This window comes from Streptomyces sp. NPDC127038, assembly GCF_042725875.1.
Lineage (GTDB): Bacteria > Actinomycetota > Actinomycetes > Streptomycetales > Streptomycetaceae > Streptomyces.
Map to the genome: position 1 here is coordinate 1 of NZ_JBHXDQ010000010.1, position 56,755 is coordinate 56,755.

The window sequence follows — 56,755 nt, forward strand, 5'->3', positions numbered from 1 at the left end:
TCCGGCGGTGGTTTATGAATTCGCCCTCCGGGCGGAATTCATAAACCTGCGTGCCTCCGGCACGAATTGACGGAGAGTGAGGAATTCTCCGAATTCCTGGAGAGGGAGATAGAGTTGGGAGACGGATTCCGTGGGGAGAGAACTCCACGGAATCCGGGGAGGGTTGGTCCCTCCGGGCCCAACCCCGCCGGACCGGCGCACGGGTGAGGGGCAGTCAGGTGAGGGTGAGAGGAGCTGTGGGCGCCCTCCGGGCACCCAGCCACCCCCTGCGGCCCAGGCGCCCCCAGACGGGCGCCTGACCCACTCTCACCCGCACGCCCGGACCAACCGCCGAAAGCCCCTCCCCCGAAGCGACCCCGTCCCGTTGTGCCCGCCCGCCATTCAAGGGCGGGCACAACGGGACGGGGGAGCTGAGGGGATGTCACACCCCCCACCACTCCGAAAACCCCCTCTGTGCAGAGGCTTTCAGGCGCTTCACTCGACGGACTACAACAGCAAGCGCAACAGCGAGCGCAACAGGCAGCGCAACAACAGACGCAGCAACAAAAGCGCGAGGGGGGTGGCAATCGCGCGCTGTCGCCACTATTATTCAGGTGTGGGGGCAAGGCGAGCCACCACACAGTCACCAAGCCACGCTCACCGAAGGGGAAACCGTGGAAATCAGGATCAGCGGCGGAATCGTACGGCGCACGTTCGGAGGCATCGACGCCCCCATGACGCCCGTTGCAATTCAGGCTCGCACTATCGCAAACCTGCTGCCGCTCATGTGCCAGCGGCTCGGCGCAACGATCGTCCACAACGACGATGACCGGTACACCGGAATTCGGTTCGACACCAAGGCCGGGGCCGTTGTTCTGGAAATGCCCAAGGCCAATGAGTCTTACCGTCTGGTTCACGAATTCATTGCGCCGGACCCGACGACGGGACGCGTCGGCAAGGTGATCTACCAGATTCCCCAGCTCTACAACGCAAATGGAATCGCCCTGATGGCGTCCGAATTCCTGCGCTCGCGTGGATTCCTCGCATAGCAGCACCGCACCGGGGCGCCCGCCGGGCGCCCCGGTATCGGCCGGACAAAGAATCCACGACAAGGAGTGGCAATGGACGAGACCCAGATGGGTGCGGCGGAACTCCAGGGCGAGCCGTATTCAGAGCTAGAGCTAGACCAATCAGCGCACGCGCTCCAGCAGTTGGCCCGAAGCAGTCGCGACCCCGAAGCGTTGCGAGTGCCAGCGCGCTACCTGGAAGTGGTGCGCCCGTTCTTCCGGCTGGGATGGGCGACCGGCGTGCGGAACGGGCACACGGGCCCAGCGCTGGCCCGTGTGCCCGTCGACAGCGAGACCGTCAACGCCGCATTCGTCACTCTCATGACGGACGTCACGGCGGACAGGCTTGCGCTGGAGACGGCGCGGCGGCTACCGAGCGACAGCCCGGCGCTGTGGCAACAGGTCACCTATCACGGCAGCCTGACGCGCATGCACGGCAACTACTGGGTAGTGGGGATGCACATCTACAGTCACGCACTCGGGCATGAGCCGGAAGTGCGGTACGACCTGGGGCGGGAAATCGGCTCCGCCGCCGTCCCGTTGGTCACGAAGGTGCGGCGCGAGAGCGTGACCCCTCATGGGGAGTTCCACCGACACTCATAGTCGCAGGTCAGAGGCAGGGTTCACAGCAAGCAGAAGGCCACTATTATTTGAGGTGTCGGGGGCGGTGGCTCCGCCCCCCGACACCGACAACGCCAACGAAGGGGCATCACACCGATGGCACACCAGATCGAGCAGTTCAACGACGGCACCGCAGCGTTCGTGTCCGCCCGCGAGAGCGCGTGGCACGGACTGGGCACCGTCACCGCCGGGGCGCTCACCGCCGAGGAGGCCATGGAGAAGGCGTATCTCGCGGGGTGGAACGTTCGCCTCCTGGAGTTGGGGGCGACGGAGCTCACGGAGCAGGGCGCGACCCGCATTGAGGTCGCCGACCACTTCGCGTCGGTCCGCACCAACCCCAAGACCCGCCGCACGGAGACCCTTGGGGTTGTGGGCAGCGACTACCACCCCGTTCAGAACGAGGAGCACGCCGAGTTTCTCAACTTGCTCGCCGACGAGTCCGGCGCGCACTTCGAGACGGCGGGGTCGCTCAAGAACGGCCGCCAGGTGTTCCTCACCATGAAGATGCCGCAGTCCATGGTTCTCAACGGGACCGACGTCACGGACCTGTACATCGCCGCCTTCAACAGCCACGACGGCTCCGCCGCCTTCCGGATCGTCACCACCCCGGTCCGCGTTGTCTGCGCCAACACCCAGCGCGCCGCCATCGCGTCCGCCCGCTCCAGCTTCACCGTGCGGCACACCTCCGGGGCGAAGGCCCGCATCGCGCAGGCCCGTACCGCGCTCGGTCTCTCGTTCAAGTACGCCGAGGAGTTCGAAAACGCCGCACAGCGCATGGTCGAGGCCGAAATGACGCTCGCGGAACTGCGGAACGTCGTCGACGCCATCTGGCCCGTGGCCCCGGGCGACAGCAAGCCGAAGCGCACCAACACCGAACGCCGGTGGGGACAGATCTCTTACCTGTTCCAGCAGGCAGAGACCCAGGCCGGAATCCGGGGCACGCGGTGGGCCGGATACAACGCGCTCACCGAGTACGTGAACCACCAGGCACCGGCCCGAGGCAAGACCGACGCCGACAAGGCCCGCAGCCGCGCCGAGCGCATCATCACCGGCACCGCCGATGACCTGATGGAGAAGGCTTTCAGCCTCACCACGGTCTAGGCGGCACGAACCCCCGTGCGGGCCGGGTGACCCCGACACCCGGCCCGCACGGGCCCCCAGCTCGGAGCGCGCCGCCTCCCATGGGGCGCGCCGGCCCCGGGGCCCGGCCCCCTGCCGCGGAGCGGCAGAACATCGCGTCTGCGGAGCAGTGGGCGCGCTGTAGGAGCGCCGCCGTGGCCGGGCGCGCGCTGTACCGCCCACCGCCCCACCGCCCTCCTCATGCGGCCCCGCTGGCTTTTGCTGTCCCCTCTCGCCAAGGAGTGATCCGCCATGCCCGCACACCCCGGACTCAGCCGCCCGGACGATGCCTCGCTCGGAGCCGCTATGGAGCGCACCTTGTTGGCGTTGGCCGCCGTGTTCGAGGCCATCGGCCCCGGACACCGAATCCTGGACATCGCGAGCCTGCGGACCGATGACGTGCCCCTGTGTCAGACGGTCGAGCTTTTACCGGCAGCGGACATCCAGCTCAGCGGCATTCTCGGCTCAGACGAGTTCTACACGCTGGCCGTGCTGCTCGCGTTCGCGCTGGAGGGCAGCACCGTCACGGGCGCCACGCTCATAGCCACCACCGCCGCCGAGCCGCGCCCCCGCACCTGCGGCTGGACCATACGCAGCGGATGGCTGCACCCCATGGACCCCGCCACCGTCGAAGTCGCTCTCATCCCCTGCCCCGACATACCCGCCGAGGACTGCGACATCTACACGGCCCCCACCCTCCCGGAGCCGCCCGCCACCGACGAGGAGACCGGCCGTGCCTGACACCCCCGCCACCGCGGACCCCGTCGATATCCCCGCCCGTCAGCCGCTGCCCGGAATCCGGCTGATTGCCTACCGGGTCCCGGAGTGGGGCATCGAGGGCCCGTACGTCCACATGGATGCCGCCGACATCCACGCGCGCTACGCCCAGACGGCAGGCCGCGCGGGGGACTTCCCCGCCCGCACCGCCGGGTTCGGCCGCCAGACCGAGGGGCAGGGGCTCAACAACTTCCTGCGCGGCAGCCTCAATTTCTGGTTGATGAGTGAGGCCCGGATGACGGAAGACGGGGTGATCCGCTACCGCCAGACCCGCAACCACTCCACCACCACGTTCGTCCCCGACAAGACGTCCGGTGTCCTGATCAACCGGCCCAACGAGCAGGTGACCGCCCCCGCCTACCGCGTCACCGGGCCGACCGGCGTCACGCAGTTGTGGCGCGCCAGCGTCGTCAGTGAAGCCGTCGCCTACTGCCGCCGCAAACCCGTTGTCGGGTGGCCCGCAGGGTGGGCCCACCTCATGCCCGACGCGTCCGTCCGGTTCAACCGCGGAGGCGACTGGCGCGCCCCGGGCAGCTACACCGCCGAACCGGCCGACGAGCCCGAGTCCTGGGGCGCGCCGTGCGCCGAGTGCGAGAACCGGGAGTCCGAACACGGTCAGTGGTCCCATCCCCGGACCGACCGCACCGGCGGCGCTTGCTGGACCTACACCCGCCCGCAGACGTAACCCCCGACTCCGTGCGCGAGGGACGCACGGCCCCGGCCAGCACGCCACTGGCCGCAGTCTGTCTCCCCGCGCCCGCCCCTCCCCTTCGTCGGGCGCGGGGAGACCAAAACGCAGCCCACACAGCACCGACCACCACTTGAGGAGCCGTCATGCCCACCGCCAACAGGCACACGTTTCACTGGGCACACATGCCGTTCGACGGGGAGGAGGACGAGCCGACCTCCCTCATGGGCACCGTGGCGCAGCAAGTCGTCGCGCTTCTGGGCGACCAGTGGGGCGCCGCCGAGGGCCCGGGGGGTCGCACCGGGCACCTGCGCAACGCGCACCAGGACGTGTTCACCATCGGGGTGTGCGAGGCCGGATGCGTGTTCCTGCGCAACGACGTTTCCGGCGACGTGATGCACCTGCCGCACGTCGACGCGGACAGCAGCGCCGACCAGATCACCGAAGCCGCGCACGAGCACATCGACGAACTGTTCTGACCCCAGCCGCCCCGGTGCGGCCCGGCGCACCTGCCGGGCCGCACCGGCACCGGCTCCGCCCGCTCACCGCGTCGACCACCTCCAGGAGCAGCCGCCCATGAACCCGAGCCTCACCGTCGAGACGCCCGCCGGCGCCGTCCACGCCACCGCACGCCCCCGCGAAGGCGACTCCGTCGTGTTCGATCTTGGGGGTGCGATGCGCGGGACCGTCCACGTCACCGGCACCCACCACGTGCGGCACTGGGACCAGTTCACCGCCGTCCGCGCCTGTCTCGGCCCCCTCAACGCCTTCCAGGACACCGCCCCCGCCGATGCACTGCCGCGGCTCGCCCGCAGCCGCACCGGCTACCGGGGCAGCCTCACCCTCTACCGCGACACCCCCACCGACCGCCCCCAGGCGTCCGTCTATCCGATGGAGTCCGCCGCCGGACACGAACCCTCACCCAGGACTGCGGCGACGCTCACCGCCGTCCTGCGCGCCTGCGCCGAACACGTGGAGCAGCACCCCGACTTCCCCGAGATCCTCACGGCCTCCCGCGAGCGCGACACCCCCGCCCTGCTGCGCTTCCTGACCTGGTCGGCCGACTACCACCGCGGCGCGGCCGCCCGCTTGGAGGACAAGGCCCGCGCCTCCCGGCCCGCGCTCCGCGCAGCCGTGACGGCGTGGTGGACCGTCGCCCGCTGGTTCACCGCCCACCCCTCCCCCGTCCTGCTGCTCATGCTCGCCAACCGGGACGGCTCACTGGCCCGCGACGTCGACGTACAGGCGTGGCTGGGCCCCTACTGCCTCACCGAAGCCGCCGGCGAACACGCCCGCGCCCACAACGCCGAAACCGAAGCCGCCTCCCTACGCGCTCAACAACGCCCCCATCGCACCAACCGCCACCGGCAGACCGTCATGCCCGCCGTCACGCAGTTGGAGAGCGCATGACCGTGTGCTGGCTCATGACGCTCGGGGAGCGGACCCGCCCCGATACCCTCACTGGCCAGGGGGGCGGCCCTCCCTGGACGCTGTGTCCACGGTAACCCCGGTCAGTTCGCAGGTCAGGGAGGGGTTTACACAGCACACAATGCATCTATTATGGATAGTGCGAGAGGGGGTGCCCCGCACCGCCCCCTCTCGCGCCTACCGGGTGGACCACCTCCCGGCACCTGCCGCACGTCGCACCCCGGGTGCGCACGCGGCCAACCCGGCCAGCCGCCACTGGCCGACGACTGCTGTCCTGCGCCCGCACCCCCTTCGGCGAGCGCAGGACAGCAGAGCAACCCCCAGGCGAGCCCCCCGACCCCCGACCCGCTGCCCACCGCACGTGAGAACTGTTCACCAACACGTCCACCGGGCGCCGCCCACGGCCCCCGGCCCAGCTTCCAGGAGATGTCCATGGCCCACGCGTCCGCGCAGCTGATCGGCGACCGTTCCCACCAGTGCGACGCCACCGCCACCTACACGCATGACGGCACCCGCGCGTACGTCCTGTGCGACGGAATCGATTCCAACGACGAGGTGCAGGCCTGGACCCGCACCGCGGCCCGCCGTATCGCCCGGGCCGCCGCGCGGAGCGGTGACGCAGAAGCCGGCCTGCGCGCCGAGTACGACCGGTACGCCGCCGAGCCCGAGCGCAAGAGCCCGTTCGCGGACCTGCCCAGCGCCTGCGCGGTCGTCGCCGTCGCCGCCCCCGGCAAGCCGCTCACCGTCGCATGGTGCGGCGACGTCCGCGCCTACACCCTCACCCCCGGCGGCGAACTCCAGCGCCTCACTGCCGATCACAACATGCGACGCGTCTTCAGCCGCAGCCGCAACGTGGTGACGTCCTACCTGGGAGCCACGGAGTCCGACGATGAGCGCAAGGGCACGTACGGGCACCCGGCGATCGAGTCCGCCACCGGCGCAACGGACGTGTGCCGCCTACTGCTCGCCAGCGACGGCGCCTACGAGCCCCTGGAGGACTCCGCACGCGACCTCACCCACTATCTCGACGGGAGCGCCACGCGGGCCGCCAACACCTTCGTTACCGCCGCCATGGAGCACGCCAGCAGCCACGCCGACAACGCGACGGTCCTGGTCGCCGACCTTCCCGCAGCACCCCAGTCCGCGCACCCGGAACCTGTCGAATAGGTATGCGCAGGTCAGGGCAGGGTTTACACCCACATTAATTCATCTATTATAGATAGTGCGAGCGGGGGCGCCCCCCGCCCCGCCCCCGCTCGCACCGGAATCCGGCATCCCGCCACGACCGCGCCGCGCGCGACCAGGAGGACGAAGTGCCCGACGGACGCCCGTTCTTCGTCATCGGACAGTGGTTGGGGCCCGACCTCACAGTCTGGGACGTCCAGGCAGCACCGGAAGACCCGGGCGCCCTGAACGACACGTTCGAAGAGATCCGCTGGGAGGCCCACGACGCAGACGGCAGCGTCGAAGTCGTCTACGCCGCCAGCGCCGAGGAGGCCGAGGCCACCGCGCGACGCGAGGCGGCGGAGACGGACGAGCGGATCCGCCGGGACCTGAAGCAGCAGCGCGAGAGCCGCAGCCCCGCCACGTCGCGCCGCCGAAGGAGGGTCACCCACCGCTACACGTAGCGCGCAGCGACCGCCAGCCGCACCCGACCACCGGACCGAGGAGCACCCGCGCCGTGGCCACCTTCACTCACATCACGCCCGCGCGCTGCACCCAGCTGGGCAGCGCCCTTACCGCCGCCGGCCTCGCCTGGACGGACAACGGCAACCAGGACCGCCCCGAACTGCTCACCTACACCGTTACCGACCCGCACGGCCGCCGCTGGACCATCGGCCCCGCCACCAGCAACCAGATCGCCCCGTCCCGGCCCGCGAGCCTGTGGCAGGCCGGCTGCGCAGAGCCGTTCCACCACAGCCCCGTCCTGTCCGCCCAGACCGTTGCCGCGCGCATACGCGACTTCCCCGCCTGAGCAGGACCCCGGGAGTACCCCACCGCCCCGTGGGGCCACGAAGCCGAAGGAGCGAACAACCCGTCATGCCGCCAGAGTTGACCACGCAGGAACAGTTCAACACGTTCGCCGACGACGTGGCCAGGGAGCTGGGCACCCACTGCCGTACCGCCCCGGGATACGCCCACATGCTCTCGCGCGACATCGTCGACGACGAGGGGCGCGCGCTGAGTCTGCGCCAGCACGACCCCGCGCAGCCCACCCGGCTCAGGGCCTACGCGGCCCTGCCCGATGACTCCGACATCCAGACCCCGTCGATCGGCGTCACGGCCAGCAGCGCCCGGCATGTGGCCCGGGAGATCACCCGGCGCCTGTACCCGCTGCACGCCGAGGCTTCCCGGCTCGCCGCGGAGCGCACCGCCCGGGCGCAGGCCGAGGCCCGCGACCGTCGCGCCGTGAGCGAAGCAGTGGCCGGGGCCCTGCCCGGAGCGTGCATCGAGGAGAGCCACCGCCGTACCCGGGTTACCTGGCAGCGCCCCGGCCCGCAGCACGGCCACGACGGATCCCATCGGGTCGACAGTGTGTGCGTCACCATCGGAGCGTCGGGAGAGCGAACCAGCGTCGAGGTGTCCGGCCGGCCGAAGCAGATAGTGGCCATGCTTGCAGCCTTCGCCGCCGCATCTGCGGGATAGAAACCGCAGGTCAGAGATAGGGTTCACACCCACAAAGTTTCATCTATTATAGATCTAAGCGGGGCCGGTCGCCCCTCTGCCCATCAGGAGATGCCATGTTGGAATCGCTGCTGCGTGCCCTGCTCCCGCCCGCGATCAGGCTGAGTGCTCGCGCGCTCGCCACGGACGGCAGGCCGCTCCCGCCGACCGCCCGCGACGTATTCGGCCCCGACGCCACGGCGGAGCAGGCCACCGCCTACAACCGGGGTCGCGTGGCCACGGCCACCGCGCTTGCTCTGTACCGCACCGGCCGAAAGCTCGACGAGCTCAGCGACGACGCACTCGACAGCACCGTGCGCGCCCTGAAGTTCCCCTACTCGCGTCCCAGCGAAGAGACACGCGCCGCCATCCGCGCCGCCCTCGGCGTGCTGGAGGCCGATCCGGCCATCACTGTCTTCTGACCTCCGACCGGCGCCCCCTTACGGGCGGCCCCCGCAGACCGCCCGGCGGCAGGACATGCGACCGCGCCCACGGCGCACCGACTCGCTTCCTGCCGCCGGGCCCAGCACCCCCGAACAGGCCGACGCACGACGTCGATTGCACGCCGCACCCGGAACCGGAGGAACCCCTGTGACCGCGACGACGCCCCGCACGCTCACGACCGACGACGTCACGGTCACGACGGACCACGCGGGCCGCCTGTACGCCGTCATCCCCGACGACATCGCCCGCCCGCTCACCGTCGCCTCGCTCAAGGGCATCGACCCCCAGGCGCGCGGTATGTTCTTCGAGTCCGACCCGCACCCGGCCGACTCCTGGGCCGCCACCACCGTGCGCAGCATCTTCGAGGCCCTGCTCGCCTCACCCCTCGCTCACGAGGACGTGCACACCTGGGGACTTGGCCAGTACCGGGAGTTCGGCGGCGGCACCTTCTACGGGTTCATCGTCGGTGAGAGCGGCTGGGACCCCGAGGCCCGTTGGTGGCGCGACCAGGAACGGACCGGCGACCTGTGTGTCCGCGGTACCGCCTCCATCGCGCCCGCATGCCGCCGAGCGTTCGCCGGGACCTGCACCTTCTGACCGCCGTGCCGCCCACGCCCGCGCGCCCACCCACGGGGCGGCCGTCAGCCCGTCCGGGCCGGCTGCCCCGTCCCGCCCCACAGGAGAGCCAGACCGTGAGCGCGACCCCGTCCCCCAACCAGCCCCGCCCGTGGATTCCGTGCGAGGACTTCACGGAGCCCTGTGAGTCCTGCGGCGCGCCCGCCGGGCAGCTGTGCCGACCGCACTGCGACACCGGATACACCGCCGAAGACACGCGGCTGGACAACGAGCGCCGCGAGCAGCAGCGCCCGCCCACCGGCTGAGCCCTTGGACCGTCCACGGCGCGCCAGTCCCGCACGCGCACTGTGGAGGGCCCCGGCCGTCGCCTGCTACGTCGCCGAACTCCTCCGGGCCCGGGCCGAGCCAGCACACCGCCCAGAACGCCTACCGCCCACCTGCCCCAGGAGGGATGCCTCCGTGTTCCCCGAACCCGAGCCCAGCGAACACCTCCACCTGGACCCCCACCCCAGCTGCATCTGCATCCGGCTCACCTGCCGTGGCTCCGTGCTGTCTCCGGGATGCCCCGCGCACGGAATGCTCTCCGGCCGCACCTTCACCTGGCACTACGCCTACGCGTGCCCCAGCCTGCCTCGCCCCTGAGTCCTCCGGAGGGCCCCGTCGTGTCCGACCTCATGCCCCTGCTCGCCGCCGCGGACCTTTCCCGGCTCGCCGACCGCGAAGGCACCTGGTTCGCCACCGGCCGCGGCCGTGTCTTCCTGCGCCGCTACGCCCGGCACGGCGACTTCGTCCGCGCCGCTGTACGGTCCGGCAACGGCCACAACCGCGCCGCCCTGCTCACCTTCCACCCCGCCGCGTACCCGCTCGCCCCGGCGTGGCTGGCCGCCATCGCTGCGGCCGCTCCGGACACCGCCGACCACCGCCCCCCGTCCGCATCCACGGGGTCGGTGCGGCTTCTCGCCCGGATGACCCGGGACCACCGCAACGGCATCCCCAGGCTGCGGGACGGATCGGTCGGCTGGAGCATCCCCGGCGCCGCCGCCCGCGTCTGGCCCAACGGCCGCCTCGAGCTGCGCAGCACCACCGGCCCGGTCCTGGCCGGACAACTGGAGGGCTCGCAGTGGGACCACTTCCAGGTCGCCGCCGTCGCCGACGCCGGCCTGCGCCTGCTGTGTGCGCCAGAGGCCCGCCACATGACCCGTACCGGCCAGCCTTCCGGGTGGCACCGCCCCTACGACCGCCGCGGAAACACCAGCAACGGCCGTGAACGCAAAGGCGGCCAGACGTACGACGGCGCCACCACCGCGTCGTGTTCCTGCGGCTGGACCACGACCTCGCCCTCCCAACTCGGCGCCCGCGCCATAGCCGAGCGGCACCGGCGCGAAGCCACCAGTACGCCGCCCGCGGCCGACCAACCGCCGGACGCGTAGCCGACAGTCCGCACCGCGCCGCCCACCAGGCGCCGGGCCCCGCCATATCTCCGCACCGCCCGAGGAGAGTCCGTCATGATCGCGTGGAGGGTCATCAGCCAGGGCGGCCCGCTGGCCACCGAACTGCGCGCGGAGTTCACCGTGTGCCGCCGCCGCGACCGGACCATCAGCCGCGCACCCTGGACCGACGCCGACCCCGGCGAGGCGTGGGCCGCCTGCGATGCCCCCACGGGATGGAGCGGTTCGATCTCCCTGTCGGCCGACTGGGACCGCCTCCGCATCACCTCCCAGGCCGGAGAGTTCCACGGCACCGAGTGGGAGCTGCGCCGCACCCCCGTCACCATGCTGGTCCTGTCCGCGTGGATCGGCGAGGACGGCACTATCACGGAACTGCCCGAGACCACCCGGGACGCCGCCTGGACCGAAGGGTTCACCGGCGACTGGGACCGGCACGTCCAGCGCGCCGCCCACTGGATCACCTCCGTCCCCGACCCGAAGGACCCGTTCGACTACAGCCGCACCTACCGCTTCCGGGAGGCATCCGACCGTGCCCTCAGCCGCCTGAAACGGTGGGCGTACCAGCAACTCGGTACGACCGGTGTCCCGTTGCAGTGGCACGTGCAGGACCACCGCATCAGCCTCGCCCATGGCCACTACCGCACCCGCGTCGTGCTGAGCGGGTCCGACCACGCCGCCGTGCGTGCCGAGTGGGCCGGCGCCCTGGCCGCCACGCGCGACCAGGTCCTCGCCGAGGACCGGTTCCGCCGGGCCGTCAACGACCGCGGTACCGTCGTCGACGTCGCGAAGATCAAGGCCGGACCCAGCCTGCTGGAAACGCTTCGCCGCCAGATCGCCGCGGACCGCGTCCCGCGCCCGTCCGCGACTCCCTTCAACACATCATCCTGGGTGTCCTGGATCTGCCCGGACACCGGCACCGAACGGCGCGGCGTCGTCGTCGGCGTAACGCGCCGGCGCGGCACGGTCGTGGGCGTGCTGGTCCTGCCCGACGACGGTACAGACGAGATTGAGGCCCACGTCAGCGGAGACGCGGGACGGATCAAGAGCTGCGGACGGATCAAGAAGGGTGAGCCGGGAACAGTTCTGCCCGCGCCGGTTCCCCTGTCTGCGGACAAACCCGCGTAGACGTGCGTGCGTGGAGAGCCACCGAATCAACGGGGTAAAAGCGCAGGTCAGAGGAGGGGTTCACACGACATCAATAGCATCTATTATAGAGACATCGCCAAGGCCTCGCCCATATCGACCACGCAGAAGGGCACCGTTCATGACGCCTCCGGAGCTGGCAGCGCTGCTGTCCCAGCCGACAAGTCCTCTGCTGCGCGAAGCGATCCGCAGCCTCCCCCTGGATTCACTGGAGGCACTCGTCATCGAAAGCCTCACAGCGACGGAAAACGCGCTACAGCACGTCGTCGTCGACCGGGTCGCCGCGTTCGTCGCCGAGCAGGAGGGGGACGCCCCCACGCCTGTGGCCGCCTACTTCACACCGACGGAGCGCCGGGCAGCGGAGGGCCTCACGTGGAGCCCGTTCATCGCGGCGCTCGCCAGCACCGAGGAAGTGCCGGATCTGCGGCACGCCAGCACGCGGGTCGTCAGCGTGCCAGTAGGCGAGTCGGAGCTGACGGATGCCCTGTTCGCCGACCCGGAACTGTCCAAGGCACTGACCCGGCTCGCAGCCATAGACGAGCCCGGCCACCAAGACGTCCTGCGCGTCCACCTGCCCACCCGCCAGGTCACCCGCCTGACGATCTGAACACCCCGCCGCCAAGCGCCCGCGCACCCAGGGAAGGACGACGAGACCGCATGCCCGTTCCACTCATCTGCGACTGGTGCCACGAGGGCCGCTACCAGGTCAGGGCAGCCGACACCTACGCCTGCCAGGCGTGCGGCAACCAGACCACGCGTGCCGCGCTCCCGGTCGGGGACCACGAGCGGCTTGTCACGGTCGCGGGCATCCTTCAGATCCTGGACGTGCCGGACGGCCATCAGGTGATCACCCCCGACCGGCGCTGCTACGCCCCGCATCTGGGTGCCTCCCTGGCTCTCGCGCTGCGCCTGCACCGGGCGCGAGCCACCGTGTTCTCCCGTCCGGAGGAGGCCGAGGCCGCCGAAGACCTTCTGGCACTCCTGGACACCGACGAGTCCGGCCCCTGGGTCCTCTCCCCCCTGCAACTGGGCGCCCTCACCCGCGCCATGGACGTTCGCAGCGCCGCCCTGCCCTCGGCGGCCCGCCAGCATCCCGAGTTCGACACCAAGGTGCGCAAGGCCCACGCCGACAGTCAGCGACTGCCGACCAATGACTGAACCGCAGCGGCTCCGCTCCTTCTGACGCGCACCGACCACAGCACGCCGACGGGAGCAATCCGCCGGCGAGCAGACCCAGGAGACCTCCCTTGCTCCAGCACTCTGTCTACGTCGTCTACGGGGTGGCCATCGAGCCGCCCGAGGACCGTCGGGCCCTTGACTCCGCGCTCGCAGCCCAGCGGCCGGCGGCCGAACTCACGGGCGCAGACTGCGCACACGTCGCCCTGTTCAACGTCGGCGACACCGACCACGTCCTCCTGGGGACCACCCAGAAGTCGCTGGAACCCAACGAGCTACTGCCCGCCTCCGATCTGGCGGCCCAACCGGTCGGCAGGAAAGCGCTGCGGCGCATGGTCGAGGAGCTGGGGCTGACCGTTCTGGTCGGGCCGGACTGGCTGCTCGTGCACGACCTGGACTAAACAGCCGCGGCGCAGCCCGCGGGCATTGAGCAAGATTTTCAGACCCCATTACCGCAGCTCAAAGGGGGTCTAGCCACATTCTCAATAGCATCTATTATAGATGTTGTCACCGGGTGTTCGAGCCCCGCCGCCATCGCAGATGCGGTTCCTGACAAGGAGAGATCCCTATGAGCACAACGCTTTCCCCCGCCCCCGACGCCTCCGTCCAGCAGGAGGGGGACAACCCGCGCATCGAACTACTGGACGCCTCCCTGCTCGTGCGGGACGAGCACAACGCCCGCGAGCACGACACCGAGCCGGACGAGAAGCTGATCACCTCCGTCAAGGAACTCGGCGTCGAGGAGCCCATCAGCGTCCGGCCGAGGGAGGACGGCACCTACGGAGTGTTCAAGGGCTGGCGCCGCGCCCAGGCCGCGCAGATCGCCAACGCGACCGCCGAGCAGGACGGCCGTCCGATCCGCACGGTCAAGGCATTCATCCGTGCCGACCTGGTGGACAGGGACGGGTACACCCGCTTCCTGTCCGTGGTGGAGAACGACCACCGGCAAGAGATGAGCGCCCGCGACACCCTCAAAGCCCAGGAACTCGCTCTCGTCGGCATGGACGACGTCGACCAGGCCAGGGCTGCCCGGGCGATGGGCCTCAAGCGCGAAGCGGTCAAGCACCTTCGCACCGTGCAGAAGCTCGACGACGCGACGCTGCGGCAGGCCACCGCCGGAGGCATGGACCTGGAACAGACCGCCCAGCTCACCGAGGTCGAGGACATCCCCCGGGCCACCCAGCGACTCCTCAAGGCCCTCGCCAAGGACCAGGAAGAGGGCCGGGGCGGGCGCGGGCACTGGGACCAGGAGTTCGCCCTGCTGATGGAGGAGCAGGCCAGCTCCAAGGCCCGCGAGGACGCCGTCGCCGCCCTCAAGGAGTCCAGCGTCACCCTGGTGTCCAGTCTGCCCTACGGGCAGAAGCAGTCGGTCAAGCCGCTGTCGGATCTCACGACTGGTCTCGGGGCCCCGCTCAGCGCCGACAAGCACCACGGCTGCCCGGGCCACTGCGCCACGCTGGACGAGGACAACCAGCCCGTCTGGCACTGCGCGGACCCCTCCGCCCACGGCCACAAGGTCCGCAAGCAGCCCAAGCCTTCCCTCACCGCCGACGAAGCGGAGCGGGCGGCCCAGAAGTCGGCCGAGCGAGCGCAGGTCGTTGCCTGCAACCGGGCATGGAAGGCCGCAGCCGGACCCCGCCAGCAGTTCGTGACGCGTCTGGTGCGCGGCAGGAGTCTGCCGGACGAGGCCCGTCTCTTCGCCCAGGAGGTGCTGCTGGACCTGCCCGGCTTCTACGGCAGGTGGGCCGAGAAGGGCGACACCCAGACCCTGGCGGCCTTCCTGGGGGCGAAGGACGACGAGCGGACCACGCCGTCGGCGCTCGCCGCCGCCTTCCCGAAGGCGCGGCTGGCGAACCTGCTGTTCGCGCAGGTCGCCGCCGCCGTCGAGGCCGACATCCGTGGGCCGAAGGTGTTCGACACCTTCCTGTGGAAGAAGCTGCACCCTCGCCAGGCCGCGTACCTGCTGCTCCTCGAATCGCTCGGGCAGGCCGACAACGGCAGCTACGCCCTCTCCGAGGTCGAGGAACAGGCCGTCGCCGCCCACCGGCCCAAGACGCCGGACGCCGCCTGACCACCGCACGCACCACGGCCGGGGCACCCCGTGCCCCGGCCCGCACCTCACCCGAGCACGACCGATCCCACTGGGAGTTCGTCATGCCCTCACCCACCCCCGCCGACCCCGAAGGCACCACGTTCCAGCGAGACCAGCCCCTCACCATGGCCCATCTGCGCCACCTCGTACGCAAGGACTGGGCGGGAATCCCCGGCCGCACGCTGGTCGTCCTGTCCGGCGACAGCGAAGGCAACCGCCACTCGCCGTTCAGCAGCTTCAGCCGAGCCCGGTACGCCCCCCTCTACGGACACACCGGCGAGGTCTACCCGCTGGAGAGCGAGATGGCCGAGGACAAGGAACTGCGCGAGCTGTTCCCCGAGATCCCCCACACCGCCGTCGCAGCCCTGGTCCTGTACCCGCTCGACTGACCGCCCCTCACCGCCCCGGCGGCTCCCGCGCACCTGCCGGGGACCGGCTGACACCACGCCGCCAACCCCCGGTCGCCAGATCCGGCGCCCGGCCAGCCACCCTCCCCCAGCAGAAGGAGACCCCTACCCATGGCCACCACGCTCGATGAGGTCCGCACGTTCATCCGGGCCCTCCCCGACACCGACACGCTCGCCGCCGTCCAGGAAGCCGCCACGTCGAGGCTGCTCGAACTGGACGCCGCACGGCGCCCGGTCATCACCCCCGGCCGCACCGGAAAGATCAACAGCGGCATCCGACCGGCCGCCCTGCGCAACCTGACCGGCACCGTCCAGCAGCCCAACCGCACCAACACCAGGTTCGACTTCCTCCTCACCGAAGAAGCCACCACCCGGCTGCGCCACCTCCAGGACCCGTACAACCCCCGCTTCAAGATCCCCGAGGACGTGAAGCGCTACCGCCTGAACAAGGTCCCGGCCACATGCATCGAGCTGGACGACCCGACCGACTCCTAGGCACCGCTGGTTCCGGGGGCAGCGCAACGTGCTGCCCCCGGACCCCGGCGCAGCCTCTCCGCACAAACCGCTTCGCCGTCGGCGTGCTGACCCGCCCCGGCCCCTGCACCGCTCCCCAACCGCGCACCCACCGAAGGGACACGTCCCCGATGCATGTCCACCTGCACCGCTCTCAGCGCGACTTCCTGCTCGGCTGCTTCAAGTCGAGCACCCCGTCCGTGCGGGGAGTACCCGCACTGCTCGCCGCCGTGGAGTCCGCCGGCCTGGTCCGTGAGCACTGCCACGTCGAGATGGACGACGAGATGGTGGAAGCCGCCTCCTATCTGTTCCGTTTCGCCGCCCTGCGCAGCGGCCTCCACCGCGCCTTCTCCCGCAACTTCGACGCCGCCAACATCCTCCGGCCCCGCCAGCAGACACCACGACAGCGCCTGCTTGCCGCCCTCGCTGCCGGAGCCGAGATCCGCGAGGTCCGCAGTTACCAGCCCGTCTCGCACCAGCCGCGGCGCGAGGGGGACCGCACCCCCTGGGTCGTCCACGACCCCGGCCTCCGGAAGAGCTTCCGGCTGCCGGACCGTGACGTCCACCCCGTGTGGCCCCTCCAGCCCACCACCTCCGAGCCCTCCGGGGCGCACGGCCCGCTCGCAGACAAGGACCCGTCGTGATCGTTGAACTACTCGACCCGCTCGATGCCGACTCGGTGCTGCGCACCGCGGTGGCACTCTGGGAGGACAAGGAAGGCGAGCCCCTCTCGACTGAACAGCAGCGCGCCGTTCTCCGGGCCAGCCAGGCGATCGCGACAGCCGACGCAGGCACCGTGCTGACGCCCTTCCCCGCCCCGGTCGCCCGGGTCACACTCACACCGACTGCCCAGGTGTGGCTGCTGCGGCGCTGGGACCGCCATGCCGACGACGTCTCGCTCTGGACCGATGAGGATTCCGCCCGCGAAGAGCTGGGCCGTCACGTGCGGGGCAGCTGGCGCAGCTACGCCGGTCAGGGCGGCATGCCAGAGGAGCCGCCCGACGACGACGGTGCGGCTGTACGCCTGTACTACGCGGCGAGCGGCGGCGAGGAGGGCTACAGCATCTACGCAGAGACCCCGGCGGGCCCTGGCCGCCAGCGGCGCGTGCCGCTCGACTACCGCTTCCCGACAGAAGAGCAGTGCCAACGGGCCAACCGGAGCGCGGCGGGAGACGTCGACAACGAACGGCCGTGTTCCCAGGTCGCCGGTGTTCTCACCTTCACCTACCTCGATCCCGTCCGCCGGGCCGTCGTGGTGTCCGTGCATCTCGACGACGCTGCCAGCCAGCTCGTGCGCCCGGACGGCACGGTGCCACTGCATGTCACGGTCGAGGGCACCGTGGTCCTGGACGACAGCGCGGCAGGAGCGCCGTGGGACCCGGTCCTGACCCGGCTCCTGGACGCCGCAACGGAGTCCCAGGGCGAGGCGATCCGCGAGGCTGCGCGCTTCGCCGGGGTCCTGTGGCGATGCGCGACCTGCGAGTGGGACAACCCCCGAGCAGCCACGTCCTGCACCAACACAGAACCCTGCCGTCGTCCCAAGCCGAAGACGGCGCCGTGAACTAGACGCTCCGCGCGGTCGTCCCGGTACGAACTGCCCTCCTCGCCTCGGTCCATCAGGACTCACCGTCGGTGTCCGATACCGCTGCCGGGCCGTGCGCGCGCAGGGTCCCGGCGTTCGGCGGCTCTCTCACGCCCCCACGGCGCACAGGGGACGGCGACGAAGACGACTGACCAGCGCACCGCCGGCGTGGCCCGGCCCTCCTCGCACGTGCCGTTGACCGCCTCTCGGGCGCCGTCGCTCCGCAGCTCACCCGCCCCCGTGCCCGGCAGACGCCTTAGGACGTGCCATGCAGCCCCTTACCCTGTTCGATCTCCCCTCCCTCCAGGACGCGCCGGCACCCGCGGCTGCTGCCCCGGCAGCGCCGACGTCGCGGCGGAAGCGGAAGCGGACGGTGCACGCCTCCGTTCCGTTCGTTCCGAGGGCAACCGAGCCCGACGAACTGCTGAGGGACGCCGACTGGGTTGTCGTCTCCAGTTCGGGCGGCAAGGACAGCCAGGCGATGCTCTCCCATGTCGTCCAGCGGGCGAAGGTACTGGGAGTGCTGGACAAGGTCGTCGTCGTCCATGCGGACCTGGGCCGTGCGGAGTGGGGCGGCACGCGCGAACTCGCCGAGCTGCAAGCGCGTCTGTGCGGGGTCCGCCGGTTCGAGGTGGTCCGCGCGTCGGGCCCCGATCTCCTCGACCGCGTGGAGGTCCGCTTCGGCAAACTCAGGGCGAAGGCGGAGAGGGACGCCCTCAAGGCCGGTGAGGACCCGTCGAAGGCGAGGGTTCCTCCAGCCTGGCCATCGAGTTCGGCCCGCTGGTGCACCAGTGACGTGAAGCGCGGGCCGATCTGGACCCTCTACACGCGGCTGGCCGGCGAGCTCGCGCACCTGGGGCGTCCGGTGCGCATCCTGGCGTGCATCGGACAGCGGGCCGCCGAGAGCGACCAGCGGGCGCAGCTTGCCCCTGTGGAAATCGACCGCACGGCGAGCAACGGCAAACGGCACATCACCACGTGGCGGCCTATCCACGCGTGGAGCGACCGGAAGGTGTGGCGCGAGATCGCCCGTTCACGTCTGCCGTACCACCCGGCGTACGACTGGGGAAACCGGCGTCTGAGCTGCGTGTTGTGCGTCCTGGGGTGCAGCAGCGATCTCGTCAACGGGGCGCGGCGCGTGCCGGAGCTCGCGGCAGCGTATGCGAGGACGGAGGTGGCGGTGGGGGCCGACTTCAAGAAGGGTTTGTCGATGCGGGAGATCATCCGGCGGGCTCGGGTGCTCGACGAGCTGGAGGGTCCTGCCGCACGGCCTCCGATGGGTACGGCGATGGCCGGGCATGTCGGTCGTGCGCTGACCAACAGGTACCGCAGCCGTCAGTCCGTGCTGTACGGGAGGAGTGCCTGATCCCGCCAGAGTGCGTGAACCGGCCTGAGGTTTCGAAGAGTTTGCGCAGGTGGGAGGCGGGGTTCACACCCACCTAAGTGCATCTATTATGGATGTCACCGCAGCCGCTTGCCCCCTCCCGAGAGACGAGAAGACCCGTGCAGCAGATCAGCATCTTCAGTCCGGCCATGAGCCTCGGTCCGCCCAGGCTGCCGAAGGGCCGGACGGACTCCCCCGCGCAACGCGGACGCGCCGACGCCAGGGACCTGGCAGAGCGCGTGTCGCGGGCCTGGCACGCGGAGCGCATGCCGGACGGAATACATCTCCCGGTCGGAGTCGTCGCCTCGCTCGCCCAGCTCGCCGACGAACCCGGGACCGGGGAAACGCTCAGGGAGCTGGCGCCGGAGACACTCTGGCGCCTGCTGGAACGCGTGTGGGCGGTCCGCTGGATCGAGCAGCCGGAACTGGCCGCCTGGGCGGCCCCGTTGCATCAGTGGCTGATGATCCAGCCGTCCCCGGCACAGGCCCGCTCCGCGGCCGCGGTGGCCGTCGCCGCCCTCGACGCCGGGTTACTGCGACTGACCGGCGCCCCGGACCCCCAGGCGCGCCGGGAGGCCGACCCGCTCGGCGCGGTCCTGACGACCTTGCGTAGCAAAGGTGCCCGCCAGGCGAATGCCGAGGAGCACACGCCGTCCGACGTCGCGGAGGTGATGGCGCGGCTGGCGCTGGGGCCGGGTCTGCCCGCTTCGGGGTCACTCTGCGAACCCACGGCCGGCACCGGCGGGTTGATCCGTGCAGCGGCTTCCCACGCGGCGTGGGCCGGGCAAGAGGTGCACGCCTTCGAGTGGGCGATGAACGACGCCGACCCGCTGGCGGCGGCCGGCTGCGCTTCCAACGCCCTCACCTGGGACCTGGGCCCCAACGTCCTGGTGGGCTGCTCGGACGTCCTGGTCACGCCCGAGTGGCCGTCGAGGGCCCGGCTGGAGCGCGCGCAGATCCGTGCGCGGCACGCCAGGGAGGTGGCGGACGCTCGGATGCTCGCAGGCCTGCGCCTGCTCATGGCCGGGCCGGCGCCGACCGCCGGACAGGCCAGCCCGCCCCGGAACAGGGGGGATTGACCCCCGTCACGATGCTTCTATTATGAGTAGTGGAGGTGTTGTTCATGCCCAAGGCGCCCAGTGTCCCGTTCATCGGTACCGTCACCGGCACTCCGCAGACACGGTTCACCGACTCCGGTATCGCCGTCACCCGCTTCCGTTTCACGACCGTGCCCAGCGAATGGGACGCCCAGGCCCGCCAGTGGCGCGACGCGGCACCGATCCACTACATCTGCACCGTCTGGCGGGACCTGGCCCGCAACGCCGCCGAGTCCCTCGTCGACGGCGTGGAGGTCATCGTCCACGGCCGCATCACCGGCGCCAGCGACGGCGACATCCTGGTCAGCGCCGACGAGATCGGGGTGAGCCTGCGCGCCCGGATCGCCTACACCGCCGCCAGCCTCCCGCCCCAGGCCGCCCTGGTGCACGCGCCTCATGTCGCCGCCCCCGCTCCCCCGGCACCGGCCGTCCAGCCCGCCGCCTCCACCGCGCAGCCCGCTCCCGGCCCCGGCCAGCCGCCGCGCTGGTGGGAACAGAAGCGCGCCGAAGGCTGGTCCCGCCACACGTAGGCGTCGCCCGCCCTCGCGTACCGGCCTTCCCACCCCTCCATCCGACCGACGGAGCTCTGTCATGCCCTCATCCGCCCTGTCGGAGCGTGCCGCCCGCGCCGCGCTCTCGGCCAACTTCGCCCCCGAGCAGATCAACGCCGACCTCGCCCAGCACTCCCCTGCCGAGGTGTGGGAGCAGCGCGTCCGCCGGGACAACACCGGCCGCCTCGCCCAGTACCGGCCGGAAGCCGAGCTCTCCAACGCCCAGCTGACGTGCCGCTTCCTCATCCCCTGCGACCCGCAGTGGCCCGCCCGCCTGACCGATCTCGGCCCCGCCACCCCGCTGGGTCTGTGGGCCCGCGGACACGAGCACCTGCCCAAGCTGACCACGAGCACGATCGTCGTGACCGGCAACCGCGCAGCCGGCCCGCAGACCATCGCCCGCGCCCGGGAGTTCGCCGGGGCCCTCGCCGAGACCGGCCACACCGTCGCCGCGAGCCTCGCCTACGGCGTGGACACCGCCGCCCACGAAGCCGCCCTGCTCATCGGACCGACACTCGCCGTCCTGCCCCGCGGCCTGGACCAGGCCCACCCCCACACCCACGCACAGCTCCTGAAGACCATCACCGGCGACGGCGGAGCAGCCGTCAGCCTCTACCGCCCGGGCACCGTGCCCAGCGGCGCAACCCTCCAGGCCAGCGCCCGCCTGCTCGTGGCCCTCGCCCACACCGTGATCCTCATCGAGGCCCTGGACCACTCGCAGGCTCTGCGCACCGCCGAGGCCGCCATCGCCCTCAACCGGAGCCTGCTGGCCGTCCCGTCCGACGGCGCCATCCGCTCCGACGGCAACGCCCGCCTCCTCGACGAACGCCTCGCTCTCCCCTGCCCCACCGCCGCCCGCGCGCTCGAACTCCTCTGATCCCCCCCACTACCAAGCCGCCGTGCCCGGGACACACCGTGTTCCGGGCACGGGCTCCAAGAACAAGGACCCCGCCGTGACCGCCTCCATCACCTGGACCCAGTTCGTCGACGCGACCGCTCGCATCCGCCAGGCCAACAACGACCTGGCCCGCCTGATCGCCGACACCCTCTCCGCGCAGTTCGGCGGCGCTGCCGCCTACCTGGTGCTTCACGAGGCCGAGTCCGCCGACTTCATGGGACTCATCAGCGTGCTCGACGCCGAAGGCTCCTGCCTCTTCGCATTCGGCGACGACCTCGCGACACTGCCCCCGCTGCCGCCAGACTCCCCGCACGCCAGCGCATGGGACGGCCGCGATCCCGCAGAACCCTGGACGGTGTGCAGGGCCGTTCAGGGCCTGTATCAGACGGGAGCGCTCTTCGACCGGCTGCCGCTGGACCGCCTGCCGCAGGCCATCCCCTCCACTGCATGCGATGAGCACTCCTGCCTGCTGCTGTCGACCGCCGCTCGCCCCGACCTCTGGACCTTCGACGAGGCAGACATGGCGCGCCTGGTCCGGCCCTACAGCTCCCCGCGGCCCTCCGCCAGCCCTCCGGTACCGCTCCCGACACCGCCCGCTTCCCGGTGAGGACCTCGTCATGCCGCCCACGCGCACCGCCTACACCCCGGCCCTGCCGGGCCTGACCGCCACCGACGACATCGACACGGTCATCAACTGGGGACTGGGCGCCGACTCCACCGCCTACCTCGCCAAGATGCTCACCGACCCCGCGGGCCACGGCATCGACCTGGACCGCACCGTGGTCCTCTACATGGCCACCGGCAGCGAGTGGCCCGAAACCCGGCTCCTGGCCGAGGAGTTCATGCTGCCGCTGCTGCGCGAGCACGGCGTCAGGTTCGCCCAGCTCGCCCGCAACGGCCACCTCGCCGCCGACGGCATCACCGTCCTCGACGACTCCCGCCACCCCGAACACCTCCACGCCCGCGGGACGTGGACGCTGTGGGACGAGATGGAGTCCGTCGGCACGGTTCCCCAGCAGGCCGGCACTCGCAAATGCAGTCTCCGTGCCAAGGGGGATGTCGGGGACCGGTGGATCGGCGCCGTCATGGGCGGGCGGCCCTTCCGCCAGATCATCGGCTTCAACGCCGATGAAGCCGGACGGTGCCTGAAGGACCAGGCCAACTCCAAGCTCCCCGGCCGCACCGGCGAGTTCCCGCTCGTCGACTGGGGCTGGGGCCGACAGGCCTGCGAGGACTACCTGCTGGAGCGCTTCGGCGTGCACTGGCCCAAGTCGTACTGCACCTTCTGCTGCTTCCCGATCTCGATGGGCTCGCTGCCGGCGCACATGGAGCGGATGCGGACCCACCCCGGCATCGCGGGCGAGGTGCTGCGCCTGGAGTACACGGCGATGAGCCTGAACCCCAACGCCCGGCTGTACGGCAAGAGGAGCCTCCTGGAGCTCTTCGACCCCACCAAGGAACGGGACCGGGCCTGCCTGGAGGCCTTCGAGCGCGAACTCGACATGCCGTGGGCCCTCTACCGCGTCCGACGCCTGTTCCTGCTGTCCGCAGACGGCGGCAACCGTCCGGTCATGCGCTCCACCGAGCGCATCGACCTCGGCCGTCCCCAGCAACTCGCTCACAAGCTGATGCGCGTGTCCCAGCGGCACGGCATCGACGTCGAACGCGACCACCAGTACGGGCGGGCCCGCGCCTGGCTGCGCCCCCGCGGCGCGGCCCGGCCGATGGCGGAGGAGCTCTTCACCACCGCGCCCGCGCACGTGATCGCCAAGCAGGACAAGAACTTCGAGCAGGCGTGGCGGGCCCACCTCGCGGACGCCTCTGCACAGCTGCCCCTCGCCTGACTGCCCCTCCCCCTCACGGTTTCGTCCGGAAGGACTCCCTCATGCGTGCCCGCATGCCCCCTCGCCCTGCCCGACTCCCGTCTGGACCGCGCCGTGCTGTATCTGGCAACGCCCTCCGGTCCTGAGGTCCGGGCCGTCATGCAAGCCGGCCTTCTCGGCTGCATGACGACACCCGCCCAGGGCAACCTGATCCCACCCGGCGCCCGGTACGCCTGCGACAACGGCAAGTTCGGCAAGGGCTGGCCCGGCGCCGACGCCTGGTTCGCATGGCTCACCGCCACCGTCCAGCGCTACGGGCCCGACCTCTGCCTGTGGGCCGTGGCCCCCGACATCCCCATGGACGCCGCAGCCACACTCACTGAATCCCTGCCCTGGCTGGCGCGCATCCGCTCGCTCGGGATACCGGTCGCCTTCGCCGCCCAGGACGGCAGCGAACACGATGGCCTCATCCCCTGGGACGCCATCGACGTGCTGTTCCTCGCAGGCTCCACCCAGTGGAAGACCTCACCGGCCGCCCACCGCCTGGCCCAGCAGGCCCGTGACCGCGGCCTGGCCGTCCACATGGGCCGGGTCAACTCCCGCCGCCGGCTGCGCGTCGCGCAGGCCTTCGGCTGCACCACGGCCGACGGCACCTACCTCGCCTTCGGCCCCGACACCAACCTCCCCCGCCTGCTGGCCTGGATGAACGAACTCCAGGCCAATCCCACCCTCTTCGGAGACGAGCCGTGACCACGCTGACCTCGCCCGGCCCTGCAAGATTCGGTGTCCGCCGGCTTGTTGCGGGTGATTGCGGCGCCGGATCCGGTCAGGGGGCGCCGAGGTCTCGAAAGAGTTCTCCGACGTCAACGCCCAGCGCGTCGGCCAGGGCGAACACCTTGTCCACGGAGACGTTGCGGCGGCCGCCCTCGACGCCCACGTAGAAGACACGGTTCAGACCGGCGGCCTCCGCGAGCTGGGCCTGGGACAGGTCTGCGCGGCCGCGTAGTTCCTTCAGCCGGCGGCCCAGGGCTTCACGGCGCGCCAAGACGGCGGGGTCGGCTGTGTCAGCGGGCTCGTTCGGCATGGGCAAACGGTATCCGACCAACCATGCGTTGCCTATAAGCGACATGAGATGTAGCTTATAGGCGACATCGAGAGTGCCGCCCTGGCTCCTCCACCTCGCTGCACTGTTCGCGGACGACCGCGGCGCGCAGGACCGGGGGAAGCCGCCCACCGCCGTCGCGGCCACCAGGGTCGCAGCGAGCCCGCGCCGAGTGGCAACCCTGGCGCCCCCTTCAAGGACGATTCGAACCGGAGGACCCGTGACCGCCCCTGCGACATCCGCGGAACAACGTGCCCAGGTCGCCGCTCTGCTGGGCGACGCCCGGCCCGCCCGCGACAGCCTGATCGCTCAGCTGGCCGAGGCCGTGCGCGACCGTGTGAACCACGACCACCCCGCCCAAGCCGAGGACCTGTACTGCTTCAACCTCACGTCCTTCATAGGCGAACGCATGGGACCCGTTCTGCGCCGGCTGCTGAACGCCGAAGCCGAGGCCGAGGCCCTCGCCGCCGAGCTCGCCGCCCTGCGGCACGCGGCCACCAGCACCGCCGGTGCCGCCGTTCGCAGCGTCCACCAGCGCGGACACGACATCCATCTCCCCCTGGGGCTAATGGAGTTCCTCACCGGCGAAGCCGAGACCGCCGCGCTGGCCGCACCGGGCGCCCTGGCCCGGGACGGATTCGAAGTGGTCATCTCCAGCTCCGGCAGCAGCCACGCCGTGGCGCAAGAGGTCCGCTGCACGGAGTGCGGCGGGATCACCACTCAGGCGGGATTCGACGGCCAGGGATGGACCCTTGCGCGCCTCGACCTGCTGGCCGACCGGCACCGGTGCCTTCCCAGGGTCACCGACGCCGACACCGTTCCGGACCCCGTCCACGACAGGCCCGACACCCTCTGATCCGTCCCTGGGCCACCTCTCAACCGCAGTCCGGCGTCTCCCTCAGCCCTTCCGTCGAGCTGCCCGGCGCAGCTCGACGCCTGCCGCCCGATTCCGGGGGCCGGTCGCCCGATCGGCCCCCGCCCCTCGCGCCCCGTCAGCCCTCCTCACCACCGGCCGAGGCCGGCTGCGCAGACCTCACCTCAACAGGCAGCGCAGGAACCTCCCCGCGGCGCGGCCGTCCAGGTCACGGCTGCGCCACTCCGTCCTGTGGCACTCCACGTTCCCTCTGAAGATGAGGTGTTCTTCGTGTTCGTCACCATGACCGATCTGTTCTGCGGCGCCGGCGGCTCGACCTGCGGCGCTCTGAAGATCCCCGGCGTCCGCGTCGTCATGGCCGCCAACCACTCCCGGCACGCCATCAACACCCACCAGCACAACCACCCGACCACCGACCACGACTGCGCCGACATCTCGCAGGTGGTGCCCACCCGGTACCCGCGCACCGACATCCTGTGGGGCTCCCCCGAGTGCACCCACCACACCCGGGCCCGCGGCAAGAAGCGCGGCCACGGCGAGTTCAGCGGCGGGCTGTTCTCCACTGACGGCACCGACGAGGCCGCCATCCGCTCCCGGGCCACCATGCACGACATAGCCCGCTTCGCCGAACACCACCGCTACCGGGCGATCATCGTCGAGAACGTGCCCGATGCCCGATGGTGGGGGCCCGAGGAGGCGCCCGGGTTCGCCTTCGACAACTGGGTGCGCAGCGTGGCCCTGTGGGGACCGTACGAGCACCGGATCGTCTACCTCGACTCGGCGCACGCCCAGGCGGCTGGGCCCGGCTCGCGCTCGCGGCGGCCGCGGATGTACGTGGTCTTCTGGCGCAAGGGCGAGCGGGCGCCGGACTTCGACAAGTGGCTGCGCCCGTACGGTGTGTGCCCGCGGCACGGCCGGGTCCAGCTCATGCAGTCGTTCAAGCGGACCCGGGTCTGCAGCCCGGAGCGTCCATGGGGTGTCTACGGGATCAAGAACGGCCAGTACGTGTACCGCTGCCCGGCCCGCGAGTGCCGCACCGAGGCTGTCGAACCGCGGGTGCGGGGCGCCGCCGAAGCGATCGACTTCACCCTGCCCGCGCTGACGCTCGGCGAGCGCAGTCGGCCGCTCGCCCCCAACACCATGCGGAAGATCCGCGACGGCTGGGCCACCTACCGGCAGCTGGACGGTGACGGTTCGCTGATCGAGCCGTACATGATCGAGCTGCACGGGGGCGGATCGAATCACCGGCCGGCCACCCAGCCGATGTCCACGCTCACCGCGGGCGGCCTCAACCACGGAGTCGTCTACGCCGACCCCGCGAGGCACGCGCTGCTGCCCTACTACGGCAACAGCTCCGCGCAGCCGGTCACGGCTCCGATGCCCACCCTCACCACCCGGGACCGGCACGGGCTGATCGGATACGCGGCCCGCCTCGAGGAGTGCCGCTACCGGATGATCCGGCCCCGCGAGGCCGCACGCGCCATGGAGTTCCCCGACGAATTCGTCTTCGTCGGCGACCGGGACCAGACGATCGAGATGATCGGCAACGCCGTCACAACCAACGCCGGCCGCGACCTGGTCGGGATGGTCGTCGAAGCCCTGACCGGCCAGGAGATCGCACTGCCCGAGCACAGCGGTCCCATCGCTGTGCTTCCCGCGGCCGGGGCGGCAGCGTGATCCGGCCCGTGCAGGATCAGCTGCCGTTCGCGGACCTGCCGGAGGTCCCGGTCGTGTCTCCGTGGTGCCAGCGGTGGCGTGAGCGACGGCATTCCTGGAGGCGCGTCCGGGACGGCGGGTTCGACGCCCGCCGCTACCGCGTGGACGGCGTCTCCGAAGCCGCGGCCAAAGCCTTCGTGCTCGCCCACCACTACTCCCGTTCGTACCCGGCCGCGAAGGTGCAGTTCGGCCTGTACGACGTCTCTCGGCGCGTGGATCAGCTCGCGGGTGTCGCCGTGTTCGGGATACCGGTGAGCAGAGCCGTGCTCACCACCCCGTTCCCCGACCTGATCCCCTTCACTCAGTCCGTCGAGTGCGCCCGATTCGTGCTCCTCGACGAGTGCCCGGGCAACGCGGAGAGCTGGTTCCTCGCGCGCTGCCACGCCGCACTCCTCGAGGACGGGGTGCGGGGTGTCGTCTCCTTCGCCGACCCCGTCCCCAGGCGTACCGCTTCCGGCGTCCTGGTGATGCCCGGGCACGTCGGAACGATTTACGCCGCCACGAACGCCATCTACGCGGGCCGGGCAACCGCCAGGACAGTGAAGCTCTTGCCGGACGGCACGGTCTTCAACTCCCGCACCGCACAGAAGATCCGCCGACAGGAGCAGGGCCACCGGTACGCCCAAGAGCAGCTCATCGCGCTCGGAGCCCCACGGCCGCGGCCCGGCACCGACCCCGCCTGCTGGCTGAGCGAGGCCCTGGCCGCAGTCGGCGCCCGCAACATCCGTCACCGCGGCGCCCACCGCTGGCTCTTCCGCCTCGGTCGCTCCCCTCGCGAACGCGAGGAGATCCGGCTCGGCCTGCCGGCACGACAACCCCGCCCCAGACAGCCCGACCTCGAGTACCTCGCTTCCTGAACGCCTCCGATTGCAGCCCCTGAGAGGGCTCCCCACGCCCTCTCCCACCACCCCTCCGGCAGACCGCCTGAAAGGCATACTGAGTGCTATGGCCACCATCACCGAGCGCCTCCTGCAGATCGCCGCCGAGTCCGCAACGTCCGCGGACGCACGGCTGCGGCGGCTGCTCTACGAGGGCAACGCTCTGTATCACCAAGGGCTTCAGGAGATGCGCTGCGAGATCGTTGACCGCTCCTATGAGGTGTCCACCAGCCAGCTGTGTCTGGACATCCAGGAGGCCGGCTTTCCCGGTGCCGAGAACCGGGAAGAGGCGTTGAGCCTGCTGGCGCTGGCCGCATGGCAGCACACGCCAGGTGCCATGGCCTTCGACGAACTGGCCGCACATGCAGCGCGCCGGGGTGTCTGCCTCCTCGCCGAGAGGTACTGACGCTCCCGACCGGTCAGGCTGGCCTCTGGACACCATTCCCAAATTGCTGCCATTATGAGCTTTGGGCCGAAGAGGCCGGCCCGTCCACTTCTCTCGCTCAGAACGGATGCGACCACCATGGCCGGCAAGCCGAAGAAGCAAGACCCCGTCGACTCCAAGGAGCTCGCCGCGGAACTCGGTCTCAGCGCCGCCCGCATCAACTCGCTCTACGCCGAGCGAGAGAAGAACGACTTTCCGGCGCACGTCGGACAGCGTGGCCGTGCGCGGCTGTGGGATCTGGCAGAAGTCCGCGCTTGGCACGAAACCCGGAAGCCCTCCCGTCTGGAGGAGCTTTCGCTTGATGGCGGGGACCCGGACGAGCTCCTGAACGCTGCGCAGGTCGCGAGAGTACTGGGCTACAAGCATCGCAGCCAGATCACGACATACCTGGCCGAACACCCGGGCTACTTCCCGGAGCCCGACGAGGTCGAGGAACTCGGCACCTACAAGCGGCTGAAGTGGCGCCGCCGGACCGTCGCCGCCTGGCGTGACAGCCGGCCGGGCAAGGGCAAGCGGACAGGATCGACGCGCCAGGCGCCCCCGCTGCCCGATGTGCCGGCCGACGGCGATCCTGAGGAGTTGCTGACAGGAACGCAGGCCGCGGCTCTCCTCGGCTTCAAGAGCCTCAACTCCTTCGTCAGTTCCCTCTCCCAGGGCAACCTGCCGCTCCTGGAGGAGACCGACGGGCTTTCCGACCGCGGCAGGCGCGCATGGACGCGCCGGCGCATCCTCGAGCAGAGCGCGCAGCGTGGCCGATAGGGCAGCTCTGTACGCTGTCTCCACGATCGCAGTTCTTCGGGTTATGGGGTTCCCTTCGTACCCCGGCTTGGGCCCGGAGACTGCACGATGGCCGGTATGACGCGGCTCGCCACCACGTCCCGCGCCGGGCTTCAACCCGGCGCGAGCCGACCATCGCTCACGGAGCCCCGCCCAACCGGGCGGGGCTCCACCTGTTGAGCATGCGACACCTCCAGGGGCCGCAGCGGCCCTTCGCAGTGCTGCGTCGGCTCCCATCTTGGCGCCACAGTGGCTGGTTGCTTCCGTGCCACCGCAGCGCCCGCCGCCGCCCACTTGAGCGGACCACGCCGGGGGGCCGGCGGTATCAGCCCCGCCAAGGCAAAGGTCGGGTCCGGCTTCCCGAATCAACCGCGAGAGCCGTTGAGGGCCGTCGGAGGTCTTCACCTGGCCACAGAGGCCTCTCAGCCTTGACGGCACGCAGGATCCTGCCGACTGCAGCGAGGACCTCAGCGCGGTCCCTCTGGCCGTAGGCAACGAAGTCTCCGGCTTCGGTGTCGAAGATCCGCACCTCCTGGCCGGCGGCAGGCCCGATACATACGAGGGCTCGGTCGAGCTCCGGCAGTCTCAGGCACAGCCCGTGGCAGAGCTCTCGTTGCATCAGCACTACCAGATCCCTGGTGACGCGCTCGAAGTCACCGACCTCTGGCCATTTCGTCCCGCCCCCCAGTTCGTGCGTGATTGTGGACAGCGGGACGATGGCGCCGCGTTCGCGGCCGCGGGTCAGCAGGTCGTGGATCCGAGCACCATCGGGCTGCCGGACTTGTGGGTGGAGCAGGGTCTCAGCGGTGACGACAGTGGTGTTGACCTCCTGGATGCCTTGATCCGGGAAGTAGGGCTCGTGCGCAAAGAGCAGGTAGACGTCCGTCGTGCGCTCTTGAGGTCTGGTGCGCGGCATACCGAGAGCCCTCTTTCGGAGAGTCGTGGCGTGGGGGTCGTGCCGAGTGGGGTAGGTCGCCGTCCGGTGTCCGGGCGAGTTGGGGCCCAGCGGGCTTTGCCCGGGGCCGCGGCCTTGTCCCGCGGCAGGCGTACGGCTCAGGCGGGTGCGGATCGAGGTCACCTGGTCGACGAGTTGGACCATCAGGCGCTCGCGGGCGATGAGCGCCGCGGAGACGGCGTGGGTGTCCGGGTCCTGCAGGAGGCCGGCGGCGTCCCACAGCATGTCCTGCCCGACCTGCGCCGACCGCAGCAACTGGTAGCAGTCGCTGCCGTCGGCGGCCTGGTCGAGGACGGTCTGCATGCTGGTGAGGCGGTGCAGGTAGCGGACGGATGCCTCGCCGTCGACAGTGCGCACGTACCCGCCGGCTCGAGCGTCCATCTGCGCGGCAAGGTGTTCGGCCACGATCGGCGTGAGCACCAAGGTCGGCAGCGCCACTTCCCAGGGAAGACCGTAGCGCGCGGCAAAGAGGGCGGCGGGCAGACAGGCGAGTGTGGTGATGGCGACGGCGGCTCGCACCCGGAATCCCGGCGCAATCGAGATGCGGTGGACGGGGTGGCGGGTCAACCAGCGCAGGGCCAGGCAATGCCATCGGGTCGCTTTGGGGATGAGGATCCCGATGCGCAGCGGCTGGTCTGGAACGCTGCCGTTGGCGGAGACGGGCCAGGCGAGCCAGCCCCAGCGAGTGGACTCGTGCACCAGGGCGGGACGGATACCGGGCGAGTTGTTGCCGCCGCGGCGGCTCGCGCGGGGAGCTCGTGAGCCTTCGGCCTCCCACCGGCCCGGGTCCTGCGGGAAGGTGCGGCGGTGTACCGAGAGTGCTGAAGCAGTGCTGGCTGTGTCGGTCACTGTGTCGTCCTTCCTTCGCGGGTCAGGTGGTGGTGCACGTCTCGCAGCGCCCATCGCCGTCGGGGTGGGCGCGCCTGCGGGTGGGGCCAGGGCAGGTGCGGCATGTGGGCCAGTCGAGGCAGGCGGGGCAGAGGTCGTGGCCGTCGGCTCGACCAGGCCGGCCGCAGCCGGCGCACTCGGTCATTGCTCTATAGGTGAGGGCTTGGCTGACCGTTCGCGGCCGGTGGGATGCCTGCTCCGTGTCCGGCTGTCCGGGCGTCGGCGGGGACGTTGGCCAGTCCGGTGGTGACGGGAGGGCTGAGGCGGATCGGAGGCGGGCGCTCACGATGGCGCCGACCGATGTGTGGATGTCGTCGGGCAGTGGCCGGCCGGCGACGATCTGCTCGATGTGGGAGGGGCTCCAGCCCGCGTCGAGCATCTGGGTCACCATCGCTCCCTGGTCGGCGAGGGCCGGCCCGGTGAGGAGGTAGGCAGGGTGCCGTGCTCCGATCGACAGCAGTACGGCGACGCCCGGTGGGAGCTGATCGAGGGGTGCTTGTTCGTCCCGGTGCGCGGGGCTGGGTGCTTCCTCGCGCGTGCTCGCGCGCGCGTTAGGGACGGAGGGACGGACGGAACTGGTGGTCTGCTCGATGGTCTTCTTACTCCTGGTCTTCTTAGAGGCACTGCCGCCCAGTGGTGGATGGTCCTGTGGTGGATTTCCCGATCCTGGTGCTGACCTGTGGGTCTTCTGCCGGCCTGGCGGAGTCGGGGGTGGCGTCTGGCCGGCGAGGTCGTAGAGGTGGGCGGGCATGTCGGTGATCGCGTAGACAGCCTCGCCAAGGGTGCCGTCGTCCCGGCGTGTTCTCTCCCTGGTGAGGTAGCCGAATCGCTCCAGCTCCTTCAGCCCGGTGGACACCGCGGTGGTCCCCTCTGTGCCGCTGCGCGCGAGCATCGCCACCGTGACACGCCAGCCGTCGCGGTGGGTGGAGATGAGGCCGAACAGGCCTTTGGCCTTGAAGGAGATCCGCGGGTCGCGAAAGAGCGCGTTGGCGATCTGGGTGAATCGGTCCCCCGCCATCGCACCGCGCCTGATTCCGGCGCCGAACCCTTTCATCAGGCACCCCTGGAGGAACGGTCCGGGACTCGGGCAGTCGTCGGCCGGCTTGCGGAGGTGACTTGCCGTTCTGCGGCGTCCAGTGGGGCTACTGAGTGGGCGAAGTCCATGTCCCGACTTCAGCGTCCAGGTCCCACCGATCTGGCATCTGGTAGGCCCACCTGCGCATCACGATCCGGCGACAACCGCAGGGGAAGTAGGAGGGCCCTCCCGTGACGACGCGGCTCCGTGGTTGCGCATTGTCCGCTCGTCCGTCAGTCGCAGAGTTGCGCAACGAACATTCGAGGCCGTTGCGCACCGGTCCTGTTGCATCGGGTGCGCGGAAGGCCGACTGCATCTTCGGCACTTGCGCAGTAGTCCGTTCCCGGTGTGCCCGCTTGGGTTGCGCAGTCGCCTGCGTGCGGCGTCCATCGCGGCCGGCTCTCCCCCACGGGGCTCTGGGCGACCACGTCTGCGTGAGGACTGGTGGGGGCTGTGGTGGGGCCCCACCACAGCCCCCACCAGTGTTTGTGGCGCGTTCGTGATCGTGGTGGGGGCTTGACGGTCGGCAGATCGGTGTGGGGTGGCCGCTTGTCTCAGGTCGGCAGCACATCGGTTCTGACCTGGGAGTGTTCAAGATGCCATCAACGAGCCAGCCACGCGGCGGGCCGGGCCCGTCGTCGTCCGCGGCAGGCATGTCGCTGCGTCGCATGCACCGAACCGTCCGCGTCGGCCGGACGGCAGTGTGGGCGGCTGTCGCCAGTGGTCCGGTCGCCCTCGCCATCGCCCTGATGCCCGCGCCCGATGTGCTGCCGGCTTCCAAGCCCGTCCCGCAGGCGACTGCGCAAGCCGTGCAAGACCCGTCCGGCTACGCGGAACTGTTCGTGTCGTCGTGGCTGCGCAGCAATGCGCAGCAGGAGGAATCTGCGCAGTCCCGGCGTGCGCGTGCGCTGGCTCCGGACGTTGCGCTCCTCGAGCCGGCCGCCACTGCGCAACTGCGCCTGGAGGGGGTGCGGGCGGTGCGCAGTGTGGAGCACGGCCGCATGTGGGTGGTGACGGTGGCTGCGCAGTACACGAACGCAGATGTGCGCTACCTGGCGGTGGAGGTCAGCTCCGGTGCTGGAGGTGGGGCATTCACGGTTTCTGGTTCCCCGGCCGTGGTGGCCGGTCCGGCAGCCGGAGTGGCTTCGCAGTCCCGCTTCCGCATCGGTGTTCCGTCCGGTCCGTTGGCGTCGACCGCGGCTGAGTTCCTGCGGGCGTACCTGACGGGGGCCGGGGCGGTCGAGCGCTATCTCGCGCCGGGGACATCTCTGAGAGGTCTTGGGACGGGTGCCTTCACCTCCGTCGAGGTGCAGGAGGTCATGGCTGCGGACGAGGCAGCTGCGGCCGCGAAGGTGCCCTCTGACCGGACCCGGGTCCGCATTGAGGTGTCGGTAGTCGCGCGTGCCGAGGACGGCGGAAGGTGGCCGCTCGCCTACGCGATGACGTTGGCGGCGCGCGACGGCCGATGGGAGATCGCGTCCCTGGACTCGGGTGCCGGCTCCACGGCGGGGGGTGCCCGATGAAGACAGGACACTCGCTGCTGATGGCCGGGGCCCTGAGGGACTTGGGGAACTCCTGGATCGACATGCTGCAGAACTGGGTGACGCGAGGCCTTCCGGTGGTGCTGCTGACGATCGTGGTCGTGTACGCGCTGCAGCGGTTCTCGCTGAAAGCAGCGATCGGGGCGCTGCTGCTGATGGTGATCGCGCTGGGCATCTACATGGCCCGCAACACGTTGGCGGGGATGGTCCAGGACGAGGTCGACAATCCGAAGTCGGCGCCGCCCGTGGTGGTGCAGCCCTGGTCTGGTGGCGGCTCGGTTGCGCCGTCGGTTTCCGGGGGCGCGCTGTGAGGGCTGTCGCGGAGACGGAGCGGGTGAGCCGGTTCTACACGACGGCTCGTCGCCATCCCTGGGTGTTGGGCAAGGTCGGCGACTTCAAGCTGCTGCTCGGTCCGTACACGCCCGCGCAGATCGTCGTCGGGGCTGCGGGCGCGGTGCTGCTGGGAGCAACAACGTCCTGGTGGATGTGGATGGGACCGCTGCCGCTCATCGCGTGGGTGGCAGCGATCTGGCTGGTGCGCAGTCCCCGGATTGCCGGGCGGGCGCCGTTCCCGGCTGCCGTGGGTTGGCTGTCTCTTGCGGCGCAGCCCGCGTCGGGGCGGCTGAACGGCCGGGCGGCCCGGGACGCCCGCCCCACTCCCCTGCACGGCGGGTTCGGCATCGAGGTTCTCGAGCCTCCCGTACCCGGTGCTGCCCCCACGGTCTCCCGCGTGAGCGGGGAGCGCCGCCTGCGTGCGTCGCGGCAGGCGTCGCGTCCGGTGCCGGTGGCAGTGGGGCGCCGGCCGGCGCGCACGGCTGTGGAGCGGCTGTTGGTCCAGGCGGCCCGTCATGAGGGGGGATCACTGTGAGGGTGCCGATCCGGCACATCGCCGGTCATCTGGTGTGGACGTCGCACGGGACGGTGTGGGCGCTCTACCGGCTGCATCCCGGCCCGGGCGGGGAGGGCCGGCACACCGAGTCGGTGCAGGGTGCCTACCTTCCGGCACAGGTACGAGAGGAACTCATAGCGCAGGCCGCGCACTTGGTGCGGTCCTTGTCGCTGGCCGGCTCACCGCGCCTGTACGGGTTGTGCGCGCAGGTCGATGCTGGCGAGGTCGCCCTGAAGATGCTGGAGGGCGCGAACCCGTCCGCGGCTCCGGCGTCGTCGGGTCTGCACCCCTGGGCGGAAGTAGCGGATGCTGCTCTCGATCTGCTGGGCGACCAGGAGATGCATACCCGGACGTTGTGGCTGGCGGTCCCGTTGGCTGCCGAGCGGGGCAGCATGCAGGTGTCCGCCGCCGCCGGCGCGTTGTGGGCCGAGTTGTCCGCGTCGCTAGGCGTGAAGCCTTCCACGGTGACCCGCCGTGACGTGTCCGCCTACCAGCAACTGGCGGCGCAGGTCGAACAGCAGCTGACGGGGTCGGTGGCGTTCAGGCCTGCGACGCCTGCGGAAGTCGTATGGATGGTGCAGCACGCGCTGTGCCGGGGGCTCGATGAGCCGCTGCTGTCTCAGGCCACGGCCAGCGGCCTGTACGGCGGGCAGGTGCGGGGCGAGTTCCTGCAGTCCCCCAGCTACGCGGATCTCGGTCAGGTGCGGTTGCTGGAGGGCGGCACTGACGGGCAGCCGCCGGGCCTCGAGGAGGATCGGGTCGACGAGGACGTGGTCAAGGGCGGTCGTCGTTCGCGCGATGCGCGGGTGAGGGGCCCGTGGTGGCGGCGCGGTGACAGCTCGCCGCTGGTGCGGCGCTGGCTGCAGGTGGAGACCGAGCAGGGGGTTGGCTACCAGGCGCATCTGGCGCTGGCGGAGTGCCCTCCGGCGGTGAGTATGGAGTCCGCCGATCTGTTCGCGCAGTTGGAGTCGCTGGAGTTCCCGGTGGACTTCTGTGTCGACCTGACGATCGTTCCTGCGGACAAGGCGCGGCGTCAGGTGCAGCGCAAGAAGACCGAGCTGGTCGACCAGTCGGACCAGTACGAGGCGCGGCCCACCGGTATGCCGGCGTCGTTGCTCAGCGCCGCCCGTGACCTGGGTGATCTGGATGCGCGTCTGGCCCGCACCAGTGTCGAGGTGGAGGTCCAGTCCGTGACGACGCTGACGGTGTGGGGGCCCGATCCTGCGGTGTGTGACGGCCGGGCGAGGGCGCTGGCCTCGGTACTGGCGATGGCCGACTACCGTGCGGTTCGCCCCGCGGGGATGCAGGAGGCCTTGTTCACGCTCGGTCTGCCGGCCGCGCCGCGGCCGCCTGTCGTGCGTGAGTTTGTCCAGCACCAGGTGTCGGAGGACTGGGCGATGCTGGCGCCGCTGACCCTGAGCGTGTGCGGTGACCCGGACGGAATGCTGCTGGGCGTCGACCTGGACTGCGGCACGACCCGGCCGGTCCTGTTGAACATCGCTGACGCGCCGAAGGCCGATGCCTCGGCGTCGCTCGCCGTCGTGGCTGACCCGGGCGCCGGCAAGAGCGTGATGCAGAAGCTGGTGACGCAGGCCGTCGTCGACCGCGGTGGTCGGGCGATCTGTATCGACCGGACACCCCTGCGGGAGTGGGCGACCTTCGCCCGCAGCGCGGCGCCGGGCCGCTGCCAGGTCATCGACGCGGCGGCTGCGGGCCTGTCCATCGATCCGCTGCGGATGTTCCCCGGGCGGGCGCAGGGCACGCACTACGCGCTCAGCTACCTCACGCTGCAGCTGGGCATCGGGCCGATGACCGTGGCCGGCGGAATGCTGCACCGGGCGGTGGAGCTGGCCGCGGTAAGCCCCCGCCCGTCCATGCAGCAGGTCATCCGCGAGCTGGAGGCGATGGCGGCCACGGCAGAGGGCCCGCGCGGGGATGCCGCGGCCACACTCGTGGATCTGCTGCGGATCGTCGCGTCGACTCCGCTGGCCGCGATGGTCTTCGATCCGGACCTTGCGCCGGTACGGCTGGGCAACGACGCCCGGGCCGATCTGATCGTCATCACGACCGCGGGCCTCACCCTGCCGCCGCGGGAGGCGCTGGCCAATCCGGAAGTGTTGAAGCAGCAGCCGTTGGAGGCCCTGATCGGCCGGGCGGTCCTCTATCTGATCGCAGCGATCTCCCGGCAGACGGCCTTTGAGGATGTGTCCCGGTTCTGCGCCATCGCCATGGATGAGCTGTGGTGGCTCTCCAGCTCCTCGGAGGGCGAAGCTCTGATCAGCGAGGTGCTGCACGACGGTCGCAAGCACTTCGCCGGTCTCATCGCCGGAGCCCAGGACGCCCTCGAACTGGGCAAGGACCGGGGCCTGTTCGCCTACCGCGTGTGCGGGCGCACCAGTGACCGCGAGCGGGCCCGGCGGGCGCTGGAGTTCGTGGGGCAGCCCGCCAGCGAGGAGATGCTGCGTCTGGTGACAACGGGGCTCTCCCCCGTCGGGCACCGGGGCCGGGAGGGCGAGATGCTGCTGACCGCGCCCCGGATGAACACCTCCCGCGTGAAGGTCCTCATTCCCGGCGTGCAGCGGCTGGCCGCCGGGGTGACGACGACTCCCGGGGAGCGGCCGCAAGACACGTCCTTGGTGGCCGGCCGGGATACGGCGGGTGCCTTGTGAGGCGGCGTCGCGGGTTGTGGGTGTGGGCGGTGTGCGGGTTCGTCCTGGTCGCCGCTCTGATGGCGGGGAGCTGGCTGCAGCCGGCACGGTCCCAGGCATCGTGCGACTGGGTTGCTGGGCCTGCGCACGACTACTGCACCCGCTCCGATGACGAGGTGCAGCCCGGCCAGCAGCGGGAGCCGTTCACCGCTGGTCAGACCTGGACGCTCACCGGGACGGCGGCCGCCCTGACCGGCCTGCTGGTGGCTCGGTCCGTGCGCGCAGGCCGCACCAGGGGACGGGAGCGTGGCCAGTGATGCGCAGGCTGGATCGCGGGACGCTGCGGACGGCGGGATTCGCCGTCGTCGTGGCCGGTGTGTTCCTTCTCGTCAACGCTCAAGTCGCCTACGCCGCAGACGGCGGGGAGGGCCTGCTCTCTCCGCTGAACGTGGACAGTTCCGAGGGCGCTCCCATCGACGGCTACGAGCTGTCAGCGCAGGGCGGCTCGGTCTTCGCGCTGAAGTCGAATGCGTACGCGTTCATCATGAGCGGCCTGTTCACGCTGGTGCGCCTGGTGGTCGGCCTCGCCTGCTGGGCGATCGAGTTCGCGTTCCGGTTTCCGCTGATCAAGCTGCTCGCCGATCCGGCACAGAAGGCAGCGGACTCCTACAACCACACGGTGGTGGACACCCTGGGGCTCAAGGGCCTCCTCCTTGCGTGGGCGTTCGCCTTCGGGCTGGTGCTGTTCGTGCGGGGCAAGGTCAGCAAGGGCCTCGGAGAGATCATGCTGACGCTGGTGATCGCCGCGTTCGCCGCGAGCGTGTTCGTACGCCCCGACTACCTGCTCGCCGAGCGCGGGCCTCTCGCACAGAGCGAGCAGGCAGCAGCGCAGGTCGCGCAGGCCACCGTCGATTCCCACAACTGGGGCGGCAAGATCAGTTCTGCTGGTCCGTGCGCCGGCCTGGCGGGCAACGCGGAACTTCAGTGCCTTCAGCGCGACGACGACGCGCCGCTGTCGTCGACCGAGGTGGCCCGCCCCATCCAGGACGCGCTCACCAACGCCCTGATCGTCAAGGGGTACATGCTGCTGGAGTACGGGCGAGTCCTCGACCCGGGCAAGGCGTCCGACCGGCAGGCCTACGCGGTCCACCTGAAGTGGGTGATCGGCGGCTACAAGCCCCACCCGGTCGCCAAGGACGAGACGGCCGTCAAGGCGTGCGCGCGGATCCGCGGCCCGGCCAGGCCGTACTGCGAGCGTTCCTTCCGCGATCAGGACGCGAAGGATCGCAAGCTGCCGGAACTGACGACGGGCGGGCAACTGCTGGACAGCTCGACACCCATCCTCGGCTCGGAGGACGCACAGTTCGCGGCGTTCCTCGAGGACATGAAGAAGGCCGGGCCCGTCGGCAAGGCGTGCGCCGACTATGCGGCCGAGCCCACGGGATGGCGGGCGTCCGGCGCGCTCATGCTGCTGATCGCGGCGCTGCTGATCTGCGCCATCCCCTTGTCGGCTTCCGTCGTCCTGCTGGGTACGCAGGCGGCCGACGCGGCGGCTGCCGCGGTGGGCGGAGTGACGCTGGTGTGGTCCATGCTTCCGGGGCCCAGCCGGCAGGCGGTCTGGAAGTGGCTGGCCCTGCTGGCCATGAGCATCGCCCTGATGTTCGTCACCTGCATTTTCCTGCCGTTCTACGGAATCGGCATCGATGCCGTGTTCACCGACGGGCCCCAGCTGCCGGCGGAGCGGCTCCTGGCCCTGGACATCCTCGGCATCGTCGGCGCGGCCGCCCACCGCCAGCTCCTGCGGTCCGTGACCACGTTCGGACAGCGTCTGGCCATCCGCATGCGGTACGCCAAGGTGGGCGGGACTCATCTCCCGGGCGACACTTCGGAATTCGGCGCCGCACTGGCCGTGCATTCGGCGGGCCTAGGCTCCGGCGGATCGATGTCCGGCGGCGGCTGGCTGGGCACCCGGCACCGGATCATGCAGTCCGTGTCGGGGCTGTCCGACGGTACGGGCATGCCCATCAACTCGGGGCGGATCCTCAGCGACGCCGGCGCGGAGGTCTCCCGCGGCCTTGCGCCCTTGGGCCTGGCCGTCGGCGGTGCCCGTCTCGCAGCACGTGGTGCGTGGGGACTGGTGGTGGGCAGGCGGCCCGAGGAAGCCGAGCTGGACCGCCTGCGCAAGCCCGTCGCCGACGCGGACGCACCGCCCGGGAGCCAGCCCGCAGGGGCCGGCGCGAACGGCCAGTTCGCCGGGCGCACGCCTCACCGAGGCGGGCCGTCCGACCGGTACCGCGACGCGGACGGTCAGATCGCGGACCGTGACAGCGGCGAGATCCTGCACGACCAGGCAACCGACCGGACGCTGCTGTCGACGCGGGCCCACAACCGTCTCGTGCGGCTGCGCGGGTACCGGATGCTGCACCGCTCGGGCCGGCTCGCCTACGGCGCCACGCTGGGTCTGCCCCGCACTCTTGGTTCGGCGCGTACCCGTTCCTCGCAATTCAACGAGGACGTGGCGCAGCAGCTGCGGGTGTGGGGCCACACCGCCCGGCAAGACCGGCGCGGATGGCGGCGTAGGCCGTGACCGGACAGGTACGCGTTCCCCGGCGGCGGCGTCTTCGGTGGCTGCTCGCGCTGCTGCTGCCCCTGGTCGTTGCAGGGTGCTGCGCCATCCCGCTGATCTCCACGATGGACGCGCTCAGTGCCGTCGCGGCGGCCAACAGCGCCGGAGTGGCCGGGACGGGTGAAGAGGCAGGCAGCGCCGCTGACATCCCCGGACGCATGCTGAAGGCTTACAAGAAGGCTTCCCGCAGCATCCGTGACCAGGTCCCCGGGTGTCAGGGGATGTCCTGGCCGGTGCTGGCCGGGATTGCCAAGGTGGAGTCGAACCACGCCGCCGGCCGGTCTATCGCTGCCAACGGGGACATCCGGCCCAAAATCTACGGGCCGCTGCTGGACGGGTCGGGCGTCGGCGGCAACACCGCGGCGTTCCCCGACACCGACGGCGGCAAATGGGACGGAACAGCCGCTGGTGAAAGGGCCGTTGGACCGTTTCAGTTCCTGCCTTCCACCTGGGAGGGAACCGGCCGCGACAACAACGGCGATGGCGTGCGGGACCCGCACAACGCCGACGATGCCGCGCTCGGCGCCGCGGTCTATCTGTGCGGGCACGGACGTGACCTGACCAAGCCCTCGCAGCTGCGCTCCGCGATCCTGCAGTACAACCACTCCGGAGCGTATGCCGATACCGTGCTGGGCTGGATCGGCCGCTACCGCAGTGCTGCCGCGCCGGTGACGGGAAAGCTGTCGGGCCAGGTGGGAACCGTCGTGAAGGCGGCGCTCGCCCAGCGCGGTGTTCCCTACTCGTGGGGCGGCGGCACCACGAAGGGCCCCAGCTTCGGGATCTGCTGCACACCGGCCGGCAAGTCGGGCGCCTCCGTCCGTGGGTTCGACTGCTCGGGCCTGACCTTGTACGCCTTCGCGAAGGCCGGGATCCGGCTTCCGCACAACGCGGACGCGCAGGCCTCATTCGGGCGGCGGATCCCGGCGAGTCAGGGCCCGGACGCCCTAACAGCCGGTGACCTCGTCTTCTTTGCGGACGCCTCGGGCGTGATCTACCACGTGGGCATCGCGCTGGGCAACGCAACGATGGTCAACGCCCCCCGCCCGGGAACCAGCGTCCGGACCGACCCGATCAACGACATGCCGGGATACGCGGGAGGGGCCCGCCTGCTATGAGAACGCGAACCCGATCCGGGCGGCCCTGGTGGATGCTGACCTGCGCCGCTGTGTGCACGGCGACGGCCTACTGGCTTCTGGCCATGCCCCAAACGCCGTCGCCAGCCCCATCGGCAGGGCGGCCGCAGGGCGCAGTGCACTCCCCCGGCCACGGTCAGCCCACGGTTCGGGTGTCGGCCGCACGGCCGGCTACCGCCACAGCTGGCCCGGGCACCGGGTCCACCCCGCCCGCCTCTGCTGCTGATGAAACCGGGGCCTCGCCCAGCGACTCCGCTCTGCAGGAGCACCTCGAGCGCTCCTGGCCCGCGGACCTTGCCCCGAGCACAGCTGGCCGGCTGGTGCGGGCCGGCGAAGCGGTGCTGCGCGCCGACGCCACCGGAGTCGGCCGAAGCCACTGGCCGACGGTCTTCGGTTCCGGTCCGAAACCGGCTGCGGCCCCGTTCAGCCGGCTCCACGTCCAGGCCGCCATCGCGCGCCGCGACGGAAGCAGCCGGCAAGCCGTCGTCCACCTGATCTGGGCGGCCGCGGACCTGGGGGGCAGCTACGCCGCCGGGCGGGTCACCGACATCTACTTCACGCGCGTTTCCACGAAAGGAGGACCGGCATGGACACCATTGCCGCTGACCTGACCCCGCTCGCGGCGCAGCAGCTGTCCGGATGGATTTCGGTACCGGTCACCGCGGTCTTGTGGCTGGCCTTCCACTGGTACTGGCTCGTGCTCGCCCTGCTTGCGGCCGCCGGGGCGACCGAATGGGTGGTACGACTGCAGGCCGCGAAGGCCTCCCGCCAGCGGATGGCTCTGGAGTTCGTCCCCGCCTCGCACTTCGACCCGGATCACGAGGAGATCTTCCGACGCGGGGTGGAACTGACCCGGGCTTCAACGTCCCTTCCCTGGTGGGCGCCGCGCCGCAGCAAGGCCGTGCGGATCCGGCTGTACGCGGATGGCACCAGGCCGCTCGTGTACCGCGTCGAAGGTCCGGCGGGCGCCGAACGGCTTTTGACCACGACGCCGTTCGGGCCGCATGTGCGGACCGTGAAGGGGGCGCCGTTGCGGCCTTCCGTTCACGATCACGAGGTGCGGGCCGAATTCGTGCTGCGGGGCAACCCGGTGGCCACGCTGCGGAGCGTTCCGCTGGTGCCCGACCCTCTGCAGCCGCTGATCGACGCCGTCGCGGACGTCAGAGCGGACCTCGGTGATCTCGCGGAGGTGTGCATCGACCTGCAGCGGGCCCCGAAGTGGGCTTTGCGTGCCCGTCGTTTCCAGGTGGTGCAGCGTGCCCGGCGGGACGAGGAGCGGGAGACTGCCCGGACCTGGCGGCTGATGCACCGCAACAGTCTGCGCTGGGGGGATTCCATGCTCGGAGAGCTGGAACACCTGACGACGCGGGGCGGTTCGGCGCGGGGCCGGGAGACGGGGCGTGTCCTGGCGCCTCCCGCTCCAGAGCGCATCGACCGTGACAAAGTGCTGGGCAAGCTCGCCGAGGACGACCACCTGGTGCGGGTACAGATCCTGGTGCGCTGCGCCTCGGATGTCGAAGGACGGGCTTACGCGCGGCTGTCGCGGATCCAGGCGGGCTTCGATGTGTTCGGTGGTTCGGCGCGGTGGGTGATGCGCGGCCTGCGGATCGGGCCATGGCGTCTGGGGGCCGACCGGTGGCCTCACCGCCGTCACTTCGACTCCCGGTGGGACAGCGGCCAATGCCGGCCACCCGGCACCAACTGGCTCCGCCTCGATGAGTTGCTGGGCCTGCTCAAGCCGCCGACCAAGCACAGCCGCCTGCCACTGCTGCCCGTCCAACTCCCCTCGTTCGAGCCGGGCGATCCTGCGCTGCTGCTGCAGGGCTGGTACCGCACGCCGGACGGCCAGCGCCGGCTGGTCGCCACCTACGCCGAGGAGACGCTCTTTGCTCTCTCCCTGGGCAAGGCGGGTGGTGGCAAGACGGAACTGGCCTTGGCGCAGGCTGTCGCCTACGCGCACGCCGGCGGCGGTCTGCTGTTCATCGACCCGCACCACGACTCGTGGAAGCGGGGTGCTCCCTATCTCGCGCACGACCGTGTGATGCAGCGGATCGCCCGGATCGATCTGCGGGGCCAGGGCGGGGGTGTCAGCTCCTGGAATCCGATCAGCATGCATCACGGTCGGGCGCGGCACGAGGTCGTCGAGGACGTCGTCGATGCCTTCGCTTCCGCGTTCGGCTGGGACGACAGCTCCGCTCCGCGGGCTTTGACCATCTTCACCGAGGCACTGACCGTGCTGACCACCGTCAACGCCACGGCCTGCCGCCTTCAGCGCTACGAGGACCAGGCCACGCTCTTTCATGTCCGGGCTCTGCTGACCGATGCTTCCTTCCGGGCCGAGGCGCTGGCCGCGGTCGAGGATGAGCTGGACAGCGAGTCCCTGGCTTGGTGGCAGAGCGTCGCACCGACGCTGCCGCCGGATGCGTTCGCTGTGCTCCTCAATCCGCTCGGCCGGCTGGCCGCCAATCCTGTGACCCGCGCCTTCTTCGGGCAGGGCCGCGGCGTCTATGACATCCGCTCGGCCATGGACAACCGTATGGTCGTGTGGATCTGCACTGCCGGCAGCGGGCCCACCGACCGGCTGGTGGTCGCGCTCCTGGCGCGGGACCTGCTGCGCGCGGGACGCTCCCGCGTCGATATCCCGGAAGCCGAACGGGTGCCGTTCCGTGGCTACCTCGACGAAATGATCACGCTGGCGGGGTCGGCATCGGGGTCTTTGGCCAGCATGTTCGAGGACTTTCGCAAGTTCCGGGTGCGTCTGCACGGCATGACACAACTGCTGAGCCGGCTGCCGCATGCCGTGCAGCACTCCCTGGTCCAGAACGCCTCCGCGCTCGCCACAACGCGCGGTGCCCGCTCCGCTGTTGCCCCCATCACGGACGAGTGGGGTGACTACCCGACACCGACCCATGTGGCTGCGCTGCCCCAGTACCACCACTACGCCACCTTCACGGTGCGCGGGCAGCGGATCGGCCCGGTACTGATCGAGGGCCCTCATCTGGACGAGGTCCTCGGCGATCTTGCACGGCCAAACAAGGTGGCTGCGCTGGAGGCGGCCGCCGACGCACACGCTCACGTGCAGCCCGTCGAGCAGCTCACTGAGAAGGCGGGCAAGCAGCTGGAACGCGTCCGGGCTCTGCTGGCTGACCCGTCCCCCGCCTCAGCCACCACCACGTCATTGAGTCTCACCAAACCGAAGGACTACCAGTGACCGCCGTTTCGACCCGTGATGGGTCCTTCGTTCCCGCCGTCCGCGAAGCACTGCCTCAGCAGATCGTCGCCGCACTCGCCCAGCACCGGATGGCGACCACCGCTCAACTCGGAGCGCTGCTGCGGCCGAACGCCACCCGTCAGGCGGTGTCGAAGCCTGTGAACCGCCTGCGGCGCGAGGGCCTGGTCGACTTCGTCACCCTGCCCGACACGCAAAGCCGCGCCTGGTATCTCACCCCCGACGGGGCGCGTGTGTCCCGTGACTGGCCGCATCTGCGCGGCCGGCCGCCCTACCCGGTGACATCCGGGTCCGCGGCCTCCATGAAAACCGCGCACACGCTGACGGCGGTCCGGGCGCATCTGGCGTTCGCGGCAGACGCACGGCGCCGGGGCGATGAACACGACTACTTGGACTGGACGCCCGAGGTGTCCCATCCGCTGGGCGACAGCGAGCGGCTGATCGCCGACGCGTTGATGCACTACGTGCGCCACGGTCCGGACGGCCGGCGCACCAAGCTGAGGGCTCTGGTCGAGGTGGACCGCGCGACGAGCAGCAGCGAGCGCCTGGCCCGGAAGCTGATCGACTACGCGCGGCTGCACACCTACGCCCCCGTCGTCGGACGCCGGCCGGCGGCGGGGTTCGCAGGTCCATTGTGGCTGCGGGCCTACCCCGTCTTCCCGCGGATCCTGTTCGTTCTGACGGGCGCCGGTGCGGTGACGCTGGCCAACCGGATCGAGGACCTTCAGGCGATGGCTGCCGAGCATCCGTTGGTGGCCGCCTTCGCCCGGACGGTGCCTCTGGGGGCGGCTGTGCTGGAAGAGATGGAGGAGCGCGGTCCGGCGGCAGCGGTGTGGACGCCCTTGAACGGAAGGGGGGACCGAAGGCCATGGATCGACCTGTGACCTGCGCCACACAAATTTCGGGCGTCGCAAGTGCACAGATCACCTTGTCGACATAGAGGCTCTTCACCGTCCCGGTACGCCCCTGATTGCCCGGTTCAAGTCCCGTTTCCTCCTGGGCAGTTGGCTCGGTCCTGCGTAGCCTGCGAACTACGGAAGCACATCGCCGCAGGTGGGACCAGTCTGCGGCGAACAGGTGCCATCGGCGTCGTGCGACCGCATGCCAAGGAAGTACCGCTTACGTCGTTGGGGGAGACATCGTGGCATCACCAGCCCACCGAAGGGCACGTTTCATTGTTCGCTTCCGAAACCACGCCGCCACCGCCGGCCTAGGGGCGGCTGCGGCGCTCCTGGCCGCCGGATGCAGTGCGGGCGGCAGCGACGGGGCGCCCAAACCGTCACCGCCCGCAGCCTCCCACTCCGCCCCTTCCCCTCGATCGCCGTCGCCCGCCGATCCGCAGGCCAGGGAGAAGACCGCGATCCTGGCCGCCTACTCCAGCTACTGGCAGGAGCAGGTCAGCGCCTACAAGACCGGCACCGTGAAGGGCACCCGGCTCAAGACCTACGCCGTCGGAGAGGCCCTGGCCCGCGTCGAGAGCGACCTGGCCTCCATGAAGACCAAGGGCGTCACCGCCAACGGCCGTCCTCGCCACGACGTTCGGGTGACAGCGCTGGCCACGGACAAGAAGGTGCCGAGCGCGACCTTGTCGGACTGCCTCGACATCTCCCCGTGGAAGTGGACCTACCGCAAGACCGGCGCGGCTGTCCCCTCGCCGAAGACGCAGCTCACCCAGTACCGGACGATCGTGAAGGCCGAGAAGTGGGGGAACCAGTGGATGATCCTCAGCGCAACGCCGCAGGCCGTCAAGTGCACTCGCGGCTGACGGGCCGGCTCGTCTCCTTGGCCGCCTGCACCGTGGTGGCCGCGGCCGGCCTCAGCGGCCAGGCCCTGGCGCAGCCCCCCGACGGCGGCGGACTGTGCACATCTCAGCCCGGAAGCTGGGTGGCGGTGTGCGCCGACGACAAGGCCTCCCAGAACGGGACGCCCGCGGACAGCACCACGTCGAAACCGGGCGGCAAGGGGCGCACGGCGGTGCCGGGCCCGTGCGTCGTGGAGAAGATGTCTCCGCAGCCCGCGGCCGGCAGCTCGCTGTGGGAGGGACACGATCCCGGCGACGGCGCCGTCTACACCCGCATCTGCCCCCTCGGGATCGCCGGCGCCCAGGCCGCCAACGGCATCGCGCTGCCGGCCTTCGAGACGTTCTGGTCGGCGACCGAGCCCGCCGCGGCCGTCGACCCGCGGGTCCTGGCGCAGGAGGCCGTGGACAAGATGCTCCTCGCGGGGCCGGACATCGACATCAACCCGCGCCCGGGCGGGCGGGGCCTGATCGGGATGCCCGTATGGATGGCCGCGGACCGGTCGGCGACCACGTGGGGGCCCAACACCGCCAGCGCGTCGGCAGGCGCCGTCACGGTGAGCGCCACCGCGGTGGTCTCCAAGGTGGTGTGGGCCATGGGCGACGGGACGTCGGTGACCTGCCACGGGCCGGGCTCCGTCTACAAGGCGTCGTACGGGCTGCGGAAGTCCCCCACCTGCGGCCACGTCTACACCCGGCCCTCCAGCACCCAGCAGCACGGAACCTACCGGGTCACCGCGACGGCAACGTGGGTCATCAACTGGCAGGTCGTGGGCGGCGGCGAGAGCGGGCAGCTCACCGAGGTCCGTGACTCTGCCGTGGCACTGACGATCGCCCAGTCCCAGGCCGTCAACTCCTGACCTGGCGCTTCGACTCGAAAGGAACCGACCCGTCGCATGGACACCCAGACGTCATTCGCGCCGCATCCCGACGCCCGGCGCCAGCCCGAGCTGTCGGCCAGCGCCGGCACCACGAAGGCTCCGGGCCGGCGCCGGTCCGTGACCGTGCTGCTGGTCCTGGTCACGCTGATCGGTGCCCTCGGCGGCGCTGTCGTCGTGACGCGCGCCGGTGACCGCATCGACGTCCTGGCCATCTCCCGTGACGTACCGGCCGGTCATCGGCTGACCGCACAGGATCTGACGACAGCAACGTTCGCCAAGGATCCGGGCCTGTCCCCCATCCCCGCGTCCCGGCGTGCGACGGTCATCGGGCAGCGGGCCGTGGTGGACCTGCGCCGTGGCGGGCTTCTGTCTTCGGCCCAACTCGCCCCGGGCCATGCCCTGGGCGATGCACAGCAGGTCGTCGGGGTGGAGGTCAAGCGCGGCAACGCGCCGCGCGACGAGCTGCGGGCCGGCGACAAGGTGGCCGCCGTCGTCCTGCCCGCTCCGGGTGGAGCGGCGGGATCGGATGACGCAGGCTCTGCCCAGAGCGGCAAGGATGCGGCGCCGGTCACCATTGAGGCGACGGTGAAGTCCGTGGGCACGCCGGACTCCACGGGTGCGCTGGTCGTCAACCTGGTCGTCGTGCCCGGTGACGGAGCGCTCCTGGCGACGAAGGCGGCGGCCAAGCAGATCGCGCTCGTGCGTGAGCCCCGCGAGGGAGCCTGACATGGCACTGATCGCTCTCGTTTCGGCGAAGTCCGACGGTGTCACCACCGCGGTGTCCGCTCTCGCTCTGGCGGGCCGGCGGCCCGTGCTGCTGGCCGAACTCGACATGGCCGGCGGAAGCCTGCGCCATGGCCTGCTCTGCCACAATCCGCGCGGGCCGCACCGCGAGCTCCTCGATGGCCGCATCGGCGTGCACCGGCTGCCGCTGGCCGACTGGGAACGCGCAGGAGGTGACGGGGACTTCACCCCTCAGGTCGCGGAGCACCTGTGGCCGCTGGACGCCAGTGACTACCGGGTGGCGCTGCCGGGGCTGACCGATCCACGGCAGGCGCCGTCGCTGACGGGGATCTGGCCGACTCTGCTGAATGTCCTGCAGCTCACGGACCAGCAGTTGCGGTGGGACGTGCTCGTCGACGGCGGCCGTCTCGCCTGGGACCGCGGGCATCTGCATCCGGTGCTCACCCCTGCTCCGGTCCTTCGGGAAGCGGATCTGGTGCTGTTGGTGGTCCGGGCCAGTGAGGCTGCACAGGCGCTGGCCTACCCCGCTGTTCAGGCACTGCAGGCCGAACTGGCCGGCGCCGGTCGGGGATGCCAGTCGCTGGGCGTGCTCCTGGTCGGTGACGGCTATCGCAACGAGGAGGTCGGGCACGCCCTGGGGGCTCCGGTGCTCGCCAGCCTGCCGTGGGATGCGGCCGCGGCGGCATATCTGGCGTCCGGTGGGCCCATGCCGCGGGGTGTGAGCCGGTCGCGGCTGATGCGCGCGGCCCGCGATGCCATGGGCCCGCTGCGCGAAGTCGCCGACCGCAGGCGGCTGATGCTGCAGATCAACAGCGCCGTCCCGGCCACGCCCGGGATCGCCAGCATGGTGCAGCAGCTCGCCGCGCGTGGGGGCCGCCATGACTGAGACCGGGCCCGTCAACGCAACGGCAGGCCCGCCCGGCGCGACCCGGCTCGGTGGCCTGCTGGCAGAACACACCCACCCGACCCAGCTCGCACAGCCCACAGCTCACCGGCCCGGCAGTCCCAACGCCGCGGCCCCCACCACGGCTGGTGGCCCCGGCAAGCCGGCGGGTCCCGGCGACCTCACCGTCGCGGCGTCGCTGCCCGGCGTGCTCCCGGTGCCGTGGGATTCCATCACCTCGCTTCGCCAGCAGGTCGCGTCCGACATCGACACGCTGCGCAGGGACCGGCGGGCTGCGGGAACGCCGTTGGAGGAGAAGGACCTGGAGGAGGCCGTCCGGGGCCGGGTGCGGGCACGCGCCGCCGAGTGGGCGCAGCAATGGGCGCTTGAGCACCCGCCGTTGGCGGCCGGTGAGCTGGAGCGGGTGCGGGTCGAGGTCTTCAATCTGATGTTCCTGGCCGGCGCCGTGCAGCGGGTCCTGGACCGGCCGGGTGTCGAGGACGTCCTGATCGACGGCGCGTGGATGTACATCGACTCGCACAGCAGGCCCCGCGAGCGGGTGCGTTCCCCGTTCTCGACGCAGGCGCAGGCGGTGGAGTGGGTCAATCAGATGGCCGCGGCTTCCGGGCACGGGGAGCGGCAGCTGTCGTACGCGACGGCCCGGGTCGAGTTCGATCTCCCGGACGGGTCGCGGGTGGCGGCGACGCTGCTCACCGAGGACGTGGTGATCGCGATCCGCCGGCATGTCCTCGAGCGGGCGGGGCTCGCGGAACTGGTCCGCTGGGGTGCGGTCGACTCGGTCCTCGCGGCGTTCTTGTCGTCGGCGGTCAAGGCCGGACTGTCCATGATCATTGCTGGTGACATGGCCAGCGGGAAGACGACGCTGATGCGGGCCCTGGGACGGGAAGTTCCTGCGAAGGAGCGACTCGCGACGCTGGAGAGCGAGCCCGAACTGCGCCTGAACCTCGACGATCCGGGTGCGCACGCACACGTCCTGGCCTTCCGGACCCGGGAGGGCAACGGGGAGCGGGAGGCAAGTGGGCAGGTCACCCTGGCCGACCTGGTGCCGGTGTCGCTGCGTTACAAGGCGACGCGCGTCATGGTCGGTGAGGTCCGCGGCGAGGAGGCCGTCGCCATGCTGGAGGCGATGATCGCGGGCGGCGCGGGCTCCATGTGCACCCTGCACGCCAAGGACCCCGAGTCCGTCGTTGACCGCCTGATGGTGCCGCTCGCGCGGGCCGGCCTCAGTGACCAGGCCGCCTACCGGCTGATCGCGGCCGCCGTCGACCTGATCGTGTACGTGGACCGCATCGACGAGACCGATCAGGGCGGGCAGGAGCACCGGTTCGTGTCCCATGTGTGGGAGACCGCCGGGCGCGGCGAGGGCGGCGGCGTGGCCCTGTCACCAGTCTTCGGGCCGCGCGAGGACGCCGGGGAGGAGCGGGCGGTGCCCACCCGTACGCCGATGTCGGAACGCCGGATGCGCAAGCTGGAACGCAAGGGCTTCCACCGCGGGTGGATGGCCCAGTACCCGGACGGGCAGTGGCAGCCGATGCGCCGGACGGGAGGTGCGGCGTGAGCCTGTCCTACCTGTCGTTTCTGGGCATGGGCGCCGGTGCCGCGTGCGCCTTCGGCGGTGCGGGCCTGATCGCTGTCGCGCGCGGCTGGCAGCCGGCCGCGAGCCGCTCTCGCGGTGCTGGTCTGCGCGGCCGGGCCGCCCGGGCGGTGGCGGAGCTCCCGTCGGGATGGCGGGACAACTACCGGCTGCTCCTGGCGGCCGCAGGCGTGGCCGGGGCCGTAACGTGGGCGGTGACCGGGTGGCCGGTGCACGGCCTGCTGGCGGCCGCCATCGTGGCCGGACTGCCGTTCATCCTTCACCCAGGAGGCTCCGGCCGGGCGGAGATTGCCCGCCTCGAGGCCCTGGCGGAGTGGCTCCAGCAGCTGGCGAGCGTGCGTGCGGGAGGCAAGCCGCTCGAAGCCACGATCATCGCCCTGGACACCGTCCCGGCACTGCTGCGACGCGAGGTCGGATCGCTGGCGGGCCGACTGTCATCAGGTGTGCCGGCCCGCAGCGCCTACCGGGCGCTCGCCGACGACCTGGGGGACCGGGTCGGTGACGACATCGCCCAGCTGTTCATGGACCACGTCACCAGCCGCGGCCCAGGCCTTGCCCGCGCCTTAGCCGCTCAGGCGACGCTGGTCGCCCGGCAGGCCGCCGATCTGCGGGACATCGACGCCGAGCGGGCCAAGGCACGGTCCGAGGCCCGCCGGGTCAGCCTGTTCGCGATCGCCGTGGTGGGCGCGATCCTCCTCAACGGCAGCTACGCGGCACCGTTCGCGACGCCGCTCGGTCAGCTCGGACTGGTGGCTTTGGCCGCCCTGTTCGTGCTGGCACTGGTGTGGCTGCGGCGGATGGCGGAGATGGACGCCGAGCCGCGAACGCTGCTGCCGGCCGACCAGCGGCGCGGGTCAAACGGGCGTGAGGGGGCGGTGGGATGAGTCTGTCCGTTGCGGGCATGGTGTTCGGCGCGGTGACGACGGGCGGCGCCGTACTGGCCGTGCGCAGTGCGCTGCCGCGCCGTACCCCGCTGGCAGAGGTCCTGCGGCGCACCCACTCCCCCACAGTGCAGCCGGCTCCCGCGCCGGCCTCAGCCGGTGGGCGGGGGCCGGCGGTCTGGGCGGACCGTCTGGGGGCCCGGCTCATGGAGACGAGCGCGTTCGCGGCCCGGCTTCCCGCCCGGGATCTGGCACTGCTGGAGATGGCGCCGGCCTCGCTGCTGGGCCGGTGCGCCCTGTACGGGCTGGCCGGCCTGCTGATTCCCCAGTGGATCGTGTTCCTTCTCAGGCTCGGCGCCATCACGCTGCCGTTTGCCGTGCCGGTGGCGGCCGGTGTGGGATGCACCCTGTTCATGGTGTTCAAGGCGCTGGACGACGTGCGGTCCAAGGCCCGGCTGCGGCGCCGGGAGTACCGCTACTACACCGCTTCTCTGCTGGAGCGGGTGGCGCTGGCACGCAGCTCGGACGCCGGGGCTGCGGAAGCACTGGCCCGGGCGGTGGAGTCCGGCGACGGGGCCGCGGCCGTCCGTATCCGGGACGCCGTGGAACACGCACGACTGGCCGGCATCAGTCCCTGGGATGCGCTCGGCCGGCTCGCCGCCGAGCTCGATGTGCCCGAACTGGCCCGCCCGGCCGCCTCCCTCGCCCTGGCCGGAGAGGAACAGGCAGCCGTCTACGACCAGTTGGAGGCCCAGGCCGCCGTCGTGCGCCGCGGGCTGCTCGCCGACCGCAAGGAAGCAGCGAACGAGGCCACAGAGGCGATGCACGTCCCAGCCCTGGCGATCGTGTTCCTCATGGCCGCGTTCCTCATCGCTCCCGCTCTTGTCCGCATCACCACGTTCTGACCGCCCCACACCCCGTACCGCTACCGGACCTGCCCGTCCCGGACCGGTGATCCCAGGAGGAGTTCATGAAGAGTCTTGCCCTCATCCGAGTTGCCCAGCTCCGGCGGGCCCTGGACCGCTACCGCCTGCTGGTCCTCTCACAGGCCGGGGACCGGGGCGCGTCCGCGATGGAGTGGGCCCTGATCATGGTGGCCGGCGGAACGCTGGTGGGCATCGTCGCCGCGGCCGCCAACACCACTGTCGGGGAGAAGGCTCTCCAGATCATCGGGTTCTGACCATGCGGCGGCCTTGGTGCTTTCGTGTGCCCGAACGGTGGCGGGAGGACCGCGGCGCCACGGCCCTGGACTTCTCCCTGGCCGTGCCGCTGGCGTTCCTGCTGCTGTTCACCATCATCCAGGGCGGCCTGTATTTCCACGGCCGGTCCGTCGCCCATCACGCAGCCCAGCAGGCCGTCGACGCCCAGCGTGCCTACGACGCCGCGGACGGAGCGGGCGCGGCAGCCGCCCACGACTACCTGGCCCGCATGGGCGGCTCCCTCAACGACCCCACGGTCCAGGTCGACGACAACGGGAACAACGTGCAGGTCCGTGTCGAGGGAACGGTCATCAACCTGGTGCCCGGCTGGAACGGACACGTCAGCCAGAGCGTGCGGGCCCCCGTCGAAAGGTTCCGCCCGTGAGAGGCCGCCGGACACTGCGAGATGACCACGGATCGGTTGCCCTGAGCACAGCCATCTTCTGGCCGGCCGGGCTGGCACTGCTCGGGCTGCTCATCGCGTGCGGGCGCATCGGCCTCGCCGAAGGCGCGACCGACGCAGCCGCCCGGGACGCCGCGCGAACCGCGTCCCTGTCCATGGACCCGGCGAGCGGGGAAGCGGACGCGCTGCGGGCCGCGCGGGACAGTCTGAGCAGCTCCGGAGTGCACTGCGCCGACGTCGACGTCACCGTTGCTGCTGGTGAACTCGCCGCACCCGTGGGCCAGAGCGCACGCGTCACCGTCACGGTCTCGTGCACCGCCCCGTTGAGCGATCTCCTGCTTCCCGGCGTGAGCGGAAGCAAGACCCTCTCGAGCACGAAAACGTCCGTGGTGGACACCTGGGCCAGCAGGAGCGGCTCATGAACACCGGAAGCCGGTGGCGGCGCAGACACGCGCAGGGCGGTGACCGCGGTGGCATGGAGGTGTTCTACGCCGGCGTGGTCCTCGTGGCTTTCCTGTTCATCGGTCTGGTCATCGATGGCGGACTTGCTCTGGATGCCCAGTCCGACGCCGACTACATCGCCCAGGAGGCTGCCCGGGCGGGTGCCCAGCAGATCGATCCGGCGCAGGCCATCACCGGCGAAGCCCTGGTCCTCGACCCAGACGCCGCCCGGCAGGCCGCCCTGGCTTTCCTCACCGAGGAGGGCCTGGACGGGGAGGCCGCCGTCGGCGGTGACGGGCAGACGCTGACGGTCACCGTCCACGACACCTATCACCCCTACTTCGCCACCCTGATCGGCGTCACTTCGATGCCCGTCACGGGACACGGCACCGCCACTCTGCTCCACCAGGCCGGAGGCTGAACCCATGCCCCACTCCCCCGCCCCCACCCCCCGCGCCGGCCTGCTGCACGCCGCGGCCCGCGCTCTGCTGGCCCTGGGCGCGTTGACCGTGCTCGTCGTGGGAGTGCCCGGCCTGCTCCTGGCGGTGGGTACGGTGCCCGCGCACTTGCCGTCCGTCGCCGGGGTTCGGCACGCCGTGCTGTCCCAGGACGACAGCGGCACCGGCCTGTTCACGACGATGACGCTGGCCGCGTGGGCGGCCTGGCTGTGGCTGACGTTCCCGATCCTCATCGAGGTCGCAGCCGTCCTGGCCCGGCGTACCACCCCTCGCCTGCCCGGCATGCTGACCGGGCAGCGCCTCGCCGGATACCTGATCGCCAGTGTGCTGATCGCGGCCCCTGCCGCAACAGCCGGCGCAGCCACGCTCACAGCGGCGCCGACAGCGACAGCCCCTCACGCTCCCGGCACTGCCCCGGTGGCCGGTGCACATTCCGATGCCCCGTCCGCGGCAGCCATCGACGAGGACCGGCCGGACGGTGTGCGGCCGGCACCCGCGGCCCCTGCGGCCGAGGCTGGCCAGTACACGGTGCCGGCCGGGGGGACGACGTGGTGGGAGCTCGCCGACGAAGTCCTCGGCGACGGAGCCCGCTACCAGGAACTGCGCAGCCTCAACCCGCAGATCCCAAACGGCCTGTCGCTGCTGCCCGCCGGCACCACCGTGCACGTCCCGGCGGCCCCCGCCTCCACCGTCCAACAGGAGAGCGGGATGGAACCTGCCGCGTACACCCAGCCGACGGCCACGAGCACGACGGAGAAGGAGACCGGCGTGGAGGAAGGGCAGGGCACCGGCACCTACACGGTGCGCCCGGGCGACAGTCTGTCCGCGATCGCCCAACACCGGCTCGGCAACGCCGCCCAGTGGCCGCAGCTGTATGCCGCGAGCAAGGGCCGGTCACAGCCGCACGGCCTGCCCCGGATCACTGACCCGGACGTGATCTACCCCGGCCAGACCGTCGCCCTGCCGCACACCACGGCTCCTCAACCGACCTCACCCCACACGAACGAGAACCGGCACGGCCCCGCGCACAAGACGCCCCACGCGCCCGGGCCGTCAAGTCAGGCCTCCGGCTCCCCCGACAAGCCGGAAGACCGCCACCACACCGGTACAGAAGCCGACCCTGCCCCCTCGGCTTCCTCACCGCAGACAGCACCAAGAGCCCGAGACTCCGGCCCCTCCACAGCATCCCCGGACGTTGCCCCTTCAGCCAGCAGTTCGGCCCCCGACGCCACAGAGCCGGCAGGAGCTTCGAGCCGCACAACCGAACTGCGGACCACACTCGGGGCGTTCGCTCTGCTGGCCGCCGCCGTCACCGGCGCGCTCGGCACCCGCCGTCTGCTGCAGCGCCGCCGGCGCAGGGTCGGAGAGACGATCGCGATCGCAGAAGAACCCTCGCCCGCAGCAGCACAGCTGACAGAGCTGGCCGATCCGCCTCTGTCACCGCGCTTCGATCGCGCGCTTCGTACGCTGGCCCGCGACGCCGAAGCATGCGAGCAGCCGCTGCCAGGCCTGCGGGTCGCCCGCCTGAGCCAGAAGTCCCTGTCGGTCCTGCCCGTCGACGAGGCCGCCACCCCCCTGTCCCCGTTCACCGCTGGTGCGGACGGCTGGTGGCTTCTGCCCGATGACGCCCAGCTCCTCACCGCAGACCAGGCGGCCGAGACCCCCGCACCGTATCCGGCGTTCGTGACCATCGGCGCCGACGAGACGACAGGCGACCTAATCCTCCTCAACGTGGCGGCGGACCGCGTCCTGCTCCTGGACGGGTCTGACGACGATCTGCGGCAGGTCTGCAGGTCCCTGGTCCTGGAGCTGGGGATGAGTGAGTGGGCGGATCGACTGGAGATCGTCACCGTCGGGTTCGGTGAAGAGCTCACCCACCTGCTGCCCACCATGCGCATCGGCCACAAACGGCAGGCCGCGCACGCCCTGCGGGACATGGCCGACTGGCTCCTCGCCTGCGTCCAGCTTCCCGATGACGCCCATCAGCCGTACCTCCTGGTCTGCGCCTCATCCCTCGATTCCGAGGCCGCGTGGCAACTGGCAGAGATGCTCGACAAGGCCGGCGCCCAGACCGCCATGCTGGTCGCACCAGCAGAACAGACGGCCCGACACTTCGGGCAAGCGCAGATCATCGACGCCTCAGCCACGGCCGCGCAGCAGCTCGACGGCACCGACGTCACCTTCGTTCTCCAACGACTCGACGACGCTGCCTACCGGCAGATCACAACCGATCTGCAGATCTCCGGGCAGCCACCCATCCCGGCCGACGGCGCCTGGCAGGCAGTGCCCGACGAGCCCGACGAGACCACCACCGGTGCGCAGACCCAAGCAGCCCCTCCATCCCCCGCAACGACAGAACGCGCGGACGCGAGCGGGCCGGCCGACCTCGGTGTGTTCCCCGCCCTGCTGTCAGCCACGTCGAGCCCCGCTGACGAGCACACCGCACAGCCCCAGCCCGCGGCCGCAATGCCGTCGGCCCACTCCCCCGTGCCGCCGTCCCTTCCTCCTGTAGCGGCAGTCCCGGATCGGCGGCCTGACGGCGGCCATCGATCGGGGCCGATCCTGAGCGTGCTCGGGACCGTCCAGATCAACGGCATCAGTGGCAGCAGCCATGGCCCACGCGAAGCGCAACTGGCCGCGCTGCTCCACTTCAAGCCCGGCCGCAGCGCGGACACACTGTGCTCCGACATGGACCCGCTCGCCCCGTGGACGAAACGCACCCTGAACAGCCGCATGGGAGATCTCCGCCGCACCCTCGGTGACGACCCCCAGGGCAACCCGTACGTACCCCGCCGCTCAGCCATCGACGACCCCTACGTCATCAGCGAGCAGGTCCGCTGCGACTGGGACGAGTTCAAGACGCTCGCCGAGCAGGCGCTCCTCAACGGCCCATCCGACGTAACCGTGCTGGAGACCGCGCTGGGCATGGTCCGCGGCCGCCCGTTCGGAGGGCACCTGCTGCCCTGGGCGGAAGCCCACGCACAGGAGATGATCACTCGCATCCTCGACGTCGCCCACACCGTCGCCCAGTGGCGCACAGCCCCCGGACCCGACCGCGATCTCGTGGCCGCCCGGCAGGCTGTGTCGGTTGGCCTTGAGGTCGATGACAGTGCCGAGCTGCTCTACCGCGACTGGTTCAGAATCGAGCACGCCAGTGGAAACCGCTCGGGTCTGCACACCGCCATCTCACGAATTCAGC

At 70.9% G+C, this 56,755-nt stretch carries 62 protein-coding genes (1 of these 62 cut by a window edge); 59 read left to right on the forward strand and 3 right to left on the reverse strand.

Annotated elements, in window-relative coordinates; translation table 11 throughout:
• Positions 1-653: 653 nt before the first annotated feature.
• From ACFWI4_RS10160 to ACFWI4_RS10315, 32 genes are all read left to right on the forward strand, one after another.
• A complete protein-coding gene (locus ACFWI4_RS10160) occupies positions 654-1,028 on the forward strand; it encodes a hypothetical protein (RefSeq protein ID WP_387193178.1) in 375 nt (124 codons plus the stop codon).
• 72 nt (positions 1,029-1,100) lie between these two features.
• The gene (locus ACFWI4_RS10165; RefSeq protein ID WP_387193181.1) at positions 1,101-1,649 is read left to right on the forward strand and encodes a hypothetical protein; all 549 of its coding nucleotides are present in this window, start codon (positions 1,101-1,103) and stop codon (positions 1,647-1,649) included.
• 114 nt (positions 1,650-1,763) lie between these two features.
• Positions 1,764-2,768: a DUF932 domain-containing protein gene (locus ACFWI4_RS10170; protein ID WP_387193183.1), complete on the forward strand. Its 1,005-nt coding sequence runs from the start codon at positions 1,764-1,766 to the stop codon at positions 2,766-2,768.
• Positions 2,769-3,038: 270 nt separating this feature from the next.
• Positions 3,039-3,527: a hypothetical protein gene (locus ACFWI4_RS10175; protein WP_387193186.1), complete on the forward strand. Its 489-nt coding sequence runs from the start codon at positions 3,039-3,041 to the stop codon at positions 3,525-3,527.
• The gene (locus tag ACFWI4_RS10180) at positions 3,520-4,248 is read left to right on the forward strand and encodes a hypothetical protein (RefSeq protein WP_387193189.1); all 729 of its coding nucleotides are present in this window, start codon (positions 3,520-3,522) and stop codon (positions 4,246-4,248) included. The genes ACFWI4_RS10175 and ACFWI4_RS10180 overlap by 8 nt, the downstream gene beginning before the upstream one ends.
• Positions 4,249-4,397: 149 nt before the next feature.
• Positions 4,398-4,730, forward strand: coding sequence for a hypothetical protein (locus tag ACFWI4_RS10185; protein ID WP_387193192.1), 333 nt, complete (start codon positions 4,398-4,400; stop codon positions 4,728-4,730).
• Between the two features lie 97 nt (positions 4,731-4,827).
• The gene (locus tag ACFWI4_RS10190) at positions 4,828-5,661 is read left to right on the forward strand and encodes a hypothetical protein (protein WP_387193195.1); all 834 of its coding nucleotides are present in this window, start codon (positions 4,828-4,830) and stop codon (positions 5,659-5,661) included.
• Between the two features lie 450 nt (positions 5,662-6,111).
• Positions 6,112-6,846, forward strand: coding sequence for a PP2C family protein-serine/threonine phosphatase (locus tag ACFWI4_RS10195; RefSeq protein WP_387193200.1), 735 nt, complete (start codon positions 6,112-6,114; stop codon positions 6,844-6,846).
• Between the two features lie 146 nt (positions 6,847-6,992).
• Positions 6,993-7,307 carry a hypothetical protein gene (locus ACFWI4_RS10200; protein ID WP_387193203.1) on the forward strand — a complete coding sequence of 105 codons (315 nt, stop codon included), beginning with the start codon at positions 6,993-6,995 and terminating at the stop codon, positions 7,305-7,307.
• Between the two features lie 53 nt (positions 7,308-7,360).
• Positions 7,361-7,654 (forward strand): hypothetical protein, encoded by a 294-nt coding sequence (locus tag ACFWI4_RS10205; protein WP_387193206.1) that lies wholly within the window; start codon positions 7,361-7,363, stop codon positions 7,652-7,654.
• Between the two features lie 65 nt (positions 7,655-7,719).
• A complete protein-coding gene (locus tag ACFWI4_RS10210) occupies positions 7,720-8,325 on the forward strand; it encodes a hypothetical protein (RefSeq protein ID WP_387193209.1) in 606 nt (201 codons plus the stop codon).
• 95 nt (positions 8,326-8,420) lie between these two features.
• Complete coding sequence (locus tag ACFWI4_RS10215; RefSeq protein ID WP_387193212.1) at positions 8,421-8,765, forward strand: hypothetical protein; 345 nt, start codon at positions 8,421-8,423, stop codon at positions 8,763-8,765.
• A 169-nt stretch (positions 8,766-8,934) separates the two neighbouring features.
• Complete coding sequence (locus ACFWI4_RS10220) at positions 8,935-9,384, forward strand: hypothetical protein (protein ID WP_387193215.1); 450 nt, start codon at positions 8,935-8,937, stop codon at positions 9,382-9,384.
• Positions 9,385-9,479: 95 nt separating this feature from the next.
• Positions 9,480-9,668, forward strand: coding sequence for a hypothetical protein (locus tag ACFWI4_RS10225; protein WP_387193218.1), 189 nt, complete (start codon positions 9,480-9,482; stop codon positions 9,666-9,668).
• Between the two features lie 154 nt (positions 9,669-9,822).
• Entirely contained in the window at positions 9,823-10,005 is a 183-nt protein-coding gene (locus ACFWI4_RS10230; protein ID WP_387193221.1) for a hypothetical protein, read from the forward strand.
• Positions 10,006-10,025: 20 nt separating this feature from the next.
• Complete coding sequence (locus ACFWI4_RS10235; protein WP_387193224.1) at positions 10,026-10,793, forward strand: hypothetical protein; 768 nt, start codon at positions 10,026-10,028, stop codon at positions 10,791-10,793.
• A 75-nt stretch (positions 10,794-10,868) separates the two neighbouring features.
• Positions 10,869-11,936, forward strand: coding sequence for a hypothetical protein (locus tag ACFWI4_RS10240; protein WP_387193227.1), 1,068 nt, complete (start codon positions 10,869-10,871; stop codon positions 11,934-11,936).
• A gap of 139 nt (positions 11,937-12,075) precedes the next feature.
• Positions 12,076-12,561: a hypothetical protein gene (locus ACFWI4_RS10245; protein ID WP_387193230.1), complete on the forward strand. Its 486-nt coding sequence runs from the start codon at positions 12,076-12,078 to the stop codon at positions 12,559-12,561.
• Between the two features lie 50 nt (positions 12,562-12,611).
• Positions 12,612-13,112, forward strand: coding sequence for a hypothetical protein (locus ACFWI4_RS10250; protein ID WP_387193233.1), 501 nt, complete (start codon positions 12,612-12,614; stop codon positions 13,110-13,112).
• Between the two features lie 89 nt (positions 13,113-13,201).
• Positions 13,202-13,531 (forward strand): hypothetical protein, encoded by a 330-nt coding sequence (locus ACFWI4_RS10255; RefSeq protein WP_387193236.1) that lies wholly within the window; start codon positions 13,202-13,204, stop codon positions 13,529-13,531.
• 167 nt (positions 13,532-13,698) lie between these two features.
• Complete coding sequence (locus ACFWI4_RS10260) at positions 13,699-15,201, forward strand: ParB/RepB/Spo0J family partition protein (RefSeq protein WP_387193239.1); 1,503 nt, start codon at positions 13,699-13,701, stop codon at positions 15,199-15,201.
• 83 nt (positions 15,202-15,284) lie between these two features.
• Positions 15,285-15,611, forward strand: a complete 327-nt coding sequence (locus tag ACFWI4_RS10265) for a hypothetical protein (RefSeq protein ID WP_387193242.1) — start codon at positions 15,285-15,287, stop codon at positions 15,609-15,611.
• 129 nt (positions 15,612-15,740) lie between these two features.
• A complete protein-coding gene (locus ACFWI4_RS10270) occupies positions 15,741-16,124 on the forward strand; it encodes a hypothetical protein (RefSeq protein ID WP_387193245.1) in 384 nt (127 codons plus the stop codon).
• 149 nt (positions 16,125-16,273) lie between these two features.
• Positions 16,274-16,786, forward strand: coding sequence for a hypothetical protein (locus ACFWI4_RS10275; RefSeq protein WP_387193248.1), 513 nt, complete (start codon positions 16,274-16,276; stop codon positions 16,784-16,786).
• Positions 16,783-17,703, forward strand: a complete 921-nt coding sequence (locus ACFWI4_RS10280) for a hypothetical protein (RefSeq protein ID WP_387193251.1) — start codon at positions 16,783-16,785, stop codon at positions 17,701-17,703. The genes ACFWI4_RS10275 and ACFWI4_RS10280 overlap by 4 nt, the downstream gene beginning before the upstream one ends.
• A gap of 289 nt (positions 17,704-17,992) precedes the next feature.
• A complete protein-coding gene (locus ACFWI4_RS10285; protein ID WP_387193254.1) occupies positions 17,993-19,090 on the forward strand; it encodes a phosphoadenosine phosphosulfate reductase family protein in 1,098 nt (365 codons plus the stop codon).
• A 137-nt stretch (positions 19,091-19,227) separates the two neighbouring features.
• Positions 19,228-20,187, forward strand: a complete 960-nt coding sequence (locus tag ACFWI4_RS10290; protein ID WP_387193257.1) for a hypothetical protein — start codon at positions 19,228-19,230, stop codon at positions 20,185-20,187.
• A 44-nt stretch (positions 20,188-20,231) separates the two neighbouring features.
• Positions 20,232-20,735, forward strand: coding sequence for a single-stranded DNA-binding protein (locus tag ACFWI4_RS10295; protein ID WP_387193260.1), 504 nt, complete (start codon positions 20,232-20,234; stop codon positions 20,733-20,735).
• Positions 20,736-20,796: 61 nt separating this feature from the next.
• Positions 20,797-21,633 carry a DNA-processing protein DprA gene (locus ACFWI4_RS10300; RefSeq protein ID WP_387193263.1) on the forward strand — a complete coding sequence of 279 codons (837 nt, stop codon included), beginning with the start codon at positions 20,797-20,799 and terminating at the stop codon, positions 21,631-21,633.
• A gap of 22 nt (positions 21,634-21,655) precedes the next feature.
• The gene (locus ACFWI4_RS10305) at positions 21,656-22,261 is read left to right on the forward strand and encodes a hypothetical protein (RefSeq protein ID WP_387193266.1); all 606 of its coding nucleotides are present in this window, start codon (positions 21,656-21,658) and stop codon (positions 22,259-22,261) included.
• A 10-nt stretch (positions 22,262-22,271) separates the two neighbouring features.
• Positions 22,272-23,498 carry a hypothetical protein gene (locus ACFWI4_RS10310; protein WP_387193269.1) on the forward strand — a complete coding sequence of 409 codons (1,227 nt, stop codon included), beginning with the start codon at positions 22,272-22,274 and terminating at the stop codon, positions 23,496-23,498.
• A 45-nt stretch (positions 23,499-23,543) separates the two neighbouring features.
• On the forward strand, positions 23,544-24,227 hold the full coding sequence (locus ACFWI4_RS10315) for a hypothetical protein (protein ID WP_387193273.1): 684 nt from the start codon (positions 23,544-23,546) through the stop codon (positions 24,225-24,227).
• A 76-nt stretch (positions 24,228-24,303) separates the two neighbouring features.
• Here ACFWI4_RS10315 and ACFWI4_RS10320 read toward each other — a convergent pair whose 3' ends face one another.
• Positions 24,304-24,561: a helix-turn-helix domain-containing protein gene (locus ACFWI4_RS10320; protein ID WP_387193276.1), complete on the reverse strand. Its 258-nt coding sequence runs from the start codon at positions 24,559-24,561 to the stop codon at positions 24,304-24,306.
• 238 nt (positions 24,562-24,799) lie between these two features.
• Between ACFWI4_RS10320 and ACFWI4_RS10325 the strand changes: the two genes are divergently transcribed.
• The 5 genes from ACFWI4_RS10325 to ACFWI4_RS10345 all read left to right on the forward strand — a co-directional run bounded on the left by ACFWI4_RS10325 (position 24,800) and on the right by ACFWI4_RS10345 (position 29,251).
• Positions 24,800-25,435 carry a hypothetical protein gene (locus ACFWI4_RS10325; RefSeq protein ID WP_387193279.1) on the forward strand — a complete coding sequence of 212 codons (636 nt, stop codon included), beginning with the start codon at positions 24,800-24,802 and terminating at the stop codon, positions 25,433-25,435.
• A 288-nt stretch (positions 25,436-25,723) separates the two neighbouring features.
• Positions 25,724-27,130: a DNA cytosine methyltransferase gene (locus ACFWI4_RS10330; RefSeq protein WP_387193282.1), complete on the forward strand. Its 1,407-nt coding sequence runs from the start codon at positions 25,724-25,726 to the stop codon at positions 27,128-27,130.
• 8 nt (positions 27,131-27,138) lie between these two features.
• Positions 27,139-28,026, forward strand: a complete 888-nt coding sequence (locus ACFWI4_RS10335) for a hypothetical protein (RefSeq protein ID WP_387193286.1) — start codon at positions 27,139-27,141, stop codon at positions 28,024-28,026.
• 88 nt (positions 28,027-28,114) lie between these two features.
• Positions 28,115-28,453 (forward strand): hypothetical protein, encoded by a 339-nt coding sequence (locus ACFWI4_RS10340; RefSeq protein WP_387193289.1) that lies wholly within the window; start codon positions 28,115-28,117, stop codon positions 28,451-28,453.
• 117 nt (positions 28,454-28,570) lie between these two features.
• On the forward strand, positions 28,571-29,251 hold the full coding sequence (locus tag ACFWI4_RS10345; RefSeq protein ID WP_387193292.1) for a helix-turn-helix transcriptional regulator: 681 nt from the start codon (positions 28,571-28,573) through the stop codon (positions 29,249-29,251).
• Between the two features lie 343 nt (positions 29,252-29,594).
• On the opposite strand, the gene ACFWI4_RS10350 is transcribed toward ACFWI4_RS10345, so the two are convergent.
• Positions 29,595-31,073 carry a hypothetical protein gene (locus ACFWI4_RS10350; RefSeq protein WP_387193295.1) on the reverse strand — a complete coding sequence of 493 codons (1,479 nt, stop codon included), beginning with the start codon at positions 31,071-31,073 and terminating at the stop codon, positions 29,595-29,597.
• A 22-nt stretch (positions 31,074-31,095) separates the two neighbouring features.
• Positions 31,096-32,130 (reverse strand): hypothetical protein, encoded by a 1,035-nt coding sequence (locus ACFWI4_RS10355; protein WP_387193298.1) that lies wholly within the window; start codon positions 32,128-32,130, stop codon positions 31,096-31,098.
• Positions 32,131-32,855: 725 nt separating this feature from the next.
• Here ACFWI4_RS10355 and ACFWI4_RS10360 point away from each other — a divergent pair.
• The 22 genes from ACFWI4_RS10360 to ACFWI4_RS10465 form a co-directional block, all read left to right on the forward strand.
• Complete coding sequence (locus ACFWI4_RS10360) at positions 32,856-33,710, forward strand: conjugal transfer protein (RefSeq protein WP_387193301.1); 855 nt, start codon at positions 32,856-32,858, stop codon at positions 33,708-33,710.
• A complete protein-coding gene (locus tag ACFWI4_RS10365; protein ID WP_387193304.1) occupies positions 33,707-34,039 on the forward strand; it encodes a hypothetical protein in 333 nt (110 codons plus the stop codon). The genes ACFWI4_RS10360 and ACFWI4_RS10365 overlap by 4 nt, the downstream gene beginning before the upstream one ends.
• A gap of 23 nt (positions 34,040-34,062) precedes the next feature.
• On the forward strand, positions 34,063-34,596 hold the full coding sequence (locus ACFWI4_RS10370; RefSeq protein ID WP_387193307.1) for a hypothetical protein: 534 nt from the start codon (positions 34,063-34,065) through the stop codon (positions 34,594-34,596).
• Entirely contained in the window at positions 34,593-37,286 is a 2,694-nt protein-coding gene (locus ACFWI4_RS10375) for an ATP-binding protein (RefSeq protein WP_387193310.1), read from the forward strand. The genes ACFWI4_RS10370 and ACFWI4_RS10375 overlap by 4 nt, the downstream gene beginning before the upstream one ends.
• A gap of 29 nt (positions 37,287-37,315) precedes the next feature.
• Complete coding sequence (locus ACFWI4_RS10380) at positions 37,316-37,582, forward strand: hypothetical protein (RefSeq protein ID WP_387193313.1); 267 nt, start codon at positions 37,316-37,318, stop codon at positions 37,580-37,582.
• Positions 37,582-39,852 (forward strand): hypothetical protein, encoded by a 2,271-nt coding sequence (locus ACFWI4_RS10385; protein WP_387193316.1) that lies wholly within the window; start codon positions 37,582-37,584, stop codon positions 39,850-39,852. The genes ACFWI4_RS10380 and ACFWI4_RS10385 overlap by 1 nt, the downstream gene beginning before the upstream one ends.
• Complete coding sequence (locus ACFWI4_RS10390; protein ID WP_387193318.1) at positions 39,849-41,006, forward strand: NlpC/P60 family protein; 1,158 nt, start codon at positions 39,849-39,851, stop codon at positions 41,004-41,006. The genes ACFWI4_RS10385 and ACFWI4_RS10390 overlap by 4 nt, the downstream gene beginning before the upstream one ends.
• Positions 41,007-41,344: 338 nt before the next feature.
• Entirely contained in the window at positions 41,345-41,635 is a 291-nt protein-coding gene (locus tag ACFWI4_RS10395) for a hypothetical protein (protein ID WP_387193321.1), read from the forward strand.
• On the forward strand, positions 41,611-44,235 hold the full coding sequence (locus ACFWI4_RS10400; protein ID WP_387193324.1) for an ATP/GTP-binding protein: 2,625 nt from the start codon (positions 41,611-41,613) through the stop codon (positions 44,233-44,235). Before ACFWI4_RS10395 ends, ACFWI4_RS10400 begins: the two co-directional genes overlap by 25 nt.
• The gene (locus ACFWI4_RS10405) at positions 44,232-45,137 is read left to right on the forward strand and encodes a replication-relaxation family protein (protein WP_387193327.1); all 906 of its coding nucleotides are present in this window, start codon (positions 44,232-44,234) and stop codon (positions 45,135-45,137) included. Before ACFWI4_RS10400 ends, ACFWI4_RS10405 begins: the two co-directional genes overlap by 4 nt.
• Positions 45,138-45,394: 257 nt before the next feature.
• Positions 45,395-46,018 (forward strand): hypothetical protein, encoded by a 624-nt coding sequence (locus tag ACFWI4_RS10410; RefSeq protein ID WP_387193330.1) that lies wholly within the window; start codon positions 45,395-45,397, stop codon positions 46,016-46,018.
• On the forward strand, positions 45,967-46,911 hold the full coding sequence (locus ACFWI4_RS10415) for an ATP/GTP-binding protein (RefSeq protein WP_387193333.1): 945 nt from the start codon (positions 45,967-45,969) through the stop codon (positions 46,909-46,911). The genes ACFWI4_RS10410 and ACFWI4_RS10415 overlap by 52 nt, the downstream gene beginning before the upstream one ends.
• Positions 46,912-46,947: 36 nt before the next feature.
• Positions 46,948-47,658 carry an SAF domain-containing protein gene (locus ACFWI4_RS10420; protein WP_387193335.1) on the forward strand — a complete coding sequence of 237 codons (711 nt, stop codon included), beginning with the start codon at positions 46,948-46,950 and terminating at the stop codon, positions 47,656-47,658.
• A 1-nt stretch (position 47,659) separates the two neighbouring features.
• A complete protein-coding gene (locus tag ACFWI4_RS10425) occupies positions 47,660-48,562 on the forward strand; it encodes a hypothetical protein (protein WP_387193338.1) in 903 nt (300 codons plus the stop codon).
• Positions 48,555-50,138 carry a CpaF family protein gene (locus ACFWI4_RS10430; protein WP_387193341.1) on the forward strand — a complete coding sequence of 528 codons (1,584 nt, stop codon included), beginning with the start codon at positions 48,555-48,557 and terminating at the stop codon, positions 50,136-50,138. The genes ACFWI4_RS10425 and ACFWI4_RS10430 overlap by 8 nt, the downstream gene beginning before the upstream one ends.
• Positions 50,135-51,058, forward strand: coding sequence for a type II secretion system F family protein (locus ACFWI4_RS10435; protein ID WP_387193344.1), 924 nt, complete (start codon positions 50,135-50,137; stop codon positions 51,056-51,058). The genes ACFWI4_RS10430 and ACFWI4_RS10435 overlap by 4 nt, the downstream gene beginning before the upstream one ends.
• Positions 51,055-51,960, forward strand: a complete 906-nt coding sequence (locus ACFWI4_RS10440) for a hypothetical protein (RefSeq protein WP_387193347.1) — start codon at positions 51,055-51,057, stop codon at positions 51,958-51,960. Before ACFWI4_RS10435 ends, ACFWI4_RS10440 begins: the two co-directional genes overlap by 4 nt.
• A 65-nt stretch (positions 51,961-52,025) precedes the next feature.
• The gene (locus ACFWI4_RS10445; protein WP_387193350.1) at positions 52,026-52,235 is read left to right on the forward strand and encodes a hypothetical protein; all 210 of its coding nucleotides are present in this window, start codon (positions 52,026-52,028) and stop codon (positions 52,233-52,235) included.
• A 26-nt stretch (positions 52,236-52,261) separates the two neighbouring features.
• The gene (locus tag ACFWI4_RS10450; protein ID WP_387193352.1) at positions 52,262-52,639 is read left to right on the forward strand and encodes a TadE family protein; all 378 of its coding nucleotides are present in this window, start codon (positions 52,262-52,264) and stop codon (positions 52,637-52,639) included.
• Complete coding sequence (locus ACFWI4_RS10455; protein ID WP_387193355.1) at positions 52,636-53,079, forward strand: pilus assembly protein; 444 nt, start codon at positions 52,636-52,638, stop codon at positions 53,077-53,079. Before ACFWI4_RS10450 ends, ACFWI4_RS10455 begins: the two co-directional genes overlap by 4 nt.
• The gene (locus tag ACFWI4_RS10460) at positions 53,076-53,519 is read left to right on the forward strand and encodes a TadE/TadG family type IV pilus assembly protein (protein WP_387193357.1); all 444 of its coding nucleotides are present in this window, start codon (positions 53,076-53,078) and stop codon (positions 53,517-53,519) included. The genes ACFWI4_RS10455 and ACFWI4_RS10460 overlap by 4 nt, the downstream gene beginning before the upstream one ends.
• 4 nt (positions 53,520-53,523) lie before the next feature.
• A protein-coding gene (locus ACFWI4_RS10465; RefSeq protein WP_387193360.1) for a LysM peptidoglycan-binding domain-containing protein crosses the window boundary here: on the forward strand, positions 53,524-56,755 show its 5' portion. It continues 98 nt past the right edge of the window; 3,232 of the gene's 3,330 nt are visible here — the first part of the coding sequence; its start codon is at positions 53,524-53,526; the stop codon falls past the right edge of the window.

Bases quoted from the DNA above. Each gene is read 5' to 3' on its own strand.
- ACFWI4_RS10165 (WP_387193181.1), top strand. From the start codon at position 1,101: ATGGACGAGACCCAGATGGGTGCGGCGGAACTCCAGGGCGAGCCGTAT.
- ACFWI4_RS10170 (WP_387193183.1), top strand. From the start codon at position 1,764: ATGGCACACCAGATCGAGCAGTTCAACGACGGCACCGCAGCGTTCGTG.
- ACFWI4_RS10175 (WP_387193186.1), top strand. From the start codon at position 3,039: ATGCCCGCACACCCCGGACTCAGCCGCCCGGACGATGCCTCGCTCGGA.
- ACFWI4_RS10185 (WP_387193192.1), top strand. From the start codon at position 4,398: ATGCCCACCGCCAACAGGCACACGTTTCACTGGGCACACATGCCGTTC.
- ACFWI4_RS10190 (WP_387193195.1), top strand. From the start codon at position 4,828: ATGAACCCGAGCCTCACCGTCGAGACGCCCGCCGGCGCCGTCCACGCC.
- ACFWI4_RS10195 (WP_387193200.1), top strand. From the start codon at position 6,112: ATGGCCCACGCGTCCGCGCAGCTGATCGGCGACCGTTCCCACCAGTGC.
- ACFWI4_RS10210 (WP_387193209.1), top strand. From the start codon at position 7,720: ATGCCGCCAGAGTTGACCACGCAGGAACAGTTCAACACGTTCGCCGAC.
- ACFWI4_RS10215 (WP_387193212.1), top strand. From the start codon at position 8,421: ATGTTGGAATCGCTGCTGCGTGCCCTGCTCCCGCCCGCGATCAGGCTG.
- ACFWI4_RS10240 (WP_387193227.1), top strand. From the start codon at position 10,869: ATGATCGCGTGGAGGGTCATCAGCCAGGGCGGCCCGCTGGCCACCGAA.
- ACFWI4_RS10245 (WP_387193230.1), top strand. From the start codon at position 12,076: ATGACGCCTCCGGAGCTGGCAGCGCTGCTGTCCCAGCCGACAAGTCCT.
- ACFWI4_RS10250 (WP_387193233.1), top strand. From the start codon at position 12,612: ATGCCCGTTCCACTCATCTGCGACTGGTGCCACGAGGGCCGCTACCAG.
- ACFWI4_RS10260 (WP_387193239.1), top strand. From the start codon at position 13,699: ATGAGCACAACGCTTTCCCCCGCCCCCGACGCCTCCGTCCAGCAGGAG.
- ACFWI4_RS10265 (WP_387193242.1), top strand. From the start codon at position 15,285: ATGCCCTCACCCACCCCCGCCGACCCCGAAGGCACCACGTTCCAGCGA.
- ACFWI4_RS10270 (WP_387193245.1), top strand. From the start codon at position 15,741: ATGGCCACCACGCTCGATGAGGTCCGCACGTTCATCCGGGCCCTCCCC.
- ACFWI4_RS10275 (WP_387193248.1), top strand. From the start codon at position 16,274: ATGCATGTCCACCTGCACCGCTCTCAGCGCGACTTCCTGCTCGGCTGC.
- ACFWI4_RS10285 (WP_387193254.1), top strand. From the start codon at position 17,993: ATGCAGCCCCTTACCCTGTTCGATCTCCCCTCCCTCCAGGACGCGCCG.
- ACFWI4_RS10295 (WP_387193260.1), top strand. From the start codon at position 20,232: ATGCCCAAGGCGCCCAGTGTCCCGTTCATCGGTACCGTCACCGGCACT.
- ACFWI4_RS10300 (WP_387193263.1), top strand. From the start codon at position 20,797: ATGCCCTCATCCGCCCTGTCGGAGCGTGCCGCCCGCGCCGCGCTCTCG.
- ACFWI4_RS10310 (WP_387193269.1), top strand. From the start codon at position 22,272: ATGCCGCCCACGCGCACCGCCTACACCCCGGCCCTGCCGGGCCTGACC.
- ACFWI4_RS10320 (WP_387193276.1), bottom strand. From the start codon at position 24,561: ATGCCGAACGAGCCCGCTGACACAGCCGACCCCGCCGTCTTGGCGCGC.
- ACFWI4_RS10340 (WP_387193289.1), top strand. From the start codon at position 28,115: ATGGCCACCATCACCGAGCGCCTCCTGCAGATCGCCGCCGAGTCCGCA.
- ACFWI4_RS10345 (WP_387193292.1), top strand. From the start codon at position 28,571: ATGGCCGGCAAGCCGAAGAAGCAAGACCCCGTCGACTCCAAGGAGCTC.
- ACFWI4_RS10355 (WP_387193298.1), bottom strand. From the start codon at position 32,130: ATGGCGGGGGACCGATTCACCCAGATCGCCAACGCGCTCTTTCGCGAC.
- ACFWI4_RS10360 (WP_387193301.1), top strand. From the start codon at position 32,856: ATGCACCGAACCGTCCGCGTCGGCCGGACGGCAGTGTGGGCGGCTGTC.
- ACFWI4_RS10365 (WP_387193304.1), top strand. From the start codon at position 33,707: ATGAAGACAGGACACTCGCTGCTGATGGCCGGGGCCCTGAGGGACTTG.
- ACFWI4_RS10385 (WP_387193316.1), top strand. From the start codon at position 37,582: ATGCGCAGGCTGGATCGCGGGACGCTGCGGACGGCGGGATTCGCCGTC.
- ACFWI4_RS10400 (WP_387193324.1), top strand. From the start codon at position 41,611: ATGGACACCATTGCCGCTGACCTGACCCCGCTCGCGGCGCAGCAGCTG.
- ACFWI4_RS10420 (WP_387193335.1), top strand. From the start codon at position 46,948: ATGGACACCCAGACGTCATTCGCGCCGCATCCCGACGCCCGGCGCCAG.
- ACFWI4_RS10425 (WP_387193338.1), top strand. From the start codon at position 47,660: ATGGCACTGATCGCTCTCGTTTCGGCGAAGTCCGACGGTGTCACCACC.
- ACFWI4_RS10430 (WP_387193341.1), top strand. From the start codon at position 48,555: ATGACTGAGACCGGGCCCGTCAACGCAACGGCAGGCCCGCCCGGCGCG.
- ACFWI4_RS10440 (WP_387193347.1), top strand. From the start codon at position 51,055: ATGAGTCTGTCCGTTGCGGGCATGGTGTTCGGCGCGGTGACGACGGGC.
- ACFWI4_RS10445 (WP_387193350.1), top strand. From the start codon at position 52,026: ATGAAGAGTCTTGCCCTCATCCGAGTTGCCCAGCTCCGGCGGGCCCTG.
- ACFWI4_RS10460 (WP_387193357.1), top strand. From the start codon at position 53,076: ATGAACACCGGAAGCCGGTGGCGGCGCAGACACGCGCAGGGCGGTGAC.